The sequence below is a fragment of the Microseira wollei NIES-4236 genome (genome assembly GCF_020521235.1).
Taxonomy (GTDB): Bacteria; Cyanobacteriota; Cyanobacteriia; order Cyanobacteriales; family Aerosakkonemataceae; genus Microseira; species Microseira wollei.
The window spans coordinates 1-57671 of the sequence record NZ_BLAY01000039.1; the positions used below are offsets into that span (position 1 = coordinate 1).

At 45.8% G+C, this 57671-nt stretch carries 57 protein-coding genes and 2 pseudogenes (1 of these 59 running past the window's edge); 40 read left to right on the forward strand and 19 right to left on the reverse strand.

Annotated elements, in window-relative coordinates; translation table 11 throughout:
• The 3 genes from MiSe_RS14545 to MiSe_RS14555 form a co-directional block, all read left to right on the forward strand.
• Window positions 1-560 (forward strand): nuclease/transposase family protein (locus tag MiSe_RS14545; protein ID WP_507770135.1); only part of this gene is annotated, 560 nt, incomplete at its 5' end.
• Window positions 529-969, forward strand: coding sequence for a hypothetical protein (locus MiSe_RS14550; protein ID WP_226580613.1), 441 nt, complete (start codon window positions 529-531; stop codon window positions 967-969). The genes MiSe_RS14545 and MiSe_RS14550, both read left to right, overlap by 32 nt.
• 8 nt (window positions 970-977) lie before the next feature.
• Window positions 978-1460, forward strand: a complete 483-nt coding sequence (locus MiSe_RS14555; RefSeq protein WP_226580616.1) for a hypothetical protein — start codon at window positions 978-980, stop codon at window positions 1458-1460.
• Between the two features lie 142 nt (window positions 1461-1602).
• Here MiSe_RS14555 and MiSe_RS14560 read toward each other — a convergent pair whose 3' ends face one another.
• The 4 genes from MiSe_RS14560 to apcA all read right to left on the reverse strand — a co-directional run bounded on the left by MiSe_RS14560 (window position 1603) and on the right by apcA (window position 4429).
• Window positions 1603-2805: an FtsW/RodA/SpoVE family cell cycle protein gene (locus tag MiSe_RS14560; protein ID WP_226580618.1), complete on the reverse strand. Its 1203-nt coding sequence runs from the start codon at window positions 2803-2805 to the stop codon at window positions 1603-1605.
• A gap of 160 nt (window positions 2806-2965) precedes the next feature.
• Window positions 2966-3169 (reverse strand): phycobilisome linker polypeptide, encoded by a 204-nt coding sequence (locus MiSe_RS14565; RefSeq protein WP_226580621.1) that lies wholly within the window; start codon window positions 3167-3169, stop codon window positions 2966-2968.
• Between the two features lie 224 nt (window positions 3170-3393).
• Window positions 3394-3879 (reverse strand): allophycocyanin subunit beta, encoded by a 486-nt coding sequence (apcB, locus tag MiSe_RS14570; protein WP_226580625.1) that lies wholly within the window; start codon window positions 3877-3879, stop codon window positions 3394-3396.
• Between the two features lie 64 nt (window positions 3880-3943).
• Window positions 3944-4429, reverse strand: coding sequence for an allophycocyanin subunit alpha (gene apcA, locus MiSe_RS14575; RefSeq protein ID WP_226580628.1), 486 nt, complete (start codon window positions 4427-4429; stop codon window positions 3944-3946).
• Between the two features lie 235 nt (window positions 4430-4664).
• Between apcA and MiSe_RS14580 the strand changes: the two genes are divergently transcribed.
• Window positions 4665-4982, forward strand: coding sequence for a hypothetical protein (locus MiSe_RS14580; protein ID WP_226580631.1), 318 nt, complete (start codon window positions 4665-4667; stop codon window positions 4980-4982).
• Between the two features lie 154 nt (window positions 4983-5136).
• On the opposite strand, the gene MiSe_RS14585 is transcribed toward MiSe_RS14580, so the two are convergent.
• Window positions 5137-8487 carry a phycobilisome rod-core linker polypeptide gene (locus MiSe_RS14585; protein ID WP_226580634.1) on the reverse strand — a complete coding sequence of 1117 codons (3351 nt, stop codon included), beginning with the start codon at window positions 8485-8487 and terminating at the stop codon, window positions 5137-5139.
• A 379-nt stretch (window positions 8488-8866) separates the two neighbouring features.
• The gene (locus MiSe_RS14590) at window positions 8867-10054 is read right to left on the reverse strand and encodes an RNA-guided endonuclease InsQ/TnpB family protein (protein WP_226580637.1); all 1188 of its coding nucleotides are present in this window, start codon (window positions 10052-10054) and stop codon (window positions 8867-8869) included.
• A gap of 143 nt (window positions 10055-10197) precedes the next feature.
• Here MiSe_RS14590 and MiSe_RS14595 point away from each other — a divergent pair, with 143 nt between their 5' ends.
• The 11 genes and pseudogenes from MiSe_RS14595 to MiSe_RS14645 all read left to right on the forward strand — a co-directional run bounded on the left by MiSe_RS14595 (window position 10198) and on the right by MiSe_RS14645 (window position 19849).
• Window positions 10198-11394: a class I SAM-dependent methyltransferase gene (locus MiSe_RS14595; RefSeq protein WP_226580640.1), complete on the forward strand. Its 1197-nt coding sequence runs from the start codon at window positions 10198-10200 to the stop codon at window positions 11392-11394.
• 557 nt (window positions 11395-11951) lie between these two features.
• The gene (locus tag MiSe_RS14600) at window positions 11952-12098 is read left to right on the forward strand and encodes a YlcI/YnfO family protein (protein WP_226580642.1); all 147 of its coding nucleotides are present in this window, start codon (window positions 11952-11954) and stop codon (window positions 12096-12098) included.
• 206 nt (window positions 12099-12304) lie between these two features.
• Window positions 12305-12736: an ATP synthase subunit I gene (locus tag MiSe_RS14605; protein WP_444980497.1), complete on the forward strand. Its 432-nt coding sequence runs from the start codon at window positions 12305-12307 to the stop codon at window positions 12734-12736.
• Between the two features lie 76 nt (window positions 12737-12812).
• Window positions 12813-13565, forward strand: coding sequence for a F0F1 ATP synthase subunit A (atpB, locus tag MiSe_RS14610; RefSeq protein WP_226580648.1), 753 nt, complete (start codon window positions 12813-12815; stop codon window positions 13563-13565).
• 104 nt (window positions 13566-13669) lie between these two features.
• Window positions 13670-13915, forward strand: coding sequence for an ATP synthase F0 subunit C (atpE, locus tag MiSe_RS14615; protein WP_226580650.1), 246 nt, complete (start codon window positions 13670-13672; stop codon window positions 13913-13915).
• A gap of 70 nt (window positions 13916-13985) precedes the next feature.
• A pseudogene (locus tag MiSe_RS14620) lies at window positions 13986-14411 on the forward strand (F0F1 ATP synthase subunit B'); the annotation flags it as partial.
• A gap of 124 nt (window positions 14412-14535) precedes the next feature.
• On the forward strand, window positions 14536-15075 hold the full coding sequence (locus tag MiSe_RS14625; RefSeq protein WP_226580656.1) for a F0F1 ATP synthase subunit B: 540 nt from the start codon (window positions 14536-14538) through the stop codon (window positions 15073-15075).
• Between the two features lie 2 nt (window positions 15076-15077).
• On the forward strand, window positions 15078-15623 hold the full coding sequence (gene atpH, locus MiSe_RS14630; RefSeq protein ID WP_444980498.1) for an ATP synthase F1 subunit delta: 546 nt from the start codon (window positions 15078-15080) through the stop codon (window positions 15621-15623).
• A gap of 89 nt (window positions 15624-15712) precedes the next feature.
• Window positions 15713-17230 (forward strand): F0F1 ATP synthase subunit alpha, encoded by a 1518-nt coding sequence (gene atpA / locus MiSe_RS14635; RefSeq protein WP_226580659.1) that lies wholly within the window; start codon window positions 15713-15715, stop codon window positions 17228-17230.
• A gap of 131 nt (window positions 17231-17361) precedes the next feature.
• A complete protein-coding gene (locus MiSe_RS14640; protein ID WP_226580662.1) occupies window positions 17362-18306 on the forward strand; it encodes a F0F1 ATP synthase subunit gamma in 945 nt (314 codons plus the stop codon).
• 385 nt (window positions 18307-18691) lie between these two features.
• A complete protein-coding gene (locus tag MiSe_RS14645; protein WP_373872796.1) occupies window positions 18692-19849 on the forward strand; it encodes an RNA-guided endonuclease InsQ/TnpB family protein in 1158 nt (385 codons plus the stop codon).
• 106 nt (window positions 19850-19955) lie between these two features.
• Here MiSe_RS14645 and MiSe_RS52665 read toward each other — a convergent pair.
• From MiSe_RS52665 to MiSe_RS14665, 4 genes and pseudogenes are all read right to left on the reverse strand, one after another.
• Window positions 19956-20213, reverse strand: a pseudogene (locus tag MiSe_RS52665) (zinc ribbon domain-containing protein); the annotation flags it as partial.
• Between the two features lie 40 nt (window positions 20214-20253).
• Window positions 20254-20535, reverse strand: a complete 282-nt coding sequence (locus MiSe_RS14655; RefSeq protein WP_226580665.1) for a hypothetical protein — start codon at window positions 20533-20535, stop codon at window positions 20254-20256.
• 2 nt (window positions 20536-20537) lie between these two features.
• Window positions 20538-21074, reverse strand: coding sequence for a hypothetical protein (locus MiSe_RS14660; RefSeq protein WP_226580668.1), 537 nt, complete (start codon window positions 21072-21074; stop codon window positions 20538-20540).
• A gap of 569 nt (window positions 21075-21643) precedes the next feature.
• Entirely contained in the window at window positions 21644-21889 is a 246-nt protein-coding gene (locus MiSe_RS14665) for a KGG domain-containing protein (protein WP_226580671.1), read from the reverse strand.
• Window positions 21890-22323: 434 nt separating this feature from the next.
• Between MiSe_RS14665 and MiSe_RS14670 the strand changes: the two genes are divergently transcribed.
• Window positions 22324-23964 (forward strand): DUF3352 domain-containing protein, encoded by a 1641-nt coding sequence (locus tag MiSe_RS14670; protein ID WP_226580674.1) that lies wholly within the window; start codon window positions 22324-22326, stop codon window positions 23962-23964.
• Between the two features lie 115 nt (window positions 23965-24079).
• Here MiSe_RS14670 and MiSe_RS14675 read toward each other — a convergent pair whose 3' ends face one another.
• Complete coding sequence (locus MiSe_RS14675) at window positions 24080-24232, reverse strand: hypothetical protein (protein WP_226580676.1); 153 nt, start codon at window positions 24230-24232, stop codon at window positions 24080-24082.
• 113 nt (window positions 24233-24345) lie between these two features.
• Here MiSe_RS14675 and MiSe_RS14680 point away from each other — a divergent pair, with 113 nt between their 5' ends.
• From MiSe_RS14680 to MiSe_RS14690, 3 genes are read left to right on the forward strand one after another with little or no spacing between them, the layout of a single operon-like run.
• A complete protein-coding gene (locus MiSe_RS14680; RefSeq protein ID WP_226580680.1) occupies window positions 24346-25485 on the forward strand; it encodes a DUF262 domain-containing protein in 1140 nt (379 codons plus the stop codon).
• Window positions 25482-26627, forward strand: coding sequence for an AAA family ATPase (locus tag MiSe_RS14685; RefSeq protein ID WP_226580683.1), 1146 nt, complete (start codon window positions 25482-25484; stop codon window positions 26625-26627). The genes MiSe_RS14680 and MiSe_RS14685 overlap by 4 nt, the downstream gene beginning before the upstream one ends.
• 15 nt (window positions 26628-26642) lie before the next feature.
• On the forward strand, window positions 26643-27569 hold the full coding sequence (locus MiSe_RS14690; protein WP_226580685.1) for a hypothetical protein: 927 nt from the start codon (window positions 26643-26645) through the stop codon (window positions 27567-27569).
• Between the two features lie 39 nt (window positions 27570-27608).
• Here the strand turns inward: MiSe_RS14690 and MiSe_RS14695 are convergent, their stop codons facing one another.
• On the reverse strand, window positions 27609-27848 hold the full coding sequence (locus MiSe_RS14695; RefSeq protein ID WP_444980499.1) for a hypothetical protein: 240 nt from the start codon (window positions 27846-27848) through the stop codon (window positions 27609-27611).
• On the opposite strand from MiSe_RS14695, the gene MiSe_RS14700 reads away from it, so the two are divergent.
• The 4 genes from MiSe_RS14700 (at window position 27805) to MiSe_RS14715 (ending at window position 32375) form a co-directional block, all read left to right on the forward strand.
• A complete protein-coding gene (locus tag MiSe_RS14700) occupies window positions 27805-27948 on the forward strand; it encodes a hypothetical protein (protein ID WP_226580689.1) in 144 nt (47 codons plus the stop codon). The genes MiSe_RS14695 and MiSe_RS14700 overlap by 44 nt on opposite strands.
• A gap of 261 nt (window positions 27949-28209) precedes the next feature.
• A complete protein-coding gene (locus tag MiSe_RS14705) occupies window positions 28210-29181 on the forward strand; it encodes a M48 family metallopeptidase (protein WP_226580692.1) in 972 nt (323 codons plus the stop codon).
• Between the two features lie 216 nt (window positions 29182-29397).
• Window positions 29398-31011, forward strand: a complete 1614-nt coding sequence (locus MiSe_RS14710) for a mucoidy inhibitor MuiA family protein (RefSeq protein ID WP_226580695.1) — start codon at window positions 29398-29400, stop codon at window positions 31009-31011.
• A gap of 140 nt (window positions 31012-31151) precedes the next feature.
• The gene (locus MiSe_RS14715; protein WP_226580698.1) at window positions 31152-32375 is read left to right on the forward strand and encodes an ATP-binding response regulator; all 1224 of its coding nucleotides are present in this window, start codon (window positions 31152-31154) and stop codon (window positions 32373-32375) included.
• Between the two features lie 14 nt (window positions 32376-32389).
• Here the strand turns inward: MiSe_RS14715 and MiSe_RS14720 are convergent, their stop codons facing one another.
• Window positions 32390-32824 carry a hypothetical protein gene (locus tag MiSe_RS14720; RefSeq protein ID WP_226580700.1) on the reverse strand — a complete coding sequence of 145 codons (435 nt, stop codon included), beginning with the start codon at window positions 32822-32824 and terminating at the stop codon, window positions 32390-32392.
• 244 nt (window positions 32825-33068) lie between these two features.
• On the opposite strand from MiSe_RS14720, the gene lysS reads away from it, so the two are divergent.
• The 3 genes from lysS (at window position 33069) to MiSe_RS14735 (ending at window position 35665) form a co-directional block, all read left to right on the forward strand.
• Entirely contained in the window at window positions 33069-34610 is a 1542-nt protein-coding gene (gene lysS, locus MiSe_RS14725; RefSeq protein WP_226580703.1) for a lysine--tRNA ligase, read from the forward strand.
• Window positions 34611-34881: 271 nt separating this feature from the next.
• On the forward strand, window positions 34882-35412 hold the full coding sequence (locus tag MiSe_RS14730; RefSeq protein ID WP_226580706.1) for an acyl carrier protein phosphodiesterase: 531 nt from the start codon (window positions 34882-34884) through the stop codon (window positions 35410-35412).
• 73 nt (window positions 35413-35485) lie between these two features.
• Window positions 35486-35665 carry a hypothetical protein gene (locus tag MiSe_RS14735; RefSeq protein WP_226580709.1) on the forward strand — a complete coding sequence of 60 codons (180 nt, stop codon included), beginning with the start codon at window positions 35486-35488 and terminating at the stop codon, window positions 35663-35665.
• On the opposite strand, the gene MiSe_RS14740 is transcribed toward MiSe_RS14735, so the two are convergent.
• From MiSe_RS14740 to MiSe_RS14750, 3 genes are all read right to left on the reverse strand, one after another.
• Window positions 35641-36360 carry a 2-phosphosulfolactate phosphatase gene (locus MiSe_RS14740; protein WP_444980500.1) on the reverse strand — a complete coding sequence of 240 codons (720 nt, stop codon included), beginning with the start codon at window positions 36358-36360 and terminating at the stop codon, window positions 35641-35643. The two genes, MiSe_RS14735 and MiSe_RS14740, sit on opposite strands and share 25 nt — an antisense overlap.
• A 14-nt stretch (window positions 36361-36374) precedes the next feature.
• The gene (locus tag MiSe_RS14745; protein WP_226580714.1) at window positions 36375-39938 is read right to left on the reverse strand and encodes a WD40 domain-containing protein; all 3564 of its coding nucleotides are present in this window, start codon (window positions 39936-39938) and stop codon (window positions 36375-36377) included.
• A 68-nt stretch (window positions 39939-40006) separates the two neighbouring features.
• The gene (locus MiSe_RS14750) at window positions 40007-41887 is read right to left on the reverse strand and encodes an AAA-like domain-containing protein (RefSeq protein ID WP_226580717.1); all 1881 of its coding nucleotides are present in this window, start codon (window positions 41885-41887) and stop codon (window positions 40007-40009) included.
• Between the two features lie 566 nt (window positions 41888-42453).
• Between MiSe_RS14750 and MiSe_RS14755 the strand changes: the two genes are divergently transcribed.
• The 3 genes from MiSe_RS14755 (at window position 42454) to MiSe_RS14765 (ending at window position 44981) form a co-directional block, all read left to right on the forward strand.
• Entirely contained in the window at window positions 42454-42936 is a 483-nt protein-coding gene (locus MiSe_RS14755) for a response regulator (RefSeq protein ID WP_226580720.1), read from the forward strand.
• A 361-nt stretch (window positions 42937-43297) separates the two neighbouring features.
• Window positions 43298-44056: a class I SAM-dependent methyltransferase gene (locus tag MiSe_RS14760; RefSeq protein ID WP_226580724.1), complete on the forward strand. Its 759-nt coding sequence runs from the start codon at window positions 43298-43300 to the stop codon at window positions 44054-44056.
• A 94-nt stretch (window positions 44057-44150) separates the two neighbouring features.
• Window positions 44151-44981: a WecB/TagA/CpsF family glycosyltransferase gene (locus tag MiSe_RS14765; protein ID WP_226580727.1), complete on the forward strand. Its 831-nt coding sequence runs from the start codon at window positions 44151-44153 to the stop codon at window positions 44979-44981.
• 178 nt (window positions 44982-45159) lie between these two features.
• Here the strand turns inward: MiSe_RS14765 and purB (MiSe_RS14770) are convergent, their stop codons facing one another.
• Window positions 45160-46437 carry an adenylosuccinate lyase gene (gene purB / locus MiSe_RS14770; protein WP_507770138.1) on the reverse strand — a complete coding sequence of 426 codons (1278 nt, stop codon included), beginning with the start codon at window positions 46435-46437 and terminating at the stop codon, window positions 45160-45162.
• A gap of 132 nt (window positions 46438-46569) precedes the next feature.
• Here purB (MiSe_RS14770) and MiSe_RS14775 point away from each other — a divergent pair, with 132 nt between their 5' ends.
• The 4 genes from MiSe_RS14775 to MiSe_RS14790 all read left to right on the forward strand — a co-directional run bounded on the left by MiSe_RS14775 (window position 46570) and on the right by MiSe_RS14790 (window position 48939).
• Window positions 46570-47346, forward strand: coding sequence for an SDR family oxidoreductase (locus tag MiSe_RS14775; RefSeq protein ID WP_226580734.1), 777 nt, complete (start codon window positions 46570-46572; stop codon window positions 47344-47346).
• A 134-nt stretch (window positions 47347-47480) separates the two neighbouring features.
• Entirely contained in the window at window positions 47481-48014 is a 534-nt protein-coding gene (locus MiSe_RS14780) for a DUF1349 domain-containing protein (RefSeq protein ID WP_226580788.1), read from the forward strand.
• Window positions 48015-48148: 134 nt separating this feature from the next.
• The gene (locus MiSe_RS14785; protein ID WP_226580737.1) at window positions 48149-48784 is read left to right on the forward strand and encodes a hypothetical protein; all 636 of its coding nucleotides are present in this window, start codon (window positions 48149-48151) and stop codon (window positions 48782-48784) included.
• Complete coding sequence (locus tag MiSe_RS14790) at window positions 48781-48939, forward strand: hypothetical protein (protein ID WP_226580740.1); 159 nt, start codon at window positions 48781-48783, stop codon at window positions 48937-48939. Before MiSe_RS14785 ends, MiSe_RS14790 begins: the two co-directional genes overlap by 4 nt.
• Here the strand turns inward: MiSe_RS14790 and MiSe_RS14795 are convergent.
• Window positions 48901-50115 (reverse strand): RNA-guided endonuclease InsQ/TnpB family protein, encoded by a 1215-nt coding sequence (locus MiSe_RS14795; RefSeq protein ID WP_226580743.1) that lies wholly within the window; start codon window positions 50113-50115, stop codon window positions 48901-48903. The two genes, MiSe_RS14790 and MiSe_RS14795, sit on opposite strands and share 39 nt — an antisense overlap.
• Window positions 50116-50249: 134 nt before the next feature.
• Between MiSe_RS14795 and MiSe_RS14800 the strand changes: the two genes are divergently transcribed.
• The 4 genes from MiSe_RS14800 (at window position 50250) to MiSe_RS14815 (ending at window position 54123) form a co-directional block, all read left to right on the forward strand.
• On the forward strand, window positions 50250-51164 hold the full coding sequence (locus tag MiSe_RS14800) for a zinc-binding dehydrogenase (protein ID WP_226580748.1): 915 nt from the start codon (window positions 50250-50252) through the stop codon (window positions 51162-51164).
• An 11-nt stretch (window positions 51165-51175) separates the two neighbouring features.
• Window positions 51176-51841: a hexitol phosphatase HxpB gene (gene hxpB / locus MiSe_RS14805; protein ID WP_226580751.1), complete on the forward strand. Its 666-nt coding sequence runs from the start codon at window positions 51176-51178 to the stop codon at window positions 51839-51841.
• 256 nt (window positions 51842-52097) lie between these two features.
• Window positions 52098-53246: an MFS transporter gene (locus MiSe_RS14810; protein WP_226580753.1), complete on the forward strand. Its 1149-nt coding sequence runs from the start codon at window positions 52098-52100 to the stop codon at window positions 53244-53246.
• Window positions 53247-53292: 46 nt separating this feature from the next.
• Window positions 53293-54123: a sugar phosphate isomerase/epimerase family protein gene (locus MiSe_RS14815; RefSeq protein ID WP_226580757.1), complete on the forward strand. Its 831-nt coding sequence runs from the start codon at window positions 53293-53295 to the stop codon at window positions 54121-54123.
• Window positions 54124-54509: 386 nt separating this feature from the next.
• Here MiSe_RS14815 and purB (MiSe_RS14820) read toward each other — a convergent pair whose 3' ends face one another.
• Window positions 54510-55805, reverse strand: coding sequence for an adenylosuccinate lyase (purB, locus tag MiSe_RS14820; protein ID WP_226580760.1), 1296 nt, complete (start codon window positions 55803-55805; stop codon window positions 54510-54512).
• Window positions 55806-56593: 788 nt separating this feature from the next.
• Between purB (MiSe_RS14820) and MiSe_RS14825 the strand changes: the two genes are divergently transcribed.
• The 3 genes in view from MiSe_RS14825 to MiSe_RS14835 are tightly spaced (at most 19 nt apart) and all read left to right on the forward strand, a layout consistent with a single transcriptional unit that may run on beyond the window.
• Window positions 56594-57034 (forward strand): helix-turn-helix domain-containing protein, encoded by a 441-nt coding sequence (locus MiSe_RS14825; RefSeq protein WP_226580762.1) that lies wholly within the window; start codon window positions 56594-56596, stop codon window positions 57032-57034.
• A 19-nt stretch (window positions 57035-57053) separates the two neighbouring features.
• On the forward strand, window positions 57054-57212 hold the full coding sequence (locus MiSe_RS14830) for a hypothetical protein (RefSeq protein WP_226580766.1): 159 nt from the start codon (window positions 57054-57056) through the stop codon (window positions 57210-57212).
• 7 nt (window positions 57213-57219) lie between these two features.
• On the forward strand, window positions 57220-57671 hold the 5' portion of the coding sequence (locus MiSe_RS14835; RefSeq protein ID WP_226580769.1) for a hypothetical protein. Its footprint extends 124 nt past the window's final position; the window shows 452 of its 576 coding nt (coding positions 1-452); its start codon is at window positions 57220-57222; its stop codon lies off the right edge, out of view.

Sequence of the window (57671 nt, forward strand, 5' to 3'; positions counted from 1 at the left end):
GAGAGTTGAATGGCAAACGACGTTGGTACATTCAACTAATTAACTCAGGAATGCCATATCAGAAAGAAAAAAACTATGTAGCTGATGGAGTCATTGGTTTAGATTTGAATATTTCCAATATTGCCTTCGTTGGAGATAACAAAGCTGGAATACTCCCATTCGCGGATAAAGTACCAACATACTCCCGTGAAACTAAAGCCTTACAGCGTCAAATGCAACGTTCTCAACGTTGTTTAAATCCAGAAAACTATGAAACTGACTGCACCTCTCGTATAGGACGTAAATTTGTTATCAAGAAAGGTAAGCACAAAAAAGGACTTCGGCAATGGAAAAAGTCTAAAACATATCAAAAGATAGCCAGGAAGAAGAGAGAGCTAGAACGACGCAAGAGTGCCTATGCCAAGTCTCAAAACCGTAGAATTGTTAACGAGATTTTGAGGCATGGTAAGCAGATCAAAACCGAAAATGTATCGGTGAGGTCATGGCAGAAACGATACGGTAAGGCTATTTCGGCTAAATCTCCTGGATTTGTCCAATCTGAATTGGCACGCATTAGCTGAGAGCGCTGGCGGGTCATTCATAAAGTTTTCTACCCAAAAAACGGCACTGTCGCAAACTCATTTAACTGGTGAACGCATCAAAAAGAAATTATCCGAGCGCGTTCATTACGACCAAACTGGATTTGCGATGCACCGCGATCTTTTTAGTGCCTATTTGGGTAGATTCGTTAATGAGGAAGGTGTCCTTCTATTGCATCTCGCTGTCGAACAGTGGGAGAGGTCGGAGCCTTACTTGCACGAGGCATGGAAGGATTTTCAAATAAACCGCGAACAATTAGGCGAGTCCGAACGTAGGCAGTCTCATTCTCCCTTGGAGCGGTCAAGGGCAGAGTCAGGAAATGTTAACCAGATAGCTATTGAGGAGCGAAAAGTTAACTTTAATTCCTGGCCTGAATCTCCGCATCTTTAGATCGGAGAGTGGCTCAATACCGCAACTCGTTTTTACCCAATATCCGGGGGCGATTTGAGTCATTACCGAATGGAACAGTCATTAGGGTAACGATGAGGTTGCATCCTTTTGTCACCGCTTTTTTAATTTTTTGGTTCTTGGTATGGTACGGCGCCACGATCCCGATTTTTCTATCTGGGGCTATGTCTGGGGATGTGAAATTTGAACCTTTGTTGTTTTTAGGACTGCCGATTGTAGTATTATTTGCATTCTGGTGTTCGTTTTGGTACGAGGCAAATCGCAGCCGCCGGGAATTAATACAGATAATTCAAGGAGAACCGCTGAAACAGCAAACCACAGGGATCGGCTTCAGGGTTTTTGCGATCGCTGCAATTTTGCTCTGGAATGCTTGGTTCTTTTTCCAATTTATTCAACCCAAATTCCAGCCAACCCCATCGAAAAACTCAAAACCTCAAACTAGCTATCCATTTAGTCAGGAAAGCTATCGATAGCAGATGATTGGCATATTTAATGGTGTTGTAGGGGCGGGTTATACCAGAAACCTGTGATTTTAAGCTAATTGTCTTTATCAACCCGCCCCGTCGGTGGGATGCCGCAGCAAACTGAGATGATATCAGAAATATTAGTTCCCCTTCAAGGATAAGAGCGAGTCGCACCCCTGCGTCTTCGTTGTGTCTTAGGTTTAGCATCCTGCAAAGGCAACACCTCAGCTTCGCTACTTTCTCTCGCCACCCGAATCAATAACCCAGCAGCTACTAAACAAGCAATCATCGAATTGCCACCATAACTAAACAACGGTAGCGGTAAACCCGTTGTCGGAAGCACACCAGCTGCCACGCCAATATTCAACAGCGACTGTCCCACCATCAAAATCATCACACCAATTGCCACAAGTCGGTGCAAAATATTTTGCGCCTTCATCGAAACAATTAATGCCAGAGTCCCGTAGGTCATTAACAGCAACAGCAACAGCAAGCTGCCTACAAAGCCAAATTCTTCTGCAAATACAGCAAAAATAAAATCCGTATACTGAATTGGCAGGTAAAATAACTTTTGTTGAGATAGCCCAAATCCACTACCCCAAGTCCCACCAGAACCAATTGCCAGCAAACTTTGAACCAACTGGTAACCATCACCCATCGCATCAGCCCAGGGGTTCGTAAAAGACATAATCCGCCGCCGCTGATAGCTTTGCAAGCTGATACTAATAGTGGCTAGAAGTATCCCAGCAAAAGCCGTTCCTCCCAAGTATAAATAAGGTAATCCAGCTGCTAGCGCTATCAGCCAAATCGTCATGCCGCAGAATGCCGTCGTACTCAAATTTGGTTGCAGCAGAATACCCACCAACATCAGCCCAAAAACACCCAGCCAGCTGAAGCGGACTGACCAACTTAATCTATCCCAGTGACCGAAAACTTTTGCACTTTGCAGCACCAGGAAAGGTTTAATTAACTCAGAAGGTTGAATCGGAATCGGCCCTATAGATAACCAACGAGTCGCGCCACCCGCCGTCGTTCCCAAGCCGGGAACGAGGGTAGCTAAAATTAAGCATAAAAGTATCATTACCCACCAATGCGCCGTCCCCAACATAAAGCGCAAAGGGGTATTCACAATAATGCTAAATGCCAGCAGTCCAACTATGCCCCAAAGAACTTGGCGCTTAAAGTAGTACAGACCATCGGCAAAATTGGTATCGGCGACGGGATAAGAAGCCGAGAACAAAACCACCAATCCCACAAATAGCCACAGTAATGTCAGCCACCGCAACAAACGCGCTTCTAGCGACCATTCCTGAACCGAGGGATCGAAAAAAGGAATAAAGGAGCGTAAATTCATTAGCTAAGTTCTGTGTAGCAGTTTTAGGACTTACGCAGGAGCCTAGAAACAAAGGTGATTTGCGTCAGTCCTGAGTGTACCAAAACTTTGCCGCCTTTCACCTCGTGACCGAAAAGCCCCAAGGTGAAAGACGGCATTTTGTTGTGCTTATGTTCTGGAATTATAGCAAGCCGGTATTTACGTCCTTCTTGCCGGTAGCCAGTTCAACCTTGATGATTTTGCCACCCATTTTCATAATGCGTTGCTGTTCGCGAAACCAGTTGTCGTAGGGAACCAGTTTGGTAAAATAGGTGTTTTGCAACTCGCGCTGAGTCCGAATCCGAGTTTGGCTAGGAACGCAGGCCGTTACCTTAAACATCCGCATGGTTTAATTCCTCCCGAATTGAATAATATCTTCTTACCTTGATAGACCAAGGTCTGGGAGTCTAAAGTCAATACCAGCCGCTAAAACTTATCCGATAAGTTAGACAAGCATTTAACGCTCTAGCACTGACTCTAGACTTCCCAGACCATGCCTTTTAGAGAGTTTTGAATCTTGAGTTTTGAGTTTTGAGTTCAACTCAGGACTCACCACTCAGTAGTGACTGTCTAGCTCAAGCCAGAGCAGATGTAGTCGAAGTAAACGCCCATTTCCTTACCGGCATCAGCGCCTACGAGGCTAGCGGTAACTTCCTTCATTGCTTGGATTGCTTGCACGGTAGCAGCAACGGGTACGCCCAAGGAGTTGTAGGTTTCCTTCAAACCGTTGAGAACGCGCTCATCGAGGATGGAGGGGTCGCCAGCCAGCATAGCGTAGGTAGCATAGCGCAGGTAGTAGTCCAAGTCGCGGATGCAAGCAGCATAGCGACGGGTGGTGTACATGTTACCACCGGGACGGGTGATGTCAGAGTACAACAGGGACTTAGCAACAGCTTCCTTAACGATTGCAGCTGCGTTGGCGCTAATTGCGGTAGCGGCGCGTACGCGCAGTTCGCCGGTGGAGAAGTAAGCTTTCAGCTTGTCGAGTGCAGAGCTGTCCAAGTACTTGCCTTGAACGTCGGAGGAGTTAATAACAGCGGTAATGGCGTCTTGCATGATTCTTGTTTCCTTATTTCACCAGTCTTAATGTCAGCTAAATTTGGGAATATTTCGTCCCAGACTATGACATAGCGCCGATCACGTAGTCGAAGTAAGCGCCAGCTTCACCAGCGTCATCAGCAGACAGCAGCGAGGTAGCGACGTTCTTCATGGCGCGGACGCCTTCAGCAACGGCTTCGATGGGGGTACCCAGGGACTTGTACATTTCGCGCACGCCCACGATACCGATTTCTTCGATGGGAGTTACGTCACCAGAAACAACTCCGTAGGTGATCAGGCGCAGGTAGTAATCCAAGTCGCGCAGGCAGGTGGCGGTCATTTCTTCACCGTAAGCGTTTCCACCAGGAGAAACTACATCGGGACGCTTTTGGAACAATTGGTCGCCAGCTTGCTTGACGATGCGTTCCCGAGATTCGGTCAGAACTTGGGCAATGCGAACGCGGCGGTCGCCAGAGGTAACGAAGTTTTTGATCCGATCTAATTCACCGGGGCTGAGGTAGCGGGCTTCAGCATCGGCATTCACGATGGACTTCGTGACGATACTCATTAAAGGATTCCTCCAAAAAAATAAACCAGGATTTGTAAACTGGCTGCTTGCAACGAGGGTTACTGAGTTTGTATCCTCAAGCGTTCCAACTCCCAAATCGAATCAATACCGAAGCCAAACTATTATGAGTTTGCTTCAGTATTCTTCAACTTTTTGCGGAAATTAGAAGTCGCTCCGGTCTAAAACACAGCTATCTTCCGCAAATATTTTGCGGTATTAGGTTCACATTTTTACTGTGTCTGTAATAGTTTGTAACAAAACGACTCAGATTGGCAAGCGAATTAACCAGAATGGTTATGTATCGCCGGGATTGTTGGGCAAAGTACAGTTCGGTGTAGCGGCACGGCGTCCTACAACCTTGGAGTTAGCGCCACAGTTTATTGATGCCGTGCCCCTACGAGCGTCGTTGCCTTATCCCCAAACGAGGAGAGCGGGCTGTAAAGAATTGAACACAAGTGCAGTAGGGTTGGGTGTAGGGGCTAAGGCAACAACAACCTTGGAGTTAGCGCCACAGTTTATTGATGCCGTGCCCCTACGAGCGTCGTTGAATTGATATAGCAACAGAAATTGCCTTATCCCCAAACTAGGAGATAAGGCTGTAAAGATTGTTACCGCGAGCGCCAGGGTTTACTGTAGGGGCTAAGGCAACAACAACCTGCGATGCGAGCGCCAAAGTTTATTCCTGCCGTGCCCCTACGAGGGATCGCTTACTGTTTCACGCTGCCCAGGTAGTTACCCGTTGGTAGCGACGGGAAGCGGTTGTAAGGCACTACATCATCACCAAAGTAGTGAGCATACTCAGGGCTATCGATCATCGCGTCTACAGCCGCTTTTAGCCCATACTGGCTCAGGATCTGATTGTATTGCCGGATCTCGGTTTGGGTTGCGGGTGCGCGTCCCAGGAGATGGCGGAACAGGAATTCTACCGTCTTGGTGTTGGGATAAGCGGTAAAGAAGCGCTGGGTATAGATCTCCGAACTGGCTAAACCGCGGACAAATTCCCGCACCGAGATTTCTTCGCGCTGGAGTTGGCCCTCCAGATCTAAGCGACGGAACTCTTGGGGAATTTCGCTGCTATAGATATCCAACACCTGACAGTAGATTGCTGCGATCGCCTGTTCGGTTTCCACCAGATTTGCACCTGAAGTTAGCCGATAAATGCGAGCAGGCTTATGGCGTCCTGCTACAGGCGCTTCCGCATACACTCCACTGCTGGAGGAACGACCCAGATCCACCAGCGACCCATTGCCATTAGCAGCCTTTGCGTGCGCCGCCATGTCTGCCATTGTTTTCGCCATCATGGGCATCTTGGTGTTATCCATGCGCGACGAAACTGGCTCGAAGCTGGGTACTACCAAGTCAGCATTCTGCTTGGTTAGCTGGTTATACAGCTTTTCACTATTCGGGAAGTTAGCAGCTGGCAGCGTCGGGAAGCGACGATAGGGAACCGTATCTTCCCCAAACAACTGGGCATATTCCACGCTGTTGACCATCGCGTTGACAAAGGCGCGGATACCGCCAGAAGCCAGAATCTGGTTGTACTTGCGGATTTCTGCCTGGTCTTTTGGCGCCCGACCCAAGAAGTGTTTGGTACCGAGTTCGATCACCTTGGTGTTGGGGTAGGGAGTGTAGAACTCCTTAATATAAAGGTTCGATCCACCCAAAGCTTCGATGAATTCTTTCAGGTTAATTTCACCGTTGCTCAGCTTACTTTCCAGGGCGCTGAATTCGTTCTTGATGATGTAGGGTTCAATATCCCGCTCGAAGATTTGCCGGTAAGCTGCCCGAATTAGATTTTGTACGGCTACCTTATCGCTGTTCGTAGTCAGCTTGAACGTCTTGGTTTGTTCGCGCTGCTTGCTCACCCCTTGACCGATGCGGAACTGAACATCTGGTTCTGTCCGCGTTTCTGAAGGTGTACCCAGTTCGACAAAGCGCGGTGTTTCTTGTTTCTCGACCTTGGCTCCCTTTTCGGCGATGCTGCCAACGCGGAGATTACGCAGTGCCACCCCACCTGGAGTTAGATAGCGCTCGTAGGGAACTGTATCTTCCCCAAACGCCTCAGCGTATTCCACGCTGTCGATGATGGCGTCAATTAAGGCATATAAGCCTTTCTTGGCACAGATATCAAAGTAGGCGTTAATTTCTTGCCGCCCATAGGTAGGACGTCCCAACAACCGCCGGTGGATGTATTCGATTGCTTTACAAACGTATAGCGGCGTCCAGTACATTTTGCGGAAAGTATCCGACTTCGCCAAAGCGCGGATAAATTCGCGCATGGTGATATCGCCGTTTTCCAGCTTGATTTCTGGTACCGAGAGGCGCTGACCTTCATAAACATCCCGCCCGAATACTTGCAGATAAGCGGCTCGGATAATCGCTTGGGTCGAGCTTTCCCCGTATTTAACGCTTAGACCCTTGTTAGATACGGTACGGCGTCCTCCTGATAAAAACCCGCTTCCCTTCACTTCCATGCTGAAGCTGGGCAGCTGATCCAGTTTGAACACTTTTGCGCCGAGAGTACCGGGTGCTACACCCCGCGCCCCCGGATTGCTAACTTGGCTGTTAATACCTGCGCCCCGCGCGATTAAAATGCGGCGGGTATCCTTGCCAAAAGGAGCGGGGCGCGCGCTGGGATTGCGGGTTTCTTTCGGGAAAATCGCCCCAAATTGAATTTCCAACGGGTCGTTGCCGGAACCGTAGGGGTGTTGGTCGGGTAGCGGGCGATCGTAGGCGGCAAATGTGGTGATGAACTGCGGTACTTTCCGGAAGGGAGCGCTGTAGTTAAACAGGTCTTGTTGCGGACCCCAGTTGCGGCATTCTTGGGCTTCTTGACCCAGACCCCGGATATAGGGTACGGTTTCTTCCCCAAAGTAATCCGAGTATTCTTGGGAATCAACCAAGGCATCTACCAGAGCTGCTAAACCGCCATTAGAAACGATCGAGAAGTATTTTTGTACTTCTTCGCGGCTGCTGGGGCCGCGTCCCAGGAAGTGACGGAAAGCCAGTTCTAGGGCGCGACTGTTAATGTATGGTTCAAAGAAGTTTTTGCGATAAAGCGGAGATTTACCCAAGCGGCGGATAAATTCCTTCATCGAGATATCGCAGTTTTTCACCTTACTTTCTAGGTCAGAAATACCCAGGCTGTAGGCGCGGGTGATGTCCCGTTCAAATACTTGCCGGTAAGCTGCTTTAACGACTTCTTGCTTTTCTTTGGCAGAAAGTCCGGGTTTCATCACAAACTTAGGCCGCCGCTCTGCCGCGTTGAAGTAAATTTGAGGCAGTTCCAGACCTTGTTGGTCCCTGCTAGGACGCTGCCGCACTTTGTTCGCGGGCGTTGGGCCTTTAAATTCGGTAATCAGCAAGTCCATGTACTCGGTGACAACGGCTGCCCCTGCCGCATCTTGACGGAAATAGGACAATGCTGCGGCTTTCATTTCTTGCAGCGCCACGATGGTAGCTTCGCCAGAGCAAGCATTTTCAATAATTTCCCGCAAACCGCGCGTGTTGACGGCGATAATGTTCGGGTCCCCTGCCACGATCGCATAGGTTGCGTAGCGCAAAAACCAGCTTAAATCCCGTAGGGATTTGGTCATGTTGGCTGGGCCGTACCGCGCTACGTTAATCGGCCTAAAACCAGCAGGCGCAGGGCCGCCGCCACCTGTCGATGCAAATAAACCTCGCAATCCTTCTAGGAAACCGCCCCGCGTATCGACGTAGGTAACGGTTCCCAGCTTCATCCCTTCTCTCGTGTCTAGGGTTGTTCCCGCCATCGTCATGACGGGTTGTTCCGCTGGCTTTTCTAAGAATGCCATCGGCGACCCACCGACGAAAATCCGGTTGGCAGCACGGGATACGATGATTTCCGAATTTTTGGTGAGGGTTTCAGCGATTTCTATGCGCTTAGCCCCGGAACGGAAATAGCTTTCCAGTTCTTTCAGTTCCCCGCTTTCCAAGAAGCGGTCTTGTTGTTCTGCTTGGGAAATGGTAGCTACGGCTACAGTTTGATATAGTTGCGGGCGCGCAACTGAGCTTCCACCACTTGCCTTAACACTCATTGAATTCCTAAAGCTCCCTTATAGAATCGTTTCTGCCTTAAGCTTGAGCGGGGTATGACTGAGATTCCAAACCCAAGGGTTGGTTTGCCTGAAGAGCAGCTTGTAACAGCCAGCGAGCGCGAGCCACCTTTGGGTTTATCAGCTCAGCTTATAGATTAAAACTTTTCGGGATCTTCACACTCATTTGTTAAAAAGTGTGTCGAAACCTGATTGGCTCTTCCGTATGTAATCATACTGGATGGCGACTATTTACCTGAGAATCTTGATAAGTTTTGTAACTTTCTGGGGTAATAGGTCATGGGTCATGGGGCATCCCTCTGGTCGGCAAACATCCACGTTGACATCCACCCCGGCGTAAACGCACGGGGATTCCTAAGACTCACGACTTAGGTTTCTGCTTCTGTCCCTGACGGGGTTTCGCACCAGCCTTAACAGATTTACTCTGTTCGGGTCTTACGGTCGCTCCACAGACTGACACGGCAAGCCCTGCCGCCAAAATGTTCTTTGCCGCATTGATATCTCGATCGTGGTGCGTTCCACACTGGGGGCAATCCCATTCCCGGATATCAAGTGGCAACTTTTCTACAATGTGACCGCACTTGCCACATCGCTTAGAACTCGGAAACCATCGGTCAATCTTGACCAGCGTGCGACCATACCAATCGCACTTGTACTCAAGTTGTCTGACCAATTCACCCCAACTGGCATCGCTGATAGACAGTGCCAGTTGCCGATTCTTCACCATATTCTTCACAGCCAACTCCTCGACAGCAATCGTTTGGTTTTCACGAACCAATCGAGTCGTCAACTTGTGCAGAAAATCCGATCTTGCATCAGCGATTTCCTGATGCACGCGAGCAACTTTGAGCCGTGCTTTATGGCGATTATTTGACCCCTTCTGCTTCCGACTTAGAGCTTTTTGCACTCTCCTGAGCTGGCGATACTTTGCCTTGAATCCTTTGGGATTGGCAATCTTTTCACCAGTGCTGAGCGTAAGCAAGCTTGTGATACCCAAGTCAATGCCGACTTGACTATCTGTTTTCGGTAGTGCTTCAATCTGGACATCCACCAACAGGGAGACTGACCACCTACCAGACGGGGAAAGCTTGACCGTGACAGTCGAAGGCTCTACCCCTTCTGGCAACATTCGACTCCACCGAATTGGCAAGGCTTGGGCGCACTTTGCCAGAAACACCTGTCCATTTTTGAATTTAAACGCCGCTTTGGTGAACTCAGCGCTACCGCCATTCCGTTTCTTCTTAAAGTTGGGGTATTTCGCCCGCCCGTCAAAGAAGTTGTTGTAAGCGGTTTGCAAATGCCGTAAGCACTGCTGCAATGGTACTGAAGAAACTTGATTGAGAAAATCGAGTTCTTCGGTTTTCTTCCACTGAGTCAGCATACTAGAAGTCTCAGCATAGCCGATACGTTTTTGGTCTGCGTACCATCCCTGGGTCCTTGCGGCTAAGGCACGGTTATAGACCAAACGGGTGCAACCCAGTGTACGCCGCAACAGGTTTTCCTGTTCTGACGTTGGGTAAAATCGGTAGCTGAAAGCTTTTAGTGTCATCCTTACATTCTAACATCTAAACCGTAAGACGTGCTATTTTCACCAAAGTTCCTGGAAAAGCCGTCCTAGAAGGACGGGGTTTTTGACCCATCTCTCTGATAACCCATTAGCCATTAGCCATTAGCCATTAGCCTGAATCCGCGATGAAACCCGATCGAGATATAAGTGCCGCCGTTCAGCGGCTTTACGATACTTATCCGTTTCCCCCAGAACCGCTACTCGATAGTCCGCCTCCGGGCTACAATTGGCGCTGGAATTGGCAGACGGCTTATAGTTTCTGCACCGGGCTTTCGCCCCAAAAGCAGGATATCCGCATTTTGGATGCTGGGTGCGGCACGGGTGTCGGCACTGAATACCTGGTTCACCTCAATCCCCATGCTCAAGTTGTAGCCATCGATCTAAGTTCGGGGGCGTTGGATGTAGCAAAACAGCGCTGTCAGATGTCGGGGGCAAATCGCGTCGAGTTCCATCACCTCAGCTTGTACGACGCGGGACAGTTGTCGGGTGAGTTCGATTTAATTAACTGCGTCGGGGTGCTGCATCACCTAGCCGACCCGAAACGGGGAATTCAAGCGCTGGCGAGTAAGTTAGCGCCTGGGGGATTGATGCATATCTTTGTCTATGGAGAGTTGGGACGCTGGGAAATTCAACTGATGCAAAAAGCGATCGCTCTCCTGCAAAACACCCAACTGGGCGATTATCGCGATGGCGTCCAAGTCGGAAGACAAATCTTTGCTGCATTACCAGAAAACAATAGAATTGTCAAGCGCGAAAAAGAGCGTTGGTCGTGGGAAAACCACCGGGATGAATGTTTTGCCGATATGTACGTTCATCCCCAGGAAATTGACTACAACATTGACACGCTGTTTGAATTAATTGATGCGTCGGGGTTGGATTTTGTCGGGTTTTCTAATCCGAAAAATTGGCAATTAGACCGACTTTTGGGGAAAAATCCGGAATTAATGGCACGGGCCCAAAAGTTGAGCGCTCGCCAAGTCTATCGTTTAATTGAATTATTAGACCCAGAAAACTTCAGCCATTACGAGTTTTTCCTCAGTCGCCCTCCCTTGCCTAAAGCAGACTGGTCATCGGATGAGGCGCTTCTCGCCGCAATTCCCTCACGTAACCCTTGTATGGAAGGATGGCCTAGCCAATCCTTGTTTAACCATGATTACCAGATCGTCAAGCTATCGGAAACAGAATTTAAGTTTCTCCAAGCTTGCGATGGTAACTCGGCTATGCAGCGAACGGTTAACGAGATTTTAGCTGAGGTAGAGATAGGAGTCGAAGGCGTGCGAAGTCTCGTCAATCAACAGCTAATCTTGCTAACTCCAGCTTAATTCCAGCCTCTTAAACAGCATTCTCCCCTTGCCAAGATTCAGCCTTTATGCTTTGTCTTTGGCACTGAAAAAATTTATCGATTCCCATTCAATGTAGGGGCACGGCGTCGAAGAAATTTTGGTAAAAAGCAAAAAATCGTATCATGCCGTGCCCCTACTTATGCCACAGATCTATTGAGTGAAGTACCCCAACCTGCTCAAGCTGAGGTTGCGGCTGCCAATCTCAGATCAACTCAGGAACGGTCTTATTCGTTTTCGGAGTTTCCCGTCTCAACCGCCGTTGCCACGTTAGGGACATCCCCGAAGGGATTGTTCGGAACATGCATCCGATGATGGTCTTACACAGCGTCCACAGGCAGCCGCCCGCCTCCCGCAGGCAGTTATTGATTGATGTTCGAGAATTCACATGGAGTGTGCAGAAGCGCTCCAGCGGCAAATCCTTTTCCCCCTTTCTCTCGCTCTTATTCTTGGTAAGCGTATAACCGCTACTGTGACCGTTTGTTATGAGTCGAGTGGGTGCGTCGCCACCAGTACTATAATAATACCAAAATAGTACTATGGTCAACATGAAGGCACTCAACGTTCGGTTTTCTGACAAAGAACACAAAGACTTGCAAACAGCGAGCCAGCAATTGGAACGCTCTATCAATGAATTGGTTCGTGAAGCTGTTAGAGAGTATTTGCTAAAACTGGGGGCATCGTAGCTTGCTTGAGCGAAGCGGTACCCCCAGTTTTAGCCCGAAGCACAATCCCCACCCCATGGCGGATGGGGAATAAAAGCGGAATTCGTTAAGAATGCCCCATACCCCTAACAGGTTTAATTATTTTTTAAGTATTGTTACTCAACCGTGATATGATTAATTTGGCATAGAAAAGCCAAGCCCTCAAGCAGGACTTGTACTATCGTCACGTGACTCAGTCATCCGAATCTCAGGAACCCACCCGTGGATCGGAGCAGGGTTCTCAAACCGATGCGCCCGAATCGCCAACTAGCCAATCGATGCAGGAATTCTATGGCCTGCAAAAAGAGTTGTTTACAGCCACCCTGGCCTTGACAGGGATAATTTTTTTCTCTGTCTGGATGTTTTACAACCTTAACATTGCCCTGAATTATTTGATTGGGGCGTGCACAGGTGTGGTTTACTTGAGAATGTTGGGGAAAGATGTGGAGCGGCTGAGCAACCAAAGTGCGAAGCTGAGTAAAACGCGCTTTGCTCTCTTCATTGGGTTGATTATAGTAGCATCCCAGTGGAATCAGCTACAGATTATGCCAATTTTTTTGGGTTTTCTGACATATAAAGCCGCGATCATCGTCTACATGCTGAGAACACTTCAGTCCTAGCCCGATTAATTTGGGTTAGGCGATCTTTCGACGCCTCCAAAACCTAGCTCTCTGAGTAAACAACCACATCGGAAAAATGCTCAGTGTTTTAAACGCCTTCAATTCTCTTCCTCTTGCCAGCTTGGAAGTGGGTAAACACTTCTATTGGCATCTGGGAAATCTCAAAGTCCACGGGCAAGTTTTTCTCACCACGTGGTTTGTTGCCGGATTGCTGATAATTGCTTCATTAGCAGCGACTCGGAGTATCCAGAGAATTCCTGGGGGCATCCAAAATTTGATGGAATACGCCCTGGAATTTATCCGAGATTTGGCAAGAAACCAACTCGGGGAGAAAGAATATCGCCCCTGGGTGCCGTTTATTGGCACTTTGTTTTTGTTCATCTTCGTTTCTAATTGGTCGGGTGCGTTGATTCCCTGGAAGTTAATCAAACTGCCAGAAGGGGAATTAGCAGCACCAACCAATGACATCAATACCACAGTCGCGCTGGCTTTGCTAACGTCCTTAGCCTATTTTTATGCCGGATTTAGCAAGCGGGGTTTAGGCTACTTCGCTAAGTATGTCGAACCAACGCCAGTTTTATTACCCATCGCGATTTTAGAAGATTTCACCAAGCCCCTATCCCTGAGCTTCCGTTTATTTGGGAACATTCTGGCAGATGAATTGGTGGTCGCAGTATTAGTGCTGTTAGTCCCCCTATTCGTGCCTTTGCCAGTGATGCTGCTAGGTTTATTTACCAGTGCAATTCAAGCGTTGGTATTTGCTACCCTCGCAGCAGCCTACATACACGAGGCGATGGAAGGACACGGTGGCGACGAACATCACGATTAATTTGAGGAATTTAGATTTTAGATGCACGTTTGAATCTAAAATCTAAAATAGATAACCTCAGAATTCTAAGTAGTTCATCTAGTACGAAAGGGAAGAGAATCATCATGGATCCATTGATCGCTGCTGCTTCAGTTTTAGCTGCTGCTCTAGCAATTGGTTTGGCTGCAATTGGCCCTGGTATCGGTCAAGGTAACGCCGCAGGTCAAGCAGTAGAAGGTATTGCCCGTCAGCCCGAAGCAGAAGGTAAAATTCGCGGTACGCTGCTGTTAACTCTGGCGTTCATGGAATCCCTCACCATTTACGGCCTGGTTATTGCTCTAGTACTGCTGTTTGCTAACCCCTTTTCATAGGATTGTTCGGTCATGTAGAGACGATACATGTATCGTCTCTACATAGCGAAAAGAGCAAGGGGAGAGAAAAAAAATGTTTGATTTTGATGCAACCTTGCCATTAATGGCAGTGCAGTTTCTGATATTGGCAGCGGTGTTGAATGTAGTATTTTACAAACCGCTGACCAAGGCACTCGACGAGCGCGATAATTACATCCGCAACAATCAACTAGATGCTAGCGAACGCCTGTCAAAAGCCGAAAGGTTAGCGAAGCAATACGAAGAAGAACTAGCGGCAGCCCGCCGACAAGCTCAAAAAGTAATTGTGGATGCTCAGGCGGATGCACAGAAAATTGGTGCAGGGCAAATCGCTCAAGCTCAACAAGAGGCTCAGGCAGAAAGAGAAAAGGCGGCAAGAGAAATCGAGGAGCAAAAGCAACAAGCTCTGCAACAGTTAGAGCAGCAAGTAGATGCCCTCAGTCGCCAGATTTTAGACAAACTTCTTCAAGTAAGTTAGTTAGTTGTCAAGAGTTTTTTGGTAATGGGTGATGGGCAACCGGCAAAGGTTTGCGAGGGTTGCACTTGACCAATTACCATTGAACGCTGACAACTGCATCAATCGCGCGTGATGGAACAGTAGGATGCTCACTTTTATTTTGCTGGGAACGGCAGAGGCGGCGGCAGAAGCAGCGGAAGGTGGTTTCGGTATAAACTTCGATATTTTAGAAACCAACCTGATTAACCTGTCAATTGTAATCGGCGTGGTAGTTTACTTTGGGCGAGGGTTTTTAGGAAACGTTCTAAGCGATCGCCGAAGCAAAATTGAAGAAGCCATAACAGAAGCTGAGCAACGCCTGAAAACAGCACAAGAATCTTTAGCGGATTGGCAACAGAAATTAGCTCAAGCGCAAGCAGAAGCAGATAAGATTCGCCGCAGGGCAGAAGAAGACGCTAAAGCAGCCAGGGAAGCAATTTTAGCGCAAGCAACTAAAGATATCGAACGCTTGCGCGAGTCAGCTGGACAAGATATGGAAACGGCAAGAGAGCGAGCGATCGCCGAACTGCGATCGCGAGTCACTGCAATGGCATTGCAGCAAGTCGAGTCCCAACTGAGAAGCGAACTCGACGAAGGTCGCCAACAACAGTTAGTTGACCGCAGCATCGCGCTATTAGGAGGTTAATCGTGAAAGATAGTGCAGTAATGGCGGAAATTGTCGAGCCATATGCAGAAGCGCTGATGTCTGTAGCGCAAGCACACAACCTTGCCGAAGCGTTTGGCAATGATATGCGCGACTTGCTGAATTTATTAGAAAATTCGCCAGAATTGCGCGATTTTCTAGCCAGTCCCCTAATAGCAGCAGAAAACAAAAAAGCAGTATTAGAGCAAATAGTGAGCGGTGTAAACCCACTCATGGTCAACTTTTTAAGGCTGCTTGTAGACCGGCGTCGCATTCTGTTTCTAGAAGGAATTGCCAAGCATTACTTAGCGCTGTTGAGAAAACTGAATCAGGCGGTTTTGGCAGAAGTAATCTCAGCAGTTGCGTTGAGCGAAGAGCAACAAAACGCAGTGCGGGAAAAAGTAATCGCGATGACGGGTGCTAGATCGGTAGACTTGGATCTCAAAACCGACCCCGACTTAATTGGGGGCGTCATCATCAAAGTAGGCTCCCAAATTGTAGATGCTAGTTTGCGGGGACAACTGCGCCGCATTTCTTTGCGCTTGAGTTAGTAGTTATTAGCGATCGCGTCTTAGTACGTTGCTAAATGACTAATAACTAATAACTAATAACCATTAACCACTGACTACTGACTACTAACATGATCAGCATCAGACCAGACGAAATTAGCAGCATTATTCGCCAGCAAATCGAGCAATACGACCAAAAAGTAGAAGTATCTAACGTTGGTACCGTACTGCAAGTCGGCGACGGCATTGCCCGGATTTACGGCCTCGATAAAGCCATGTCAGGGGAACTGCTGGATTTTGAAGACGGCACAGTTGGCATGGTGCTGAACCTGGAACAAGACAACGTCGGTGCCGTGTTGATGGGCGACGGTCGCACCATTCAAGAAGGCAGTAGCGTTAAAGCCACGGGTAAAATTGCTCAAGTACCCGTAGGGGATGCATTAATCGGTCGGGTAGTAGATGCGCTGGGTCGCCCGATTGATGGTAAAGGAGATATCAACACAGGGGAAACCCGTTTGCTGGAATCGATGGCACCCGGTATTGTGGCACGCAAATCGGTTTGCGAACCGATGCAAACCGGGATTACCGCTATCGACGCGATGATCCCCATCGGACGGGGTCAGCGGGAATTGATCATCGGTGACCGTCAAACCGGCAAAACCTCGATCGCAATTGACACCATCCTCAATCAAAAAGAAGAAAACGTCATCTGCGTCTACGTCGCCATCGGTCAAAAAGCTTCTACCGTCGCCAACGTAGTCAACAAACTCGAACAAGGCGGCGCAATGGCTTACACCATTGTGGTAGCAGCAAACGCTAACGACCCAGCAACCCTCCAGTTCTTCGCGCCTTACACTGGTGCGACGATGGCTGAGTACTTCATGTACAAAGGTCGCCACACCCTGGTAATTTACGACGACTTGTCCAAGCAAGCCGCTGCGTATCGCCAAATGTCCTTGCTGCTGCGTCGTCCTCCCGGACGGGAAGCGTATCCTGGGGACGTGTTCTACATCCACTCGCGTTTGTTGGAACGCGCCGCTAAATTAAGCGACGAACTGGGTAGCGGTAGCATGACCGCACTGCCGGTAATTGAAACCCAAGCGGGTGACGTTTCGGCGTATATTCCCACTAACGTGATTTCGATCACTGACGGTCAGATCTTCTTGACCACCGACTTATTCAACTCTGGCTTGCGTCCGGCGATCAACCCCGGTATCTCGGTATCCCGCGTGGGTTCGGCAGCGCAAACCAAAGCGATGAAGAAAGTAGCTGGTAAGTTGAAGCTGGAATTGGCACAGTTTGACGACTTGGCAGCATTCGCTCAGTTCGCTTCTGACTTGGATAAAACTACCCAAGACCAGTTGGCACGGGGTCAGCGCTTGCGGGAACTGCTGAAACAGCCGCAATACTCGCCGCTAGGGGTTTACGAGCAAGTCGCATTGGTATACGCCGGGTTGAATGGCTACCTGGATGATATTCCAGTTGACAAAATCACCAAGTTTACCAAAGGTCTGCGCGAGTATTTGAAGACCAGCAAGGCAGACTACGTTAGTACCATTCGGGAGAAGAAAGACCTCACCCCCGAAGCTGAAACCTTGCTCAAGGAAGCGATAACGGAATACAAGAAGACATTCTTGGCAACCGTTTAGGTGATGGGTAAAGGGGAATTTTAGATTGCAGATTTTAGATTTTAGATTTGATTGAATGAAAATCTGAAATCTGCAATCTGAAATCTGCAATTACCAATTACCCATTAGCAATTAGCAATTAACAAAGAATTATGGCTAATTTAAAAACAATTCGCGATCGCATCAAGTCGGTCAAAAACACCAAAAAAATCACCGAAGCGATGCGCCTAGTGGCGGCGGCTAAAGTGCGTCGCGCCCAAGAGCAAGTCATCGCCACGCGCCCGTTTGCCGATGCTTTGGCTCAAGTATTGTACGGTTTGCAAACCCGTCTGCGGTTTGAAGAAGCCAACTTGCCTTTGCTGAAACAGCGCGAAGTCAAGTCAGTGGGAATACTGGTAATTTCAGGGGATCGCGGTTTGTGCGGCGGTTATAACAGTAACGTTATCCGTCGTGCCGAAAGCCGCGCCAAGGAACTCAAAGCCGAAGGCATTGACTACAAATTCGTCATTGTCGGGCGCAAAGCCTCACAATACTTCCAACGTCGCGAGCAACCGATCGATGCCAGCTTCACGGGGCTAGAACAAATTCCCACAGCCGGGGAAGCTTCCAAAATTGCCGACGAACTGCTGTCTTTGTTCCTCTCGGAAAGCGTGGATCGGGTTGAGTTAGTTTATACCAAGTTTGTCTCGCTGATTAGTTCTCGCCCCGTAATTCAAACCCTGCTACCCCTCGATCCGCAAGGTTTGAATACAGATGATGAAATTTTCCGCCTTACCACAAGAGGCGGTAATTTTCAAGTAGAGCGGGAAAAAGTTACCAGTCAAGTGCGTAGTTTACCGCAAGACATGCTGTTCGAGCAAAACCCGGTGCAAATTCTGGATGCGCTGTTACCGCTGTATCTGAATAACCAGTTACTACGAGCATTGCAAGAATCTGCAGCTAGCGAACTTGCGGCGCGGATGACAGCGATGAACAACGCCAGCGATAATGCTAAGGAACTAATTGGTACGCTGACTCTGTCTTATAACAAAGCTCGACAAGCTGCTATCACTCAGGAACTCCTGGAAGTGGTAGCGGGTGCGGAAGCTTTGGGTTAGTTGACACTCCGCCGCATAAATGACGGCGGATTCTTGCGTCTACAGACACTCTCCACGCTTAGCTAAATCCAAAATTCATCCCACGTCCTACACGAAGTGAGGCGTGGGATGAATTTTGGGGCAATCAGGTTGCGTCCCCCGACCTATGTTTCCCGGTAAACGCGGGAGCGGGGACAGCGACCTGATTGCCAATCTCTGGAGTTGGCAACGAGTCAATAAAATCTTCAAGTATTTGAGTCATCGTTTTATCTTTCCAAGCTGAGTATAGCCGCAACTTATTTAATCTGCGTTCTGATATTCGTAAGTTCAATGTTTTATTTTTCATATGCCAGTACAACGCCGTTACATATATGCTAACATAGGTATAACAAGGAGGTGATTTAAAGTGTTGAAAGCAGTTAAGGTCAGACTATACCCAACAACCGAACAACAAGTAGATATAGCCAAGGCGTTTGGTTGTGCAAGATGGTATTGGAATTATGCCCTTAATGCTTGCATTCAACACTATGAAAAAACAGGCAAAACAATAAAAATGAGTGTCTACAAGGCTTATCTACCTCAGCTAAAAGTAGAGCATCCTTGGTTGAAAGAAGATTGTTATTCGGCTGTTCTACAGTGCGTAGCAATCAATTTAAACAAGGCTTACACTAACTTTTTTGAGGGGAGAGCTAAGTTTCCTAAGTTCAAATCAAAGCATCATAAGCAATCAATTCAATATCCCCAAAACGTTAAAGTTGTGGGGAATTGTTTGGAAGTTCCCAAGATTGGTGTTGTTAAGGCAGTCTTTCACCGTCCAATTGAAGGCAAGGTTAAGACTGTCACCATCAGTAAAACACCCACAGATAAGTACTTCGCTTCCATCTTGTGTGAAATAGAGGATGGTGCAAATCAATCAGCTGGTGGTAAAACATTAGGTATTGATTTGGGATTAAAAGATTTCGCCATTGTTCATGATGGGGAAGAAGTTACCAAACACTCAAATCCAAAGTACCTGAAACGCCACCAGAAAAACCTAGTTAGGAAGCAGAAAAAGCTGGATCGTAAGTTAAAAGGAAGTAATTCTAGAAATAAATACAGAAAAATCGTAGCCAAGGTTCATGAACGAGTATCAAATTCCCGTCAGGACTTCCTACACAAACTAAGCAGGTTCCTGGTAGATAAAAGCCAAATCATTGTCGTGGAGAATCTTCACGTCAAGGGAATGGTACGAAACCGCAAGCTATCAAAGTCGATATCCGATGTGGGATGGGGAATGTTTGTTAACTTTCTAGACTACAAGTTGAAGCGCAAAGATGGTCAACTTATAGAAATAGAAAGATTCTTCCCCAGTTCCAAAACTTGTTCATGCTGTGGTCACGTCCTTGATGAGTTAACACTCGATATTCGTGAATGGAATTGTCCATCGTGTGGTACTCATCATGACCGTGATGGTAATGCAGCACTGAATATCAGGAATGAAGGAATTCGGATATTATCTATGGGCGGAGGGAACCCCGCTCTTGCTGATGGAGGCTGTGTAAGACCACCTGCACGGTCTGAGTAAGGGGCAACGGTCAATGAAGTCAGAAGCCCACACCGTACCCGATAGGGTCGGTGTTGGGTAGTTCACAGAATGTCCTTCATCAAGTTGGGAGCAGCTGCCTTGCGGCTCATTCTCGCTTACCAGATGAAACCATTACAGCAGCATCTCTCTTTAGGTCTAAAGAACATGAGAAACCATCCGATTGGGCTAAGTTTCTCGATGCGTTCAAATCAGCGTTGTGGTATTGTCCTAATGGGCAATTAAAATCATGCTTTTTTCTCGCACCAAGAGTCCCGCAAGTTGAGCAAGATTTACTGGTGTATGGAGCCGGACGCTTCATCAATTTCAATCCCTTAAGAGCTAACTTATAATCCAGTTTTTGCTCTAAAGAATAGTACGCCCAAGAGTGTCTTGATTCACCGCTATCAGCGCGATTTTTTTTTCGTCTGTTTCATGGTATCTCGACACCCATCTAAATCCTCAACCACAACATCAGCGTTTAGAAATTCAGCGAATCTAACAATCCTTCTGCTGATAGTGTGGTTAACAGCATCCATCCAGCGACGTTCTTTTTTGTTCCACTTTTTTAACGCCCGAAACTTAGACGCAGTTTGCCAAGAATGACGGCGTTTTTGATTAGGACGACGACGATGTTTTACCTCTTTGCCGTTAAAGAACTTGCCGAACCCTTTGGCGGTTGCTACCACTGCTAAATTGTTCTGCCCCTGTCACAGCCAATTCTGGTCGTCCCCTCTACCTCTGGAACTTCCAAGGTGACGGAGATATAGGCATACCACTTATTTCGATGCTTGATGATTTTTGCCGAACCTTTGTCAATCAAAGTGTCGCCAAGTAACAACCTATCTAGAATTGGTTGCCAATGCTTTGATGCCACTGCTACAGGAACTCTTTTTGTTCCTTTAATGGTGGGGAAACTTACACTATAAGTTTCTCCCACTTTATGGATTGACCAATTCTGCTTATTAATTTCTGGTGGCAAGGATTTGTATTGTTTAACTTTCTTGCCAACTCCTGATGTAGTATGCCGAATTGTCTGATTTGCTAGAGCAGACATGAGTGAAGTATCTACCTTGGCGGTGGTTAACTTTCTCCTTTCTGAAAGGGGGATGGTTAACAGCCAATTAGCTAAACGGGTGTTCTCCTGGGTCATCTCGCCAAATATTTTTGCTTTGGCTTGATTGAGGTTAACAAACTTGAGTTTTAGCGTGATAGTTACACAACTCATGCTATTATTTTAGCATGTCTTACTCCCATGGGTAATTTGACGGCGAATAAATAAGCCCTTGTCGCATTTCATCCACCGGATAAATCGTGGTGGCTTTCATGCTCCCGTGATATTTTAGGTAAGGGCGGGTTTAAGGAGATTAGGACTTACGCAACGACACTAAAACACTAAATATGGTATATGGTGCCGTACTCTGCCGCTAACGCACCCTACATATAGAAACTTTGCTTAAGTCCTGGAGATATTTCTTGGTGCCACTTTTAATAGATTTTGTAGGGGCACGGCGCCGCATAACTTTTGATTTTGAGCAAAAATTTATACAATGCCTTGCCCCTACAGTCTGAAATTTATTTCAAGGCACAGGCGTGAAAGCTCTAAGTAATGGGTAAAAAAACAAATTACCAATTACCTATTATATCATGTCCCTTCCCAAGGGTTGTGTAACTGCTAATAGCTAATCGCTAATGGCTGCTCTGGAGGCAATTGACAATTAGCAATGAGCAATTAGCAATTACCCATCGATACACTACCGATACCTAAGGACATGATATTACCCATTACCGAATTGGCTATTCGCTTTTTTTGCGGCTGCTTTCGCCACCTTTGCGACCAATTTCAGACATGTGTTCGCGGTCTTGGCTTACCGCTTCGCCACCCTTGCGACCAGCTTCCCTAGCTTCTTCAGGGGTGAACTCGTGGGCGGTGCCTTTTTCGTGGGCGGCTTTACCACCCTTGCTGGCGATTTCCCGTTGCTTTTCTTCATCCATTGACGCAAAGCCGCGCTTGCTTTTCTCGGGCTTGCTTTTCTCTGACATAACTAAACTCCCATCCTCAAAGTATTTGATTTGTTAATCACATCCTAAAAAGCTTGGGGGAGCAATCTCGTCATTCTGCGGACGCATATGTTTGGTGGTCTTATATACCATGTGGCAGATAATAGGGGATTTTGGCGGTAGGGGGTGGGTGGGGAGCGATCGCTTGATTTATTGCTTGCATGAGCAGCGTCTGGAATTGCGGGCGCTTTTTTTGTAGCGATCGGTTAGAGGATTATAGCAGAAGTTTTCCATTAGTTCCAAGTTTGTTACAAGAAAATTTTCTGCGCGGATGTACCAGCGACGGTTTGCCAAACGCGAAGCTTAACCTTTTCCTAACTCCAAAGGTTGCATCAAGGAGGAAAGTTACTGTTAAGGTTAACTTTTTTGTTCAGTTTATCAACCGCTAGTTCCTGAGAAACTTGAGGCAATCAACGATGTCTGCAAAAAAATCAAATCTGCTAATTCCTGTTGGTATTGGTGCTACTCTTCTGCTCGCCGGAGGTGCGGCGGGCTACCTTTACTTGAGAGGTGGTTTTAGCGATGCGACGACTCCGCTAGCGAGTGCTAAAGTGGTTCCAGATGAAGCATTAATGACGGGTTATATCTCCACAGATCCGCAAACTTGGTCAAAATTGCAGCACTTTGGTACGCCTGAGGCTGAAAATGCGATCGCTAAAGGTCTTGCCAACTTCAATCAACAAGCCTTTACCAACTCCAAAATTGATTATGCCAAAGATGTGCAGCCTTGGCTCGGCAGTATCATGTTCGCGGTTTTGCCACCCAGTACGCCTGCAGCGCCATCGCAACCCAATCTCCTGGTTGTCATAGGAATTAAGGACAAGATTAGCGCCTTTAACTTTGCTAATAAGTTGAAGTCTCAATCAGGCGTAAAAATCAAAGAAAGCGACTACAAAGGCGTCAAAATTCAGGAAGATACAGGCAATACTGAAAAAACCTACACGGCTATTTTAAATGACCATTTAGTATTGTCTCCGCAACGAAAATCTGTTGAACTTGCCATTGATACCTTCAAAGGCGAACCTTCATTTGCCAATAAAACCGAAGCGAAAGCAATGCTTGACAAGGGCGTGAATCTGCCGAACTCGATTGCCCAAATTTATATTCCAGATTACGGTAATTTGGTACGGCAATACATGACAACCAATCGGGAATTTTCCCAATTGCCCCCCGAATCTCTCAACCAATTAAAGTCTTTTGTCATGGGGGTGGGGATTGATAATGTAGGTGTAAGGATGAAAGCAATTGGGACATTAAACCCATCTGCAACTCAAGTCGAATACAAACCCAGTCCCGGCAAGGTAGTCGCTCAATTTCCTAGAGAAACCATTGCTTTAATCAGCGGACATGGGATTAACAAAGTTTGGTCAACCGTAGCAGAACAGTCAAACAAGAATCCTCAACTTCAGCAACAATTAGAGCAAATGCGGCTGCAAGTAAAAACCGCTACCGAACTTGACCTGGATCGAGATATTTTTGGTTGGATGGATGGTGAATTTGCGGTGGGAGCAATCGCATCTAACGAAGGAATTTTAGCGCCGATTGGTGCAGGTGGAGCGGTAGTGTTAAAAACCAGCGATCGCACAACCGCAGAAGCAACTTTAAATAAACTAAACGCTCTCGCCACTCAGGGTAATTCTATTACCATCAATCAAAGAAACGTTGGGGGTAAAACCGTAACAGAATGGACAATACCGCAACAAGGAGCTTGGTTAGGGTATGGTTGGCTAGATGGTAATTCGCTTTTAATCGCCATTGGTAGCCCAATTTTTGAGGCGATCGCCAGCAATTCCAACAGTTTGGAAAGTAGCGATTCGTTTAAAGCGATCGCGGGTACTTTACCCAAACCAAACGCCGGCTACTTTTACCTAGATGTAGAGAAAGCCATGTCTGCAATTGAGCGCACTTTACCGGCGCAACAAAAGAATTCCGTACCGCCAGAAGCAAACGCTATCCTCAACTCGATTCGGGGTATTGGTGTCACCGCTATGCAACCCGATGCATCTACCAGTGAGATGGAAATGTTGCTAGCGCTCAAACCTAAAAGCGGAAAATAAAATAGGAGCCAATTTTACTCCCTTTGCGGTAGAGCCTCTTCCGTACTTAGGGTGATAAATTTATTTAATCATTCGTAGGTTAGGTTGACCTTGGCTCAACCCAACCTACAAGCTGTCAGAATGATTTATTAGATTTGACGATCGCTTCAACTACGGGAAATCCCAATCGCTTCGTGGTTGGCAGTACATGTGGAGATGTTGGGTAAGTTCGGCGATCGCTAGGGGTGGGAGCGATCGCAGCCTGACGAGTAGATCTGATTAGCCCCACAAAATATTACAATGCAACTATGCCATCTCAGAATACCCTGATTTACTGATGTAGCCGCTACAGGCATTCCCAGCAGGTTACACAATGGGTGATGAGGTCAAGGAGTATTTGCTATGACACAGTTAAAGAACGATGCCACAGAATTACCAGACGAAGACATTTTAGACGAAGAAGAGAACGATCAAGAGCAATACGAAAAAGCTACGTTCCGGTATGACCCGGATAAAATTAACATTGTTACCAGGGAACCAACTATTGAACAATTACTGAGACGAATTGATGAGGAAGCGCTTGATTTAGCACCTGATTTTCAGCGTCAGGCAGATATCTGGAAGCCTGATGTTAAAAGCCGATTAATTGAATCTATTCTCATTCGCATTCCCCTACCAGCCTTTTACATCGATGCAACTAATGAAGATAAATGGTTAGTTGTAGATGGATTGCAGCGGCTATCTGCCCTCAAACACTTTATTAGCGATCGCAGCGACAAGAGGCTTAGACTAAGTGGACTAGAGTATCTTACAGACCTTGAAGGGAAAACTTACGATCAGCTGGAGCGCAGATACCAGCGTCGTATTGAAGAGACTCAGGTGACAGTTTATCTGATTGAAAAAGGCACACCTGATGAGGTAAAATACAATATTTTTAAACGAATTAACACTGGTGGAACACCTCTATCCCCCCAAGAGTTACGCCATGCCCTCAATCCTGGTAAAGCATCCCAATTTTTAGCTAAGCTTGCTAAATCTCAAGAATTTCAGCAAGTTGTCAATCTTAGTGATTCTAAAAAGAAGCGGATGGATGACCGAGAATTTATACTTGGTTTCTTAGCTTTTACACTTACCTCTTACAAAGATTATGATGGCAATAGAGATTCATTTTTAAGTCAAGCCTTATTTAAGGCTAATCGTCTGTCTGAAGCCGAATTAGACCAGATTGGTAATAACTTTAAAAAAGCTATGATTGCTGCGTTTGATATATTTGGTGATGATGCGTTTCGCAAACAATCTAAAAAAAGAAAGAAAAAATACCCGGTAAATAAAGCACTATTTGAATCTTGGTCAGTAAATCTCAGTCAGCTTACCGAACAAGAACTTGAAATATTGAAAAGCAACCGGCAAAAATTGATTGATATTTTTCAAAAATATGTAGATAGCGACAAAGAATTTTTAGCCTCGATATCTCAGGCTGCCAACAAAGTAGAATATCGATTTATAACAATTGAAAAAATTATCCAGGAAGTTATAATATGATGGGTTATTTGCGCTTGATAAATTTTAAACCTTTTACAAATCAGGTACTTCAATTTAGACCGCTAACTTTGCTTTCTGGTCTTAACAGCACTGGTAAATCTTCAGTGCTACAGTCGCTACTCCTGCTGCGTCAATCTTACCAACAGGGATTATTGCCAAATACAGGATTGGCATTGAATGGAGATTTGATTCGCATTGGTACTGCTCAAGATGCGTTTCACGAGGGAACAACAAAAGAATATCTTGGTTTTGATATTGCATGGAGTGAAAATAACATAGAGGCGAAATGGCGTTTCACGTACAACCTGGATGTAGATGTTCGTGAAACGGTGGGTTTACTGGATGTAGATGTATTAAATATTGATGCAGAGCCAACTAATTATGATGTATATAAATCAAATATTTTTAGCCAAAAGTTTCATTACCTTCAAGCCGAACGGATTGGCTCTCGTCCATTTAATGAAATGTCAGATTATCAAGTGCGAAGACTTGGGGAAATCGGCACTAGAGGTGAGTATACAGCACACTTTCTTTTAGTACATGGGCGTAAAGTTATTCCCAATGCAAACCTCCGCTACCCGCAGGCAAAATCAATGGATTTGATAGACCAAGTTGAAGCGTGGATGAGAGAAATTAGCCCTGGTACGCGCCTAAAAATTACACCAAATTCAAGTATGGATTTGATAAGTTTGCAATACTTTTACGGAGACAGCAATCCCTACCGTGCCACAAATGTTGGCTTTGGAATTACATACACTTTGCCGATTATTGTTGCAGTACTAGCATCCGAACCAGGTACAATGATTCTCATTGAAAATCCAGAAGCCCATCTCCACCCCAAAGGGCAAGCAAAAATGGGAGAGTTGTTGGCACTTGCAGCTAGCTGTGGTGTTCAAGTTGTCATAGAAACCCATAGCGACCATGTTTTGAATGGGATTCGTCTTGCTGTTCATGGCGGTAAACTTGACCATAAAGATGTTCAGTTACACTACTTCCAGCGCTATGAAAAACAAGGGCAAGTATTCACAGAAGTAGTGTCACCACGCATCGATCGCAATGGGAGAATTGATGAATGGCCTGATGGCTTCTTTGATCAGTGGGAAAAGAGTTTAATTACCTTACTCAAACCAAGGGATGTGTAGCACATGGACTTGGAGATGGTATTGAATGAACTGTCTTTGCGAGCTGTTGCTAATAATATTCAAACAGCAAGACAAAGGATGTCTGATTTAATTGCTACAGCGCGATATGCAGCAGAACTGGGTGTAAAGCCAATAATTCGTACCCATAGTCAGTTTTACGCTACTTTACTTGCAGATAATTATTCTTTGTCTAATTGGGTTGTAGATCGAAGTGTAGATCGGGACGAACAACGATTTATTCTCACAGCAGCAAAGACTCCTTTCCTCGCCGATGTTCAAAATTCTGAGATTGAAAATAGAAACCTACTTTCTGAATTTTACTATGAACAGGAATTAAGTGAAGGTCTGGGTATTGCTTATCTGCTAGAAACATTGGCGCTGAGTTTGGCATCGGAGCAATGCTGGGATTGCGATCGCCTAAATTTGGCACTCAGACAAATTGATGAAAGTGGAGAAGTCATTGATGAAATTGTAGAAATTGTACACGCTAGTTGTACCGCTCATGTGCAAGCACATGCTGATTGGATAAAAAACCGTATTCGCACAGGAGTTCGCGATGGATTGGAACTATGGGATCGCAAAGAAGTGTTATTCCCCAACCTGGAATTCTGCGATGGGGTTTGCAAGCAAATGCAAAGTCTTGGCAGGGGCAATCCGATGCTAAGACAGGTGGTGAAACGCTTGTTTGAACTTGAGGACTACTGTAAAACTTGGACAGAGGGAGCATTGGATTTAGACAGTATTCCTAGCAAAGCATCTCCAGAGAGTGATTCAAGGCTAAAACAGTTCAAAGAACAACTAACGTTTCTATGTCCTGATGGTCAAGAACGGCTCTTTAGTTTACACGTCCGCATGACACCGGGAGCTTGGCGGCTTCATTTTTTTGCAGAACAAGCTCTAGGAAAGATAATTATTGGGTACATTGGTCTGAAAATCCAATAATGCCTTGATATACAAAGACATTAGTATCTAGCAAGACTTTCACAGATTATGTTTCTGCTTTAAGTATTCCCATTTAGCCTCGTCTGGGTCAAAATTAGGTGGGGCTGGCTGTGTTTTCTCAAACAAATCTTGGAAAGCTTTGATTCTGGTGCGAGGTTGTCTTTTAGGTGTGGCATCTTCTGCGTCACTTTTCGCGGCTGTATCGTTATCAACTGTCTCAACTACCTGCAAAACGATGATTTCCACTTCTCCGGGTGGGATGTTAACGGGGGAGGCGATCGCTAAGTTACCCGCTTCATCAACTATTGCCCATAATATTTCTCAATTCGCTCTGCTTCTAGATTATGCCGCGCTAGCATTTGTTGGCTGTCACCCCTGATCAAAGTGCGTCCAAGGGAGATTAAGATACCATGAAGTTATGCGATATGCCGACCGCACGCGAAGCTCTCGCACACCTGTCACCAGTCTCCGTCACCCTCAAGCCGTCACCCTCAAGGGTGCGGCTATACAAACCAAGTCCGCCTGCGCGGACTATAAAATCAACGGCTTTAAAGCCTGCGTAGGCAGGCTTTGTTTGTATAGCCCTACCCTTCAAGGGTAGGTCTTGCGATCGCCCCCATCCCATTCAATCATTGTCACCATGCCCACCTACACCGGAATCGCCAGCAACGCCTTTCGTCACCCCCTAGATTTGGAAGCCGAACAAAGCTTACGCAACTTACCCGGCTTCGATCTCGTCACGCGCAAATTTGTCGAATTTCTCTACGAACGTCCCCAATTTGTCTTTCACATGGGCAACAGCATTCAAGTGGGGCCGCGTCAATATTCTACCCTTTATCAAATGTTTCGCGAATGCGTGCGGGATTTAGATATCTACCCGGAACCGTCTTTATTTGTCAGTCAATATCCCATCTCAAACGCTTATGCTTTGGGTCAAGAACAACCTTCGATCGTTCTCAATTCTGGCTTATTAGACTTAATGGATGAAAGAGAACTGCGTTCGGTAATTGCCCACGAATTAGGCCACATCAAATGCGGTCACACAACTTTAACTCAAATGGCAATTTGGGCGATTAGTACCGCTTCTTTAATTGGTGAACTGACTCTGGGATTGGGAAATGTCATCGGCAGCGGTTTAGTTTTTGCCTTTTATGAGTGGAAGCGCAAAGCCGAATTATCTGCGGATCGGGCGGCTTTATTAGTCTTGGATGACATCAATCCCGTCATGAGTGGGATGATGAAATTAGCGGGCGGTAGCAGTAAATATGCCAACGAATGCAGCTTAGAAGAATTTATCCGTCAATCGGAAAGGTATCAAGAACTCGACCGAGAAGAACTCAATCAAGTTTATAAATTTCTGCTCTATAATAACTTGGCTCAAGGTGTATTTCTCAGCCATCCTTTTTTAGTCGAACGCATTGGTCACTTGCGTCAGTGGTCAACTTCAGAAGCATACCGCCAAATTCGCAACGGTAATTATAAACGCTCCGCCGCAGAGGGATCGGTTGAAGTTGAAGCTAAAACCCCCAACAACCAAGTTAACGATTTGCGACGACAAATTGAAGAATTGCAACAAGAAATTGACAGAATTAAAAAGAATAAATCCAATTAACGTAAGTTGCTAGTGATAAAATTCGGCATTGCTAATTGCTAATTGCTAATTGCTAATATAAGATTTTTACTGACATTAGCCATTAGCGATTAGCCATTAGCCGCTGTTTGCGAGATAACTAGCAACTTGGGTTAATTAACGAACTATGCTGTGAAACAGTAATGAGAGGGAGAAAATTAGTAACTGCGAGAGCTTCGCGTGCGGTCGGCATATCCCATGAACCCAGAAACCTCTTTTCCAGCCAGTCAGTCGATAGTCGCTCCCATAGCAGAAGTGACGGTTTATACAAATCAAGCCTTAGTAACTCGGCGCGGTATGGTGTCGCTGACTGGTTATGAGCGCGAATTAATCGTTTCTGAATTGCCGTTAACCCTCCAGACGGACTCGGTACGCGCCAAAGTTAGCGGTAGCGTCCCGGTGAAATTATTGGGCGTGCGAACCGAAAAAGTTTTTGCTTCTGAAACCTTTGCCAAGCGCGTCGTCCAGATAAGCCAGCAAATTCGGCAGTTAGAAGAACAACAGCGCCACCTGCGGGATATACTGACATCGGTGGGACTGCAACGGGATTTTGTCCGAGGTTTGGGGGAAAAGTCGGTCGAACGTTATTCGGGATTAAATAGCCCAGAAAAAATTAGTTTGAATGAGATTGAGGAGTTCCTAAACTTTTTGGGACAGCAGCACGGGGAATATGCTAAAACAATTGCCCAGCGGGAAAGGGAACAACAAGAAATCGACAGACAATTAGAAGCATTGCGCCAGCAGCGACAGCAAATGGTGCAACCTGCTTATAAGGACACCTTGAGCAGTTACAAGATCGTTGTTACTGTAGAGCCTGCTAATGCTCTTGATTTCGAGTTAGAAGTATCTTACCTAGTCAATCGAGCCATTTGGACTCCCGTATACGATTTGCGGACTAGCAGCGGCAGTAAACGGGTAAATTTAAGATATTTAGCCGAAGTTAGGCAAAAAACGGGGGAAGATTGGATGGGTGTTGCTTTGAAACTTTCTACCGCCAAACCAGCGCTGACAACGCTGCCTCCCAAGCTGAAACCCTGGTATATTGACAGCTTGGATGCGACTCCAGCACCGGCGCTGGATTTGAGAGAGGATACAGATTTCGCCGAGTTAGAAGCGCTGTTGGCAGATGAAACCGATGCGGTTAAGAAACAAAATGTAGTAGAAACGCAGAAAGTCGTCAGTTCATCGGGTAGCGTTGTGACATTCTGCGTTGATGGGGGGTGCAATATTCCTGCCGATGCGGCGGCGCATAAAGTCGTCATTTTTAGCCAAGATTATCCTTGTCGCACCGAGTACGTCGCGGTGCCGCGATTATTTAGCTTTGCCTATCTTGAAGCTACGGTAAAGAATAACGTGCTGGGGGTGACGCTGCTACCGGGTAAGGCGAATATTTTCCGCAATAATACCCTGGTAGGGACGACCCAGCTAGAGAAAGTTGCACCAGGAGAAGAGTTTAAGCTGAATTTAGGAGTGGATGAGGGTTTGAAAGTTGAGCGCGAATTAGTTGAACGGGAGGTAGAACTGATGGGGAATTATCGCCGCACCACCTATGGTTATAGATTGGCAGTTACCAATTTACGCGCTCGCGCGACTACCATAAGACTAATCGAACAATTGCCCGTGAGCCGCAACGAGCAAATTAAAGTCCACCTCAAATCCACCAATCCCCCAATTGGGCTGGGTCAGATGGGTCAGTTAGAATGGTTGCTGGCGCTGCAACGTCAATCCAGAGGCAAGCATAAACGGGAACTATACTATCAGTTTACCGTTGAGCATCCCGCCGATTTAACTGTGGTAAGTTTGGATATTTAGCCGTTGTTTGTAAAGATAACATAAAAACATTAGCGGCTGGGGGTCCAAACCAGGATACTGCTGTATTATGTGAGTTAAATTACTATTAGAGAAGAATCTATTGGCCCTCAAATCGTTCATCAAAAAATAAATGGTAAAAGATGGATACTAGAAACACGACAATCCTAGTGGTAGATGATGAACCCAATAACCTGCGGGTTCTATCCACAATATTGAATAAACGGGGTTACAAAGTCCAAAAAGCCATTTGCGGCAACCTGGCTTTAAAGGCAGCGCTCGCGTCTCCCCCCGATTTGATTTTGCTCGATATCATCATGCCAAAAATTAATGGGTATGAAGTTTGTAAGCAATTAAAATCAATAGATAATACTCGAGAAATACCCGTAATTTTTCTGAGCGCTTTAGACCAAACAACCGATAAAGTCAAAGCATTTGAATTAGGTGGAGTAGATTACATTACTAAACCATTTCAAGTCGAAGAAGTATTAGCGAGGATTGAGAATCAACTAACGATCAGGAACCTGCAAAATAAACTCCAGAAACAAAACGATCGCTTGCAACGGGAAATAGAAGCCCGCAAGCAGGCAGAACACAAAAAAGATGAACTGATTTCCATCGTCAGCCACGAATTACGCACACCTTTGGCTTGTATAAAGACTGCGTTAGAGCTTTTGAGTACGGGGCATTATGGCGTTCTGGAAGCGAAGGGACATCAATTTATAGACATTGCGCTGACGAATAGCGATCGCTTGTTACGCCTGCTCAACGACCTTCTGGACTTGGAACGCATCGAAGCAGGCATAGATTTGACATCCAGAGAAAACTGCAATATTGCCGATTTGATGGAGCAGGCGGCAGATAGTTTGCAAGCAATGTCTGAACAAGCTGAGGTGAAGGTATCGCTTTCCACCATCCCCGTAAAGCGATACGTCAACCCAGACCATATCATCCAAGTGCTAACCAATTTACTCAGTAATGCGATTAAATTTTCAACCCCAGGTAGTACAGTCTGGCTAACAGCGGAATTGCCAGAAACTGGGGATGTGGAAGCGGGATCTAATCCCCAGTTACAAAGCTTACTAATCAAAGTAAAAGATCGAGGACGGGGCATTCCATCGGATAAACTCGAATCAATTTTTGGTCGCTTCAAGCAAGTCTATCCTTCCGACGCACACCAGAAAGGCGGTTATGGGCTTGGTTTAGCGATCTGCCGCAGTATCATTGAGCAGTATGGCGGAAAAATTTGGGTTGAAAGTAGTCTGGGTGGAGGCAGTACTTTCTACTTTACCTTGCCAGATTTGCCACCCAATTACCCTGAATTTTATGAAGGATCTGAGCGAGCGATAGATTTGGCGGCAAGGTGAATAGGGAATAACATTTAGCTTGCACTTGTTGGCGAAGTTGGTTCGGTATATTCGCAAAAAATGCCGAGCCCGACTTTGAGAATATATAAAATGATAATAGTAGCGATCGCTGGATTAATCGGCAACGTTGTAATCTGAGACAAACTCACGACCAACGTAGTCAATAAAGCCGCGTTTCCTGGATTTTTAAGATATTCGTTGAGAATCGCCCGAAAACCCTCGTGACCGCAAAGTTCATCCCGCATAACTTTCAGCGTCACTTGCCAGATAGATTTTTGAGCTTCGAGTGGTTCGATTCCGTTTGCTTGGGTCCACAACTCCTCGAAAGTCGTGTCGAGTCTGCCGTTGTGTTTTTTGAGCAGTTCCATTGCTTCGTCAGCGGGGGGATAATCGTGCAAGAGTTCTTGCATTTCGTCAATTTCTGTGAAATTTAAGAGGATGGGGTTCATAGGTTTTTTGGGGTGAGGATGGAAGACTTCGCTTCTTTATTCCATCGTAATTAAAAGCTGAAGAAATAGGCAAATTTAATCGTGCCATGCTGTAAAAAGCTGCGCCAGAAAGCGGGTTTAGAAAAACCCGCTTTCTTTCCGTCAATTTTTGCCAGAACCTTTATAATAGAAACTTGCCATCGGCCTATGCTTAAATTAAATTCAGCATCAGGGCGCAAAGCGATCGCTTATAAAAAATATCACCATGTCCTCCGATCAGTCCCCAAAAGAACACGAATCAACCCTAGAAGAAATCCGCGCTACGCGACTCCAGAAAGTCGAACAGATTAAGCAACTGGGTTTTAACCCCTATGCCTACCGTTGGGAGTCTACCCACCACGCAGCGGAACTTCAGGAGAAATACGCCGAGTTACCCAGCGGTGAAGAAGTTGACCTAGAAGTTGCGATCGCAGGACGTATCTTAGCACGTCGCGTCTTCGGCAAACTCGCCTTCTTTAGCTTGCAAGACGAAACTGACACGATTCAGCTATATCTGGATAAGAAAAGAATCTCCGAAAGCATGGCAGATATCGATGGGGAAGCTTTTAACCACTTGAAGCAACTCACCGATGTCGGCGATATTATCGGCGTTAAAGGGACGATTAAACGCACTGAAAAAGGCGAACTATCGGTTTATGTCAAGCAATACGCGATTTTAACTAAATCCTTATTACCTTTACCCGATAAGTGGCACGGACTCACCGACGTTGCTAAACGCTACCGCCAGCGATACGTTGACTTAATTGTAAATCCCCAAGTGCGCGAAACCTTCCGCCGTCGCGCTCAAATTACCGCCGGAATTCGCCGCTATTTAGACGAAAGGGGTTTCTTAGAAATAGAAACGCCGGTACTTCAATCAGAAGCAGGCGGTGCAGATGCGCGTCCTTTTATCACCTACCACAATACCCTGGACATGCAATTGTACCTGCGAATAGCGACAGAATTGCACCTGAAGCGATTAATTGTAGGTGGGTTGGAAAAAGTGTACGAATTGGGGCGTATTTTCCGCAACGAAGGCATCTCCACGCGCCACAATCCCGAATTCACCTCGATTGAAGTCTACCAAGCTTATGCCGACTACAACGACATGATGGCGCTGACGGAAAATTTGATTACTACCGTCGCCCAAGAAGTGTTAGGTACGCTGAAAATTACTTATCAAGGGCAAGAAGTTGATTTAACAACGCCTTGGCGTCGCGCTACGATGCACGAGTTAGTACTAGAAAAAACTGGCTTAGATTTGACTCGTTTCCAAACGGTTCACGAAGCAAGAAAAGCTGCCCACGAGTTTGGCGTTGCAGGTTTGGAAGACTGCGAAACGATGGGACACCTGCTGAATGAAATGTTTGAGCAAACCGTGGAATCCCATCTGATTCAACCTACCTTTGTCATTGATTATCCGGTGGAAATTTCTCCCCTGGCGAAACCTCACCGGGAAAAACCGGGTTTGGTCGAGCGATTTGAGCTATTTATAGTAGGACGAGAAACTGCGAATAGCTTTTCTGAATTAACCGATCCCATCGATCAGCGACTGCGATTGGAAGCGCAAGCGGAAAGGAAGGCGGCGGGAGATTTGGAAGCGCAAGGCGTGGATGAAGATTTCCTCACCGCGTTGGAATACGGAATGCCGCCGACGGGTGGATTGGGAATTGGCATCGATCGCTTGGTGATGTTGCTGACTGATTGTGCCAGTATTCGGGATGCGATCGCTTTCCCCCTCCTCAAAGCAGAAAAGTCTGAAAATTAAAGTTGCCCAGAAACCGGGTTTTTCTAACAATACCCTCGCCAATTTTCTCAAACGCCCCCAGCCCCCAGGTTAAAACCTGGGGCTACACAAACAAAGCCCGCCTTCGCGGGCTGTAAAAATTTTAGCCCGCGAAGGCGGGCTTTGTTTGTATAGCGATACCCTTTAGGGTATCGGCTTTTTGGCAAAGGTATTGTCTAAAAAACCTATCATCTATGAACTATCTCGCTCATTTATTATTAGCAGAAAACCATCCTGAATCCCGCTAAACATAATGGGCGATTTTGTCAAGGGAGATTTAGAAAAATATAAAAACCAATATAGTGCAGAAATTATCAAGGGTATAAAGCTACATCGAAAAGTTGATGAATTTACAGATACGCACCGAATTTTTATTATTAGTAAAAAGCGAATCGTTTATAATAAAAGATTTTCCGGCATTATTATCGATGTTTGCTACGACCATTTTCTAGCAAAGCATTGGGCTAGGTTTTCTGATGAAAGTTTAGATAACTTTGTCAGTAATACTTATACAGAATTACAAAATTATCAAAATATTTTGCCAATTAATTTACAGAAAGCACTACCCAGAATGATGGCTGAAGATTGGCTAGTATCTTACAGAACGCCGTCAGGCATTAGTTTAGCCTTTGCGCGGATATCCCGACGGTTGAAAAGAGAAAATACTTTGGCGACAGCAATCGATGAACTGATGAATAATTACTCTGGAATAGAGTCTGATTTTTTAAGTTTCTTCCCAGAAATTATTAGTTATGTGAAAAAAATATGCCAGGAAACGAAATAATATAGTTGTAGGGATACGGCATCCGAAAACCTTGGCGCTGGCGATAAAACTTGCTAACGCTGTGTTCCTACTAATGATATCATTTCCGGTCGATTACCCACGCTCGGGAGCCGGGACACGGCACGATAAACGTTATCTGTTTGTCCGAGATATCTCTGATGCCGTGTCCCTACGCAACGACTCTGTGAGGTTTTTTGATTATGGGCAATTCAACGGACATGATATGATTCAGATGCAACCGGAATTTATATAAGCTCGATTCGAGAATACGGGTACGCAATTGCTAACATTTAAAGCTGCGGCAATTTCCACGTCTAGTGTAAATCCTCTGGCGATTAACTCTTTACCAGAACTACATTGTTTCAAAGCGTCATCAAGGCAGTCACGCCACTTTTGAAATACTGCTACAGCAGCTGCCGCTTCGGGTGAAAGTTTTCCCTGCAAATAACTAAGAATAGCACCCGCTCCAATCAAATCTTCCCACGCTGGACGCAAACTGCCATCTTCCCATCGCTCTCCTGCTGGTATGACGGCAATTTTAGCACCGTAGTCAGGGGCATTTCGCGCGAGCGCACCACAATTGCGAAGACACCCCGCCAAAGTAGGTGTGTTAAGAGTCCGCAATGTTAGCTTTGAACCGTTGGGAGATGGTAAAACTAACCTAGTTCCGGCAGGAATATTGAGCAGGGATGCCGGGGAAAGCGAATAACCAAGCTTGCGATCGCAACTTGCCAATTCTGCCTGCACAGATTTAGCATACTCGGCAGCTGACTGATCGCGCCAGGGATAAGGAAAGACAATTGCTTTGTTGTTTGTAGCAATTTCTACACAGGTTGAAAAAGACAAGACATCGACAATAATTACCACATCGCTGATGGGGGCAAGTTTAGCAACTCCCCATTCTCCCCACTCGCAACGCAAATCAAACTCGGATTGGTCAAAAATCATTTCTAAAAGTTTGGCTAATTTTTGATGCGATCGCACAAATAGCTCGCCGCGCGATCTCTCTGTTTAACTTCTGCATTCGTTCGCAAATAATCCCGCACCCAATTGCAAGCGTATGCCATTTCATCGAGATGGAGAATTTGCTGCAAATTCCAGACAAAGACGCTGGGTTCATCGCTCGCTGACACCAGATACTTCCCATCAGGACTAAACTTAACATCCCAAACACCCCCCTGTCCTAACAGAGTAATCAACTCAGTACCATCGAGCTGCCACAATTTAACTGTATTATCCAAACTGCCAGAAGCTAGCATCTTCCCATCAGGACTAAACTCAACCGTAGGCGCTTGGATTTTATGACCCTTGAGAGTCCGCACTAAAGTGCCATCAGGTCGCCACAGTTTGATGGTACTATCCATACTTGAGGTAGCAATGAGTTGACCATCGGGACTAATTGACAAACCCCAAACTGCATTATTATGTGCTTTGATGCGGTGTAACAAAGTTCCATTTCGTTGCCAAAGAATGAGATTGCCATCTTCACTAACTGAGGCAAGCTGATTGCCATCTGGGGTAAAACAAACTTGATAAACTCTGGCACTATGTCCTTTGAAGGTGGTAATTAACTTTCCGTCCAATTGCCAAAGTTTAATTGTATTATCATCGCTGGTGGAAGCGATCGCCTGACCATCAGGACTGAAAGCTAAACGCCAAACTGGAGCGCTATGTCCTGTAAAAGTTTTAACTAACGTGCCATCGGTGCGCCACAGTTTCACAGTTTTGTCCGCACTGGCGGAAGCGATGAATTTACGATCGGGACTGAAGGCAACACCTCGCACTGTAGATTTATGTCCTTTGAGAGTTAACAGCAGATTTCCTTGAGGATCGAACAGTTTAATTGTTTTCTCTCGACCTGCCAAAGCGATCGGATTTCCATCGGGTGCATAAGCAATGTTCCACACTTGTGCCTTAATCGGATTGAGAGGTTTGACTAATTTTTGCTCTAGGCGCCAAAGTTTGACGGTATTATCCATACTGGCGGTAGCGATAATATCACCATCGGGACTAAAAGTTACATTCCAAATACTACTCTCATGTCCTTGAAATGTTTTGATTAACGTGCCGTCAGATTGCCAAAGTTTGACGGTTTGATCGGCGCCGACGGAAGCGATTTGCTTGCCATTGGGACTGAAAACAACTCTTTCGACTTGACCTTTATGTCCTTGCAGGGTGTTAACTAAAGTCCCGTCTAATTTCCAGAGTTTAACCGTACCATCGTCATTGGATGAGGCGAGGAGATTGCCTTGGGGACTAAAGGCAACTCCTCTGACCAGCAGACTATTAGCCTTGATGGTTCGTACTAGGATACCATCCGGTTGCCACAGCCGAATCGTATCATCAAAACCGGCGGAAGCAATCAGATTTCCCTGGAAACTGAAGGCAACCCCCCAAACAGTGGTTTGATGACCTTTCAAGGTAGCCACTAAAGTGCCATTTAGCTGCCATACTTTCAGGGTATTATCATCGCTAGCCGAGACTATTCTATTACCTTGGGGACTAAACGCCACATCCCAAACAGCCGCCCGATGAGCTTGCCAACTTTTAACTAATCTGCCATCTCGTCGCCAAAGTTTAACCGTACCATCTAAATTTGCTGAGGCAATTAGAGAACCATCCGGACTGAATTTGACTCGATAAACTGTGGCGTTATGAGTTAGGCTTTTGAGTAAAGTTCCGTCCCGTTTCCATAGTTTAACCGTTCTATCATTACTCGATGTTGCTATTATCTTACCATCCGGACTGAAGGCAACTCCTAACACGCCACCTTGATGTCCCAGTAAGCGGTTAAACTCATCGGCACCGTAAATTGCTTGTCGCAATATCGCGTCAACTTCTGCTGCGATTTGTGTGTTGACTGTGCCTAGATTTTGCAGTTGGCGCTTAGCTTTCATCGCTTCGATCAGTGCATCCAAGCGGCGCTGGGAGTCAAAACTGCCGTGAGACGATGAAGCTAATGCTTGAATTTCACTCAGTGCTGCTTTGCGGTACTGTAAAAATGCCATCACCCCGAATCCGGCAGTAATCCCTAAGGCTAAACTGCCAACACCCAGCAATATCCGCTGCAATTTAGCAGTTTTTTGCTCTTGTGCCAGTCTTTTTTGTTCCTCTATCAGTTGCGCTTCAATTGCCTTTGCTCGTTCTGCCTCTAGCGTCTTTTGCACTTCTTGGCGTTCCCATTCTTGGCTTTTGGCTAAGAACTGATAATCCTCATTGCTCAATTTACGAGATGCTGACCACTCCAGCGCCTCTCGTAATGCTTTGCCTCGCAACAGTCGCGAATCATCTTCACCCGCAGAAGCTAGCCAAGCACTTAGCATGGGGGCATAGGGACGCAGTTTTTCTAACTGCTTGCCTACCCAATTGAGATTGAATACAGCTTGATAAATGGGGTTGCGAATCTGAAGAAAACCCTCATGCTTTACTACCAATCCCGATAGCAGCAATTCGATTTTTGCGGCACTGTCATCAGCGGCGATGCCGATTTCCCCAGCTTCACAGGCAAGCAGAATTTGCTGATAAAGTCCTAACAGATGCCCTGCATGTTGCTGGTTTTTGAGGAGGCGTTCGCGGATGGTTTTTAAATGCTCTGGTTCATCTTTACTTTCCCAGTTTTCGATGATGTGCGCTCGCACTAATTCCTCCACCCAAAGTGCCTCTGTTCCTGGAGAAATTTCCCCAACTTCCTCGCCCCTACCTCGACAAGAATTAACAACGATCTGGCAAAGCTTTTGCGTCAGAAATGGCTGTCCGCCAGTCCAGTATAAGATTTGCTGCAAAACCGCCACAGGCTGGCTAGCATCGCCGAATGCGTTATTATCTATAGGGCTGTGGGGTAATAGAGATTCAACTAATCCCGGCAACAGAGGCATCGCTTCCTCTATATCAAACCCCTTGAGTTCAATCGCCCGTCCGATATTAAATGGGGTGCGGTTTTTGTCCGCAATTAAATCTGCGGGTGTAGCAACTCCCAACAGCGCAAAAGTAAGGCGCTCATAGGCTGAGTTTTCCGCCCGTTTGTTGTAACAAGCGCGAATCAGGGCAAAAAAATCATCCATCGGGAAGTTTAAACCCAGGACGCTATCGATTTCATCCATAAAAATGACGATATTTTGCTCAATTTCACCCAGCAACACCGTTTCCAGAAATTCGCTCAAGCGGTTGACTAAGGAAAGATGATTGCGATCGCGCCACCACGTTCGCACGTTCACCTTGAGGCGAAAACTGTGGGCTAAAAAAGCCACCAACGAGGCATACCACTGTTCTGGCGTCACCTGTTGGCTACCAATTAATGTCAAATCGATCGACTCGCAGCGAATCCCTATCTGACGCAAGCGGTGCATCGTTTGCACCCTCAAACTCGACTTGCCCATCTGTCGCGAATTGAGGACGTAGCAAAACTCACTGTTTTTCAGCGATCGGTACAACTCCTCATCTGCCTGACGCCTTACATAACTAGGGGCGTTGAGCGGTAAACTTCCACCAACCTTATATTCGTAAGAGTTCCTTTGTCCAGTCAGCATTTCAGAAGACAACTTAGGTAGTTATAGCGCTAATTGCTAATCGCTAATGGCTGGTATAGTAACGCACCTTACGTTGGCACTTGCAAGTTATTGAATTCAAAATCCAGCTCAATTTGATACAGCCATATCGGTTGTTCAATTCCCTCAAATTCCTGTTCCCCCAAGTCGAGCAATTCCAGGGGAAGATAAGGTTTGACCGCTTCATAAACTGCGTGGGAAATACAAATCCCTCCAGAGGGAGCTTCCCCTTGCAAGCGCTCCGCAATCTTGACCCCAGTTCCGGTAATATCGCTGCAATTGAAAATCACCTCTCCTATATGAATACCAATGCGATGAATTAGCACGGGTTCTTTCGCGAGTTCCGCCGCCTGATTGAATGTCCGTTGAATCTCTCGGGCGCATTTTACTGCATTGGTCGCATTCGGAAAGTAGATCGCTAACCCAGTTTCAATCGATTTAATTACCTGACCTTCAAACTGCATAGATAGCTGGGAGATCAACTCTAAGTCTTGATAAAGTTGATTCTGCGTTCGTTCTGAATCGGCTTTTACCAGCGCCGCAAAATTGACCGCATCGGTGACAACAATCGTGGCGAAGCGACTTTCTTCGATGGCGTTCAACTGGGATCTGCTGAAGCATTCTCGAAAATACTGACGATACAAATCGCAGCTGGGGACGAATCCCCGATCTTGTTCCCGCACCAGTCCCATACTTTGCAATTTAAACCCCTGCACCGGATCCAATTCCAGCGGATTGGGTGACAGCACCACTCGCGTCAGCGCCTTCATCAGTTCTGGATAATGTTTGAGATTCCACAAGATTCCTCGCAGATAATTGCTATAAATTCCGGTTTCTGCAACTGCGGTTTTTAATAACTGTTCCAGCGTCATCTCTTCACAGCTAATGCCATGGAGTGCCACCTGCACTAAATAAGGATTCCCCCCAATCAAACCCATTAAACTTTCTACTTCCTCCCGCTGCCAATTCAATTGGTACAGACTGGCTAAATAAAGCACCTGTTCGCTGGTAAACTCTGGCAGATCAATCGATAACCCCACATTAAAAGGCGATTGATTGAGATTGAGCGGGATATAAACTTCGGTAGAATGTACCACTATTAACCGCAGTTTTTGCCAAACATCGCTACCCGAATCGCCATACTTGCTCTTTTCATACCAAGCTCGCAGCAAGCCGAAAAAATCGGTGGCAATTTCCGGGTAATTAAACACTACGTCCAGTTCATCTAATGCCAAAACCAGCGGACTTTCAATGTTTGCCAACAAATAATTCTCGAAGTAATCCGTACAGTTGTAATTAGCGCCAAAAATCTCATCCCAATAGTCAGCAATTTGATTGGGGAGTCCCAAACTTCGAGTCACAATCGCACAAAACCACTGGAGAAAGCGATTTAAATCGGTAAAAACCGTAGCATCCGCCAGTTGGAAGCTTAAAGTCACTGTTTTGAGATTTTTCGCTCTCGCTTGCTGGAGAATCCTCGCCATCAGAGAGGTTTTACCCATCTGTTTGGGTGCTTTGATCCGAATTAACGCCCCAGGTTGCAAAATAGTTTCGTCACACAGCGGTTCGATCGGGGGACGCTCTACATAAAAAGGGGAATTGAGCGGTACTTGACCTTTGAGCAAGATTTTTGGCGGACTCTCTAGACTTTCAGGGGAAAGTTTGCTACAATCCATCTCATTCAAATTTAAATTAAACGCGGCAAAATAATATTCCAGACTTTGCCGATCTACTGCAATTTTGCGGTTGTGTATTCTGACGAGGGTATTGGTACTCAAAGAAGTGCGAGCGCTCAATTGTTCCAAAGTGTAGGGGTTACGAGAATTTTCTTCAATTTCTGACTGCCGCTTTGCTGCTTGCAAGCGCTGCCAACCTTGAGGAGTTAGGATAACACCTCGCTTACGCTTTGGTGGCTGATCTGCTGGGGACACCAAAATAAAGCCTCCCAAGTGCTATAGTTGGGTTTTCTAATCGTTAGCCCTACAAGGCAAGCATGTTGGTCTCAACTTTTTAACCAACAATTTTATTGCTTCTACAATAACAGTTTACCCTTGGCCTCTGTCCCAGGATAGAAAAAATGCCAAGACTTACGCAAAGAAACCGGGTTTCTGTGAGTCTAGGTCGAAACCCGGTTGCTGGCCTTTTAAATCTAAAAAAAATCTAAATTTTTGTCAAGTAAAGCTTAATTTGCACAAATTTTACACAAATCCTGGCTAAGCATCCGACAAACTTGAGGATTATGTCTGCGGGTGCAAGTATTGGAACTCAAGCAAGTGCGATCGCATCGCTCTATAGAGAGAAATAATCTTAAGTTGCGTGCTTAACTTGCGATCTTGAGTTGCACGAGTCTGGCATTTGGATGGAAACTATTTATACAGCCATCAGAAAAGCATCTACGCATTTTTCAGATCGATTCCAGCCAAGTTGGAGACGCAAATGACTCCCTGTACTCTCTGGGGTTATGTCAGTAGCAAATGTAACCAGTGCTTAATCAAACATGAAGGAAAATTTAGTCAGCGTAACTGGAAGCACGCTGTTAATTATTGATGACCGTCCACATAACCTGCTCTTTTTATCCACATTACTGATAAAACAAGGTTATAAACTTCGCAAGGCATTAACTGGAGCAACGGCAATCAAAACCGTACAAACAAAGCTACCAGATTTAATTTTGCTCAAGATGTATCTGCGAGATATGAGTGGTTATGAAGTCTGTGCTGCTCTGAAAGCAAATCCAGGGACTTGCTCAATTCCAATCATTTTCATGGATGTTCCTACTCAGTTCGATGATGTTGTCAAAATTTTTTCTGTAGGCGCAGCCGATTATATCACTGAACCCCTTAAGGTCGAAGAGGTTTTAGTTCGGGTTAATTATCAGCTGACCATCAAAAAATTGCCAACTCAACTGGCTAAAAAAAATGCCAAATTGAGACAAGAAATTCTCGCCCGAAAACGAGCCGAATATTCGCTAAAAAAATAAACAAATCTTTGTCTAGGTCGGAAGCAATTTTACAACAGGGGCAAGTATAGGAATATATCTGCCCAGTGCTGCAACCAGACTTATGGGATGCGATCCCGTTTTTAATGTAAAGAAATATTAATTTCGGCAAAGCAGCGCTTAATTTCCACAAAGTTTACACAAATATTTGCTTAAGTAGCAGACAAACTTGAGGATGTTGTATGGGGTTAAAAGTATGGGAAGTAAAACAATTGCGCTCGCATCTATCTAATTTAAGTGGCGTGCTTAATTGACGATGTTGAGTTGTACGCTCTTGGTAATTGATAAAAACTAAAAAATCTAATCATCAGGGTGATTTGAAAAATATTCACAGAGGTACTTCATGTTAATAACTCAGCAACTAGATCGGTCACTGTATTCTCAAATTGAACTTCACGAACAGATTTATTCTGCCTTAGACATTGAACTGTCCAAAATGTGTCAGCGGATGTTTGTCCGTTACTTGCAGCGCGTTCCTTCCTCCATCTTGGATATTCGATGCGGTCTGGGTCGGGAACTGAATGCTTTGTCCCGCATCTGTCCAAACTGTGTGGGTATCGACGATAGACTGCAAATTGTTCGCTCTGCTCAGTTTAGATATCCAAACTTGACGTTTAAAGTAGGCGATACAAGTTCGTTCCGCTTGCAGCAGCGCTTCGATGGGATCTTATCCTTAAGATGGGCAATCAATTATGCACTGACCAATCGGGATCTTGATCGGAGGTTACAGACCTATGCCGACCACGCAAAAACGGGAACCTTGCTGATCCTAGAAGCTTTGAATGGTGACGGTTATATGCCTGAAAACAGGTTGAATAAAAAGCCATTGAAGAGCGTTTCAGAAAGATTTTATGGGGAAGCAATCGCCAAGTCTATTTTCCGACAGCGCCAACATTTTCTGGATCGCCAGCGAATTTGGAACCTTCCGGGAGAAAAACCGATAGAAGATTACTGTAGATATCGTTTGTTTTCCTCTAAGGAATTGGAACTTCTTCTAGCCAAAAATGGTTTCCAGGTCGTCGGAATGTTTGATAATCGGGATTTGGACTACAGCGATCTTTGGGGTACTGAGCTATACGTTGCAGCTATTTTTCAAGGCTAACCATCAATGGCGTAAATATTGAAAAATAGCTCTTTCAAGTTACCTGAATGGAATCGAATTCGTCAATAATTTTTCCCATGGAGGAGCAAGAATCATGAACAAGGTTAATATACTCAATGTATCTATCGACAACATCTCGAAACAAGAGTTGCTAGAAAAACTGACTCAGCCGGGTGTAATTTTAATAACACCCAATGTATATCATTTGATTAAACTCCAAAAAGATCGAGAGTTTTATCAGATTTACCAACTATGTAATTATCGTGTTTGTGATAGTCAGATTATATTTTGGGCTTCAAAATTTTTGGGTTCTCCCCTCAAAGAAAAGATTTCCGGATCTGATTTTCTTGCTGATTTTTATTATTTTTTAAAAAATAATAAATCAACTAGAATTTTTTTGTTGGGAGCCGCTGAAGGAATCGCGAAAAAAGCTGGGGAAAGAATCAATCAAAAGGTAGGCAGGGAAATAGTTGTTGGTGCGTATTCTCCCTCTTTTGGTTTTGAAAAAAATGAAAGTGAATGCCAAAAAATAGTTGGTTTGATCGAGGAATCGGGAGCCACAGTTCTGGCAATAGGTGTAGGATGTCCTAAACAAGAAAAATGGATTTTTAAATACAAAGACCAGTTAAAAAATATCAAAATATTTTTAGCAATTGGTGCAACCATTGACTTTGAAGCTGGTGCCAAACCACGAGCGCCTAAATGGGTGAGTCAGGTAGGACTAGAGTGGTTGTATCGACTTCTGTCTGAACCAAAGCGTTTGTGGAAAAGATATTTAGTAGACGATCTCCCCTTCTTCTGGTTGCTTATTAAGCAAAAGCTCAACTTATACCAAGATCCTTTTGCAGTAAGAGCGGTTGAGGTAAGACCTTTGAACGAGTTTCATACATGGGTGAAATTAATCGATCAGGTTTTAAATAAGTAGACATTGCTAATTGCTAATTGCTAATTGCTTTTTTCCTGACATTAGCCATTAGCCGCTTCGCGATCGCATCGGTAGGGACGGGTTTTGATCGGATATCTGTAGGAGGCAAATTTTATTGGTAAAACCTGCCCCTACAACAACTCTAACCGGACATGAGATAGGTAAAGCCTACCCCGACTCAGATACTCAGGCGCTGATACACCCAATCCAAATGTTTCAAATGGTGCTGCGGAGCGAAGCAAGCTTCTATTTCTTCTGGCGATAATACCTGGGTAACGCGACTATCTTTTGCAATCAAATCGTGGAAATTACCATCGGGTTTATTCCAAGCTTGATGCGCGCAAGATTGTACGATTGCATACGCTTCTTCGCGACTTATTCCCTTTTCTACCAAGGTTAATAACACCCGCTGACTGAATACAACGCCGCCGTAAACGTTCATATTTCGTTCCATGTTTTCCGGATAAACTAATAGGTGTTTCACCGAATCAGTAAGATCCACTAACATGAAGTGCATTAAGATACAAGCGTCGGGTAAAATGACCCGTTCTACAGAACTGTGAGAGATATCTCTTTCGTGCCAAAGCGCAACATTTTCGATCGCAGCAACTGCGTGTCCGCGGATAATTCTTGCCATTCCCGTCAGTCGTTCCGAACGAATCGGGTTGCGTTTGTGGGGCATGGCGGAAGAGCCTTTTTGTCCTTTGGAGAAGAATTCTTCGACTTCTAAAACATCTGTGCGTTGTAGGTTGCGAATTTCCACCGCAAAGCGTTCGATTGAAGCAGCAACTAATGCTAAAGTTTGGACAAAATCGGCGTGGCGATCGCGCGATACTACTTGAGTAGATGCAGTATCAGGTTGAAGTCCCAGTTTTTGACAAGTGAGTGCTTCGACACGCGGTTCGATATTGGCATAAGTTCCCACCGCACCGGATATTTTACCAACGGCGATATCGTGGCGGAGGCGCACCAAGCGATCGCGGTGACGCAATACTTCTGCCAGCCATCCTGCTAGTTTAAACCCAAAGGTGATCGGTTCGGCGTGGATACCATGCGATCGCCCGATCATCACCGTATTCCGATGCTGTTGCGCTTGGTAGCGAATCGCTTGGATTAAATCTTCCAACCGTTCCAACAATACATTTACACTCGCTACCAATTGCAGCGCCAACGCCGTATCCAGCACATCCGAACTCGTTAACCCCAAATGGATATAACGTCCCGCATCGCCGACATATTCGTTGACGTTGGTTAAAAAGGCGATCATATCGTGGCGGACTTCTGCTTCAATTTCCAGCACCCGCTGGGGGTCAAAATTCGCCTTCGCCTTAATTTCCTCGACTGCTTGGGCGGGGATATAACCCAGTTCCGCTTGCGCCTCGCAAACGGCTATTTCTACCTTTTCGTTCCAAGAACCCAACCTACAACCTTTATGCTCTGAGCTTCTCACAATGATTTAGAAATTTTTATTATCACTTCAACTATGGGAGAGCCAAAAATGCTGTGCAAGTGTGCTAAATATATGTTTTAATTTTGTAGGTCACAAAAAACATGACATGAGCGCCAAACCTAGGAGGATATTTTTAAAATGGAAAGACTGGTAGGTAAAGTAGCTTTGATAACTGGTGGTAGCTCCGGGATTGGTAGGGCTACGGCACTGGCTTTTGCCAAAGAAGGAGCTAAAGTTGTCGTTGCCAGTCGGCGAACCCTAGAGGGTGAAGAAACCGCACAGTTGATTAAAGATATAGGCGGTGAAGCTTTTTTCGTTAAAACCGACGTTTCAAAAGCGGTAGAAGTTGAGGCATTGGTTAACAAAACCGTGGCAACTTATGGTAGTCTAGATATCGCCTTCAACAATGCAGGTATTGAGGGACCAATAAAAACGCTCGTTGAGCAGACTGAGGAGGAATTTGATTCCATCATTGACATTAATCTTAAAGGGTTGTGGTTGTCGATGAAATATGAAATCTTAGAGATGCTTAAGCTTGGTGGTGGTACTATTGTTAATACTTCTTCGATATCTGGACTGGTTGGTATGCCTGCTTCCTCTATTTATGCTGCCAGCAAGCATGGTGTTTTAGGAATGACGAAATCAGCAGCATTGGAGTATGCTAAATCCGGCATCCGAATCAATGCAGTGTCTCCTGGCTCGATCGAAACTGCAATGCTAAACCGTTTCCTCAGCAGTAACCCCTTCCTTGGCAATAGCGATGAAGCCAAAGGACAAATGATAGCAAAGCATCCATTGGGGCGGATCGGTGAGCCGGAAGAAGTTGCCGAAGCAGTCGTGTGGCTATGTTCAGACGGGGCTTCGTTTGTTACTGGACAATCCTTGACAGTTGATGGCGGCTATACCATACAGTAAAAAATCACCTTACTGGCTTATCTACTTTACCGCTACCGAGCGGGTATATTGTGTTGGAAATTGTGTAGAAAAAACACATGGTTTGGTAAATGAAAAGTAATGAACAAGAAATTATCTCTAGGAAGACAACTGTGATGAACTGGCACAATGAGCCTCTGATCTGGGACTCTCAAAATGAGACCATTAAAATTACCTCAACTCACAAGACAGATTTCTGGCGCCAGACCCACTACGACTTCATCAGCGATAATGCACACTTCTATTACAAACAAGTCACGGGTGATTTTATTGCTGAGGTGAAAATTAGTGGTCAGTATCAGGAGCAATACGACCAGGCAGGATTGATGGTGCGTTTGGATGAAGCCAATTGGCTGAAGTGTGGGATTGAACTTATTGATGGCGTGCTGGAAGTTATTGTTGTAGTTACCCACGATTACTCAGACGCATCTTTTGTCTCTATACCACAAAACCTCTCTTCGATTTGGATGCGTGTGATTCGACAGGGGTCAGCCTTGCAGGTACTCTACTCTCTAGAGGGGGAGAAATACACCCTGCTCAGATTGGCCCATCTGACATCAATTGAGACTGTGAGTGTGGGGGTTATGTGTGCCTCCCCAACTGGTCAGGGCTTCCCAACGACGTTTGAAGGATTCAAAGTCGAAAACTAAACAGAGTTCTTCAAGGTTTTACCGCGAATTACAAGGAATTGACCGAGCATTAGTAACTCGGAGCAAAATTGTTGGCTAGTTAGTAGAAATAGTCAGGTTAGAAACAAGAGAAAGTATTTTGGAGGGAGAAGGAGTTGTTGAACATAAACACAGAATTGATAAGTGAAGCAAGTACGGAAATGCTCTTGGGGAAAGGAGTTGATTCACAAGCGGTAAGATCTGGTGACAACCTAAAGACACTACCAAAAGCAAGCGTTGAGGAGCTGCGGAAAATCGATCGGGAATGTCTTTCCTGGGGAGATACTGTTCACTATCAAGAGAACCCCATCTTCGTCAGTAGTTGTCAGGGAGGGTTAGTTTTCGACAACGATGCCAACACCTACATTGATACAGGAATGTGGCATTCAAGTTGTAACTTCGGCTATCGAAATCCAGAGATCGAATCAGAGCGTCATCGCTTTGTCTACAGCGTTGATGGCTTGGGACTGCTCCTGAATATGGTTTTTGCGGATGAAAGGGGTGTACCGTATCGCAATTCTGCCCAACTGGCAGCGGCGATCGCCCAAGACAACGACTTTACATGGCTTGGCAAGACTTGGCGAATGATCCTGCAAACAGGGGGATATGACCTTAACGTCCTGAAGTTCGCCCCCTATCTCGACATCAGCTACGAGGAAATTGACCGTACCATTGGGGTTCTCGATCAGGTGCTGCAAAAGCTCGGTCGGATGCTTTCAACCGAATCTGTACCTGAAGGAGGTGTCAATTGAAAGCCGCAGTTCTATACGGAGTTAATCAGATAGAAATCCGTGAAGTCAGCACGCCAACAAATGTCCAGGATGGAGAATTGACATCCTCCCCGCCGTGGAACGGACGGGGATTCCTACTAGAACAAGCTGAATTGCTCGTACTTTTGGTGGGTTGACGTTTCACAGGATGCTGCTACTTTAATAGTAGTCTTATGCCTTCCTCCGCGTCCGTTTTTAGTCTCGGAATGCCCTGACGCGACTTTTAAAATATTGGTGGCGGCGTTAATGTCTCGGTCGTGAGTTGTCCCACAAAATAGACAAGTCCACTCCCTGACATCAAGTTCTTTTTTACCACCTTTTTCACCACAACAAGAGCAGGTTTGAGAGGTAGCTTCCCAACGGCTAATTATCCGTAAATCTCGCCCATACATGGCGGCTTTAGCCTCTAACATAGTCCGAAAACTGCGCCAGCCTAAATCGGAAATAGCACGAGCTAATTTACGGTTTTTCAGCATCCCGCTGACGTTTAAATCTTCTAAAGCTATTGTTTGATTCTCGCGAATAACTTTAGTTGATAATTTATGCAGAAAGTCGGTTCTGGTATCAGATATTTTAGCGTGCAGCCTTGCTATATTTCTCCTAGCCACCTCGCGCCGTTTACTTCCTTTCTGTTTTCTAGACAAATGCCTTTGAAGTTTTCTTAATCGATGGAGCTTTTTCTTAAGTGGCTTGGGTGCTTTAACTTTGTCGCCATTGTTGAAAGTGGCAAATTCGATGATTCCTAAATCAATTCCAATCGCTTGGTCATTGGATTGTAACTTCTGGGGAAACACCTCCACCACGCAACTCAAGAAATATCTATCAGCAGCATCTTTGAGTACTGTAACGCTTGAAGGTTCATCAGGTAATGCCCGACTCCATTCAACTTTAATCAACCCGATCTTAGCTAAATAGACATGATGTTGTTTTATTTTAAAGCCGCCTGCTCTAAACTTTGCTGCTTGTGTTGATTTTCTCTTTTTGAATTTAGGCGGTTTAACTTTTTTCCCTTGGCGCTTACCAGTGCAAGAATTAAAAAAGTTTTTGTACGCCTGTCCTAAATCGCGGATAGATTGCTGCAAGGGAATATTAGAAACCTCTGACAACCACTGTCTTTCCTGAGTCTGCTTTGCTTGAGTAATAAATTGTTTTTGCAGGAAAGATTCTCCTTTGTATTTCTCTCCTTGGCGATAGGCTGCTTGACAAAAAGCTAACGCATCGTTCCACACGACTCTCACGCAACCGAACAGTTTAGCCAGTGCGATTTTTTGAGAGTCTGTTGGATAAATTCGGTAACGATAGCGTAATTTCATCTGACAATTATAGCATCTTTCATTCCAATCATTGTATTCTGCTTCTGTTAAGTGCCAGTTTTCTAGAAGATGGCGCCAATTGAATATTTTAAGTTGATTCTCTTGGCTCGAAAGCCGCCCTATAAGGGCGGGGCTTGAAACCCATTTTTTTGGTCATTGCCGATGTGGAATTTGTTGGAGTATGCAAGACAGACCAACAGTTGACAATGGCGGGCTTAGATGAAGAGCGCATCTTGGGTCATGAGGTAGTTTGTCGGCTACCTCAGGAAAAAGGTTATTTTGCCCTGAATAACGAGATTTCCTGTGGTCAATGCACCTATTGCCAAGAGCAACTTACCAGTCACTGCCTCAATTTGCAGGAACTCGGTGTCAACCAGGACGGTGGATATGCCCAGAAAATTCGCGCACCCAGGAAGTCCTTGCATCCCTTTGAATTGGACAATCCAGCATTGGGGGTTCTGATCGAGCCTCTAAGTTGTGCGGTGAGGGGAGCTGGTCGCATTCTGGCTGCTACCAATCTGTTGTCGGTATCCCGACCAAAAACCCTGATTATCGGTGGAGGACTTTCTGGTGTTCTGATTTCCTACCTGCTAACTCATTCCCCCAACTTCGATGGGGAAATCTACCTGTACGACATCACTAAAGCGTCGCTTCCTTGGGTAGATAGATTGGGAATTCAACGGGTCGAGGTGCCAGAACCCGATCGGGCGCACTTAATCGTCGAGTGTTCGGGTTCGCCAGATGGTCTTGCCACTGCCCTGCGTCTGGTAAGGAAGGCTGGTATAGTATGCATTTATGGTGTTCCCAAGCAAGGGATTTCCTTACCAGTATCCCCACACGAGCTATTTATGCGGGAAATTACTGTGATCTCATCCTTTGCAGGTGCCACAGACCAGACTATGGAGGCAGCGATCGCTTACATTAAACGCGACGAAAAATTTTTTGAGCAACTGCTGGGTCGGATGATACCTCTAGAGAAGCTTCCAACCGAACTAACCGCCTGGAGTCCCCAACCAGGTACGCGCACCGTTGTGGAGATGAACGCTTGAGGAAAGTTGTCATGCTGGACGTAGCTGCGATCTTTGATATGGACGGTGTATTAATAGACAGCGAACCGCTATGGTGCAGAGCGGAAATAGAGGTATTCAACAACCTAGGAGTGCCGCTTACACAGAGCATGTGTTCTCAAACAATGGGCTTGCGTACCGATGAAGTCGTTAGTTATTGGTACGCACGGTTCCCTTGGACAGGTGTTAACCAGTCCGCAGTTGCCGAACGCATCCTCAATCGGGTTGGCGAACTTGTGGCGACAGAGGGGAAGCCAATGCCCGGTGCAGTCGAAGCCGTACAACTTTGTCGGAGGATGCAGTTACCCCTGGCGTTAGCAACTTCATCGCCCATGTCTTTAGTCCACTTGGTACTCAAGAGGCTAGGTTTGCAAGACGCATTCGATGTTTTAAATTCGGCGGAAACCGAGGAATTTGGCAAACCCCATCCAGCAGTTTATTTGACGACTGCACGTCTTCTTGGCGTACATCCAAGCAAATGTGTTGCGGTTGAAGATTCTATTCGTGGGATGATGAGTGCCAAAAATGCGGGTATGCGATGTATCGTAATTCCAGCAGCAGAGGAACGAGAGAATCCTGAATTTGCAGCCGCAGATATTGTGCTGGATTCACTGGAAGCGATTGATCGAGCGTGGCTAGAGCGTGTGATCAACTCATGATATTCAGCATAATTGCTTATTGACTTTGTTCGCGCTATCTTAACCTGTTATATCATGTCCTGAGGTATCGGTAGTGTATGGATGGCTAATTGCTAATTGCTAATTGCAAGCTTGTCAATTGCCTCCAGAGCAGCCATTAGCGATTAGCTATTAGCAGTTACACAACCGTTGCTACTGGACATGATATTACCCATGAAAGGAGGAATGAAAGGAGGAGATGTTTGAAGAGCGGCTGAATGAACAGATACAAAAGGAAGTGCCAAGTGCTGCTCGCCTTGCTGTAGCAGCACTGTTTTACATTCAGGGTGCAGTGTTTGCCAACTGGGTTGCACGCATCCCAACTGTACAACAGAAACTTGAGTTGAGTAATGGTGAGCTCGGACGTGTGTTACTGGGTATGGCGATTGGTGCGGTAGTAACTATGCCAGCAACGGGGTGGTTACTTGCTCGCTTTGACAGCCGCTTGGTAACCACAATAGCAGTGCTGGGCTACTGCATGGTGCTGCCCCTACTAGCGTTAGCTCCTAATGAACCAATACTGGAAGTGTCATTAGTGCTATTCGGAGCTTTTAACGGAGCCACCGATGTCAGCATCAACAGCCAAGGCGTTGATGTCGAGAAACGTTACGGCAGACCGATCATGTCGTCATTTCACGGTATGTTCAGTGTGGGCGGTATGAGTTGTGCAGCTGGCAGTGGTTGGTTGGCCTATTTAGGGGTTGATCCCGTTCTACACTTGCTCGGCGCTGGAATCTTGCTGGGAATAGTTGCGATCGCAGCATCAAATTGGTTATTGTCAGCCGATATTAAAACCGATAGCCATGAAGAGCCAGTTTTTGCTCCACCGACGGGATTACTCCTGGGGTTGGCGGTAGTGGCGTTTTGTGGTCTGCTGGGAGAAGGTGCGATGGCTGACTGGAGCGCGATCTATCTCCAGAATACACTTAACACTGGACCTGGACTGGCTGCTGCTGGATACGCAGTCTTTTCAATGACGATGGCCGTGGGTCGCTTCCTAGGAGATTGGCTCACCCAACATCTGGGTCCAGTATGGATGATACGCCTCGGCAGTATTGTGGCTGGTGGTGGATTGGCGTTGTCTTTAGTAATTGCCCAGCCTGTTACAGCGCTCATCGGCTTCGCCTGCGTTGGTATGGGCTTAGCCTCCATTGGTCCGATTGTGCTGAGTGCGGCAGGACTCACTCCAGGAATAGCCCCCGGTCTTGCCCTCGCGGCAATAACAACTGCAGGCTACTTTGGATTTCTGTGCGGTCCACCCCTGATCGGGTTCGCTGCCGATTTGATTGACCTCCGAGGTGCTTTAGGTATTATCGTCATCCTAAACGCAATAATTACAGTACTAGCCAAAACTGTCCTTCGTGCTGCCCCATCGGAAAATAGTTAGTCCTAAAGTCAAAGATACATTGTACTGAGTAGTGTACAGGTACGTGATGTCAAATACTAATAACAACCAAGTTAAATTTGCCTGTGCTGCATGGGGTTATAGAGAGTTAGAAATCCCACAATACTTCCGTTTAGCAGCTAATTTAGGTATAGAGTCAGTAGAGGTTAATGTAGATCCTACAACACCTAAACATCTGCTTGATAGTTGCAGTGACGAGGAAGTAGATCGGGTTGCAAGTTGGGCTGAAGAGATTGGTGTGCGCGTAGTCTGCATAGCAGCCAATAACGACTTCACGTTGATGGATAAATCAGATTTGTCAGAGCAGATTCAGAAAGTTCAACGTTTTGTGGACATAGCCAAGCGGTTGAAAGCAGAGGTAGTGAGAATTTTTACTGGTGATAGTGTAAGTGAGAATATTTCCTCAGAAGTTTTTAACCGCCTCCATTACGCCTTCAACCTTGTAGGAGATTACGCCCAAGAACATGGAATTAAGCTAGCTATAGAAAATCATGGAGGGCTTACAGTCAATGGTCAACAGACAGCAAAGATCATGGAAGGTATAAAAAGCCCTGCAGTTGGTGTAAATTTTGATCCAGCAAACTTCTTGAAAGAAGGTGTCGATCCCTTAATGGCGCTACGCTATATCTTGCCGTGGGTGAACTACAGCCATTGGAAAGATGTTCGATGGAGCAACGGTGGCACAGAGTACTGTGCCTTTGGCGAGGGAGAAATCGTTTGGAAGCCAATTCTCAAGGAGCTTCTAGACTCTGGTTATCAAGGGTATTGGACTATCGAATACGAAACAGTTGAAGATGTCCAGCGTGGAACGGGAGATAGCCTTGTCTGTCTTCGTAGGATGTTGCAAGAAGTTTCCTGAGTTTGAGGATCAGCAGCTGCATGGGCACAAAAAGCGCTGCTGTCGAGATTAGAAAAAGCACAATCAGCTTTGGCGCAGTTAAATCAACCAAAACGGGGGAAAAAGCGCCTCACCAAGGTTGAGTTTTGATTAATTAAAATTTAATATACAGCTTTTTTTGAGCAGGCATCAATATGGCTTGATGTAAATTTATTGGCGTCTATTTACTGTTAAGAGCGATTTCCCCATCCACAGCAAGTGTTTGATTACCGGAGGCAGATAGTTTTTCGTTTAGGAAAAACTATCTGCCTCCAATAAAGGGTTCCTAGAGTCCAATTTCTCTAACTCCCTCCCAAATGAGCGAACCGTAAGTAACTGGATATGATATAGGTAAAGCCTACCCCGACTCAGATACTCAGACGCTGATACACCTGCTCTAAATGTTTCAAATGGTGCTGGGGAGCGAAGCAAGCTTCTATTTCTTCTGGCGATAATACCTGGGTAACGCGACTATCTTTTGCAATCAAATCGTGGAAATTACCATCGGGTTTATTCCAAGCTTGATGCGCGCAAGATTGTACAATTGCATATGCTTCTTCGCGACTTATTCCCTTTTCTACCAAGGTTAATAACACCCGCTGACTGAATACAACGCCGCCGTAAACGTTCATATTCCGCGCCATGTTTTCGGGATAAACTAACAGGTGTTTCACCAGATCGGTAATCTCCACTAACATGAAGTGGGTTAAGATACAGGCGTCGGGAAAGATTACCCGTTCCACGGAACTGTGAGAGATGTCTCTTTCGTGCCAAAGCGCGACATTTTCGATCGCAGCAACTGCGTGTCCGCGGATAATTCTTGCCATCCCCGTCAGTCGTTCCGAACGAATCGGGTTGCGTTTGTGGGGCATGGCGGAAGAGCCTTTTTGTCCTTTGGAGAAATATTCTTCAACTTCTAAAACATCTGTGCGTTGCAAGTTGCGAATTTCCACCGCAAAGCGTTCGATTGAAGCAGCAACTAATGCTAAAGTTTGGACAAAATCGGCGTGAATATCCCGCGAGACTACCTGTGTAGATGCGTTATCGGGTTGGAGTCCGAGTTTTTGACAAGCAAGTGCTTCTACATGGGGTTCAATATTGGCATAAGTTCCCACCGCACCGGAGATTTTACCAACGGCGATATCTTGGCGGAGTCGCACCAAGCGATCGCGGTGACGCAATACTTCTGCCAGCCATCCTGCTAGTTTAAACCCAAAGGTGATCGGTTCGGCGTGGATACCATGCGATCGCCCGATCATCACCGTATTCCGATGCTGTTGCGCTTGGTAGCGAATCGCTTGGATTAAATCTTCCAACCGTTCCAACAATACATTTACACTCGCTACCAATTGCAGCGCCAACGCCGTATCCAGCACATCCGAACTCGTTAACCCCAAATGGATATAACGTCCCGCATCGCCGACATATTCGTTGACGTTGGTTAAAAAGGCGATCATATCGTGGCGGACTTCTGCTTCAATTTCCAGCACCCGCTGGGGGTCAAAATTCGCCTTCGCCTTAATTTCCTCAACCGCCTCAGCGGGGATATAACCCAGTTCCGCTTGCGCCTCGCAAACGGCTATTTCTACCTGGAGCCAAGTCTTAAGTTTATAGGTTTCCGTCCACAGATTGCCCATTTCAGGCAACGTATATCGCTCGATCACGTAAATCTCCTGAGAGCATGGAAGCCCTGTCTCTTTAGAGCAGGGAGGAAATGCGATACAAGCGGCCCCGGCCGCCGTGAGAAGAATGTTGTTTGATGCTGCGTGAGCCTTGGGGTTACTAGATTCGGGGTGCTTTTGTCATGCACTTTCAACGGGACAATTACCGTTTCAAATCGTTCGCCCTGTACGCATCGCAGCAGGATCTCCCATTTCTGGGGTAATGTGTTCCTCGCCCATGTTTTTAAGGCAAGTTCTGCTTGCAGCACGTCCTTACCCCTCGTAAAGATGTTTAACCACAAACGACAGAGCTAAAGACTGGAAAGCATCTATAGGTGTCATGACCCTAAAAACGTAGTCAGTTAAGACTGAGGCTGGTCAGCTACCTAAAGGTCTGAGGCATGAAGCCCCGTCTCTTTAGAGCGGGGTGCTGACAGTCCGCCACAGAGTGCAACCGTCTTATTTTACAACTTAAGGCTGGGCGACCTATTGATCGCAGTTGACATTCGCCGCGATCGCCCAAAGCTTTTCGGATCTTTCGTTTGTTGCGAATGTTGCATTTATTCTAAACGAGTGTTATGCTCTAGATACAGGAAGCTGTATCTAGAGCAAGGTTCGCAAAAGCTGTATAAAAGCCTAAAATTGTCAATTCGCTAGGTTTTCATAAGTCAGTGGTATTAATATTCCACTGTCTTGATTCAGCTTGTGCAGTTTTTTGTCATGCTAGGAGAAGGTTTTCTATAGAAAACCTTCTCCTAGCACCTAGATCATCACATCATCATGCTGGCATTATGTTGAAGCAAAAATTACCATTAGAATCAATTATTCAGCCACAAGAAACAGAATTGATTGCCCAATTGGAGCGAGTACTGAGTTTGGAAGGTTCTCAGGGGAAACTTGTAGGCATTAATGGAGAAGAGGTTTTAATTCCTGAGTCTGTTTACACCGTACTGCGTCAAGTCGTTCGTGCAATGGCATCAGGTCAAGCTATTACCTTAGTGCCTCATAATCGCGAACTGACAACCCAGGAAGCAGCTGATATTCTGAACGTGTCAAGACCCTTTCTGATCAAGTTACTAGAGCAGGGAGAAATTCCTCACATCAAAGTAGGAAAACATCGGCGCATTCGTTTCCAAGATTTAATGGCATACAAGGAACAGCGGGATAATAAGCGCAGTAAACTGTTGGATAGCTTAATCCAGATGAGCCAGGAAGCAGGATTCTACGAGTAGGAGCGATTCAACTGATAAAATGGCTGAGTTTCCTGTTCTCTTAGACTCCTGTGTTATGTTCCCCATGTACCTGCGCGATACCCTACTGTCTGCTGCTGAGGCTGGACTTTATACCCGATATTGGTCGCAGGAAATCCTTGATGGTGCAACTCGTTTTATGAATAGTGTAATTTTATGAAGCAAATATGAATACTCAAGAACTATTGCAACAGGTAAAGTTTATTGTAGACGCCGAGGGAAAGCGATCGGGTGTCTTTCTCAGTATGGAAGTTTGGGAGAAACTATTTACCCTTGTTCAAAACCTGGAAAACGATGAAAAAGTTCCTCAAAAGCTAAAAACCCAGGAAGAGATTATCCCTTGGGAACAATTTCAAATTGAATTGGCAGCAAGAGGTTTACCCACAACTTACAATTCACCCGAAGATTTTATCAATGCGATTAAATCTGATTTTGAGCGCGGTGGTTTACATATAGCACGTCAACTAGCTTTTCGAGCCGTTGAACTTTATCCTGAAAATGAACAAATCCAGTATTACGCTCATGTTCTCGCACCTCCCAAAGTTACTGTTGTTCCGAGTAACCCTGAGCGGCGTAAAATGGTTGCAGCTAATCAAGATTGGTTAAGAGAAAATAGACT

What these genes read in the sequence shown, in the direction of transcription:
- atpB (WP_226580648.1), top strand. Translation starts at nt 12,813, where the DNA reads ATGCTCAGTGTTTTAAACGCCTTCAATTCTCTTCCTCTTGCCAGCTTG.
- MiSe_RS14595 (WP_226580640.1), top strand. Translation starts at nt 10,198, where the DNA reads ATGAAACCCGATCGAGATATAAGTGCCGCCGTTCAGCGGCTTTACGAT.
- apcB (WP_226580625.1), bottom strand. Translation starts at nt 3,879, where the DNA reads ATGCAAGACGCCATTACCGCTGTTATTAACTCCTCCGACGTTCAAGGC.
- MiSe_RS14730 (WP_226580706.1), top strand. Translation starts at nt 34,882, where the DNA reads ATGGGCGATTTTGTCAAGGGAGATTTAGAAAAATATAAAAACCAATAT.
- MiSe_RS14705 (WP_226580692.1), top strand. Translation starts at nt 28,210, where the DNA reads ATGCCCACCTACACCGGAATCGCCAGCAACGCCTTTCGTCACCCCCTA.
- atpA (WP_226580659.1), top strand. Translation starts at nt 15,713, where the DNA reads ATGATCAGCATCAGACCAGACGAAATTAGCAGCATTATTCGCCAGCAA.
- MiSe_RS14715 (WP_226580698.1), top strand. Translation starts at nt 31,152, where the DNA reads ATGGATACTAGAAACACGACAATCCTAGTGGTAGATGATGAACCCAAT.
- MiSe_RS14565 (WP_226580621.1), bottom strand. Translation starts at nt 3,169, where the DNA reads ATGCGGATGTTTAAGGTAACGGCCTGCGTTCCTAGCCAAACTCGGATT.
- MiSe_RS14755 (WP_226580720.1), top strand. Translation starts at nt 42,454, where the DNA reads ATGAAGGAAAATTTAGTCAGCGTAACTGGAAGCACGCTGTTAATTATT.
- atpE (WP_226580650.1), top strand. Translation starts at nt 13,670, where the DNA reads ATGGATCCATTGATCGCTGCTGCTTCAGTTTTAGCTGCTGCTCTAGCA.
- MiSe_RS14640 (WP_226580662.1), top strand. Translation starts at nt 17,362, where the DNA reads ATGGCTAATTTAAAAACAATTCGCGATCGCATCAAGTCGGTCAAAAAC.
- MiSe_RS14560 (WP_226580618.1), bottom strand. Translation starts at nt 2,805, where the DNA reads ATGAATTTACGCTCCTTTATTCCTTTTTTCGATCCCTCGGTTCAGGAA.
- MiSe_RS14590 (WP_226580637.1), bottom strand. Translation starts at nt 10,054, where the DNA reads ATGACACTAAAAGCTTTCAGCTACCGATTTTACCCAACGTCAGAACAG.
- MiSe_RS14825 (WP_226580762.1), top strand. Translation starts at nt 56,594, where the DNA reads ATGTTGAAGCAAAAATTACCATTAGAATCAATTATTCAGCCACAAGAA.
- MiSe_RS14795 (WP_226580743.1), bottom strand. Translation starts at nt 50,115, where the DNA reads ATGAAATTACGCTATCGTTACCGAATTTATCCAACAGACTCTCAAAAA.
- MiSe_RS14690 (WP_226580685.1), top strand. Translation starts at nt 26,643, where the DNA reads ATGGTATTGAATGAACTGTCTTTGCGAGCTGTTGCTAATAATATTCAA.
- MiSe_RS14745 (WP_226580714.1), bottom strand. Translation starts at nt 39,938, where the DNA reads ATGCTGACTGGACAAAGGAACTCTTACGAATATAAGGTTGGTGGAAGT.
- MiSe_RS14585 (WP_226580634.1), bottom strand. Translation starts at nt 8,487, where the DNA reads ATGAGTGTTAAGGCAAGTGGTGGAAGCTCAGTTGCGCGCCCGCAACTA.
- MiSe_RS14780 (WP_226580788.1), top strand. Translation starts at nt 47,481, where the DNA reads ATGAACTGGCACAATGAGCCTCTGATCTGGGACTCTCAAAATGAGACC.
- MiSe_RS14720 (WP_226580700.1), bottom strand. Translation starts at nt 32,824, where the DNA reads ATGAACCCCATCCTCTTAAATTTCACAGAAATTGACGAAATGCAAGAA.
- lysS (WP_226580703.1), top strand. Translation starts at nt 33,069, where the DNA reads ATGTCCTCCGATCAGTCCCCAAAAGAACACGAATCAACCCTAGAAGAA.
- apcA (WP_226580628.1), bottom strand. Translation starts at nt 4,429, where the DNA reads ATGAGTATCGTCACGAAGTCCATCGTGAATGCCGATGCTGAAGCCCGC.
- MiSe_RS14735 (WP_226580709.1), top strand. Translation starts at nt 35,486, where the DNA reads ATGATATCATTTCCGGTCGATTACCCACGCTCGGGAGCCGGGACACGG.
- MiSe_RS14830 (WP_226580766.1), top strand. Translation starts at nt 57,054, where the DNA reads ATGGCTGAGTTTCCTGTTCTCTTAGACTCCTGTGTTATGTTCCCCATG.
- MiSe_RS14665 (WP_226580671.1), bottom strand. Translation starts at nt 21,889, where the DNA reads ATGTCAGAGAAAAGCAAGCCCGAGAAAAGCAAGCGCGGCTTTGCGTCA.
- MiSe_RS14710 (WP_226580695.1), top strand. Translation starts at nt 29,398, where the DNA reads ATGAACCCAGAAACCTCTTTTCCAGCCAGTCAGTCGATAGTCGCTCCC.
- MiSe_RS14765 (WP_226580727.1), top strand. Translation starts at nt 44,151, where the DNA reads ATGAACAAGGTTAATATACTCAATGTATCTATCGACAACATCTCGAAA.
- MiSe_RS14685 (WP_226580683.1), top strand. Translation starts at nt 25,482, where the DNA reads ATGATGGGTTATTTGCGCTTGATAAATTTTAAACCTTTTACAAATCAG.
- MiSe_RS14625 (WP_226580656.1), top strand. Translation starts at nt 14,536, where the DNA reads ATGCTCACTTTTATTTTGCTGGGAACGGCAGAGGCGGCGGCAGAAGCA.
- MiSe_RS14700 (WP_226580689.1), top strand. Translation starts at nt 27,805, where the DNA reads ATGATTTCCACTTCTCCGGGTGGGATGTTAACGGGGGAGGCGATCGCT.
- MiSe_RS14815 (WP_226580757.1), top strand. Translation starts at nt 53,293, where the DNA reads ATGTCAAATACTAATAACAACCAAGTTAAATTTGCCTGTGCTGCATGG.
- MiSe_RS14775 (WP_226580734.1), top strand. Translation starts at nt 46,570, where the DNA reads ATGGAAAGACTGGTAGGTAAAGTAGCTTTGATAACTGGTGGTAGCTCC.
- MiSe_RS14670 (WP_226580674.1), top strand. Translation starts at nt 22,324, where the DNA reads ATGTCTGCAAAAAAATCAAATCTGCTAATTCCTGTTGGTATTGGTGCT.
- MiSe_RS14660 (WP_226580668.1), bottom strand. Translation starts at nt 21,074, where the DNA reads ATGAGTTGTGTAACTATCACGCTAAAACTCAAGTTTGTTAACCTCAAT.
- MiSe_RS14760 (WP_226580724.1), top strand. Translation starts at nt 43,298, where the DNA reads ATGTTAATAACTCAGCAACTAGATCGGTCACTGTATTCTCAAATTGAA.
- MiSe_RS14600 (WP_226580642.1), top strand. Translation starts at nt 11,952, where the DNA reads ATGGTCAACATGAAGGCACTCAACGTTCGGTTTTCTGACAAAGAACAC.
- MiSe_RS14680 (WP_226580680.1), top strand. Translation starts at nt 24,346, where the DNA reads ATGACACAGTTAAAGAACGATGCCACAGAATTACCAGACGAAGACATT.
- MiSe_RS14740 (WP_444980500.1), bottom strand. Translation starts at nt 36,360, where the DNA reads ATGATTTTTGACCAATCCGAGTTTGATTTGCGTTGCGAGTGGGGAGAA.
- hxpB (WP_226580751.1), top strand. Translation starts at nt 51,176, where the DNA reads ATGCTGGACGTAGCTGCGATCTTTGATATGGACGGTGTATTAATAGAC.